Source organism: Blautia sp. MSJ-19 (assembly GCF_018918125.1).
Lineage (GTDB): Bacteria > Bacillota > Clostridia > Lachnospirales > Lachnospiraceae > Blautia_A.
Genome location: NZ_JAHLQA010000047.1, coordinates 1 through 57,671 on the forward strand (window position 1 = coordinate 1; position 57,671 = coordinate 57,671).

At 43.1% G+C, this 57,671-nt stretch carries 51 protein-coding genes, 1 tRNA gene, 1 pseudogene and 1 riboswitch (1 of these 54 running past the window's edge); of the genes and pseudogenes, 45 read left to right on the forward strand and 8 right to left on the reverse strand.

Translation table 11 applies throughout. The features are described from left to right. Nucleotides 1-389 precede the first annotated feature (389 nt). Nucleotides 390-1,571 carry an MFS transporter gene (locus KQI91_RS15735; protein ID WP_216393690.1) on the forward strand — a complete coding sequence of 394 codons (1,182 nt, stop codon included), beginning with the start codon at nt 390-392 and terminating at the stop codon, nt 1,569-1,571. Nucleotides 1,572-1,721: 150 nt separating this feature from the next. Here the strand turns inward: KQI91_RS15735 and KQI91_RS15740 are convergent, their stop codons facing one another. Next, complete coding sequence (locus tag KQI91_RS15740) at nt 1,722-2,516, reverse strand: sirohydrochlorin cobaltochelatase (RefSeq protein ID WP_216393691.1); 795 nt, start codon at nt 2,514-2,516, stop codon at nt 1,722-1,724. A 193-nt stretch (nt 2,517-2,709) separates the two neighbouring features. On the opposite strand from KQI91_RS15740, the gene cysK reads away from it, so the two are divergent. From cysK to KQI91_RS15930, 39 genes and pseudogenes are all read left to right on the forward strand, one after another. Beyond that, on the forward strand, nt 2,710-3,642 hold the full coding sequence (cysK, locus tag KQI91_RS15745) for a cysteine synthase A (RefSeq protein WP_216393692.1): 933 nt from the start codon (nt 2,710-2,712) through the stop codon (nt 3,640-3,642). Between the two features lie 97 nt (nt 3,643-3,739). Beyond that, nucleotides 3,740-5,050, forward strand: coding sequence for an O-acetylhomoserine aminocarboxypropyltransferase/cysteine synthase family protein (locus tag KQI91_RS15750; RefSeq protein ID WP_216393693.1), 1,311 nt, complete (start codon nt 3,740-3,742; stop codon nt 5,048-5,050). Continuing rightward, on the forward strand, nt 5,051-5,494 hold the full coding sequence (locus KQI91_RS15755) for an Rrf2 family transcriptional regulator (RefSeq protein WP_216393694.1): 444 nt from the start codon (nt 5,051-5,053) through the stop codon (nt 5,492-5,494). Between the two features lie 106 nt (nt 5,495-5,600). After that, a pseudogene (locus KQI91_RS16200) lies at nt 5,601-5,699 on the forward strand (LacI family DNA-binding transcriptional regulator); the annotation flags it as partial. 129 nt (nt 5,700-5,828) lie between these two features. Then, on the forward strand, nt 5,829-6,689 hold the full coding sequence (locus KQI91_RS15760) for a substrate-binding domain-containing protein (RefSeq protein WP_256444128.1): 861 nt from the start codon (nt 5,829-5,831) through the stop codon (nt 6,687-6,689). A 22-nt stretch (nt 6,690-6,711) separates the two neighbouring features. After that, nucleotides 6,712-7,863 (forward strand): ATP-binding protein, encoded by a 1,152-nt coding sequence (locus KQI91_RS15765; RefSeq protein WP_216393696.1) that lies wholly within the window; start codon nt 6,712-6,714, stop codon nt 7,861-7,863. A 178-nt stretch (nt 7,864-8,041) separates the two neighbouring features. Next, entirely contained in the window at nt 8,042-9,064 is a 1,023-nt protein-coding gene (locus KQI91_RS15770; RefSeq protein ID WP_216393697.1) for a sulfate ABC transporter substrate-binding protein, read from the forward strand. Nucleotides 9,065-9,083: 19 nt separating this feature from the next. Then, nucleotides 9,084-9,920, forward strand: a complete 837-nt coding sequence (gene cysT, locus KQI91_RS15775) for a sulfate ABC transporter permease subunit CysT (RefSeq protein WP_216393698.1) — start codon at nt 9,084-9,086, stop codon at nt 9,918-9,920. Further along, on the forward strand, nt 9,920-10,741 hold the full coding sequence (cysW, locus tag KQI91_RS15780) for a sulfate ABC transporter permease subunit CysW (protein ID WP_216393699.1): 822 nt from the start codon (nt 9,920-9,922) through the stop codon (nt 10,739-10,741). Before cysT ends, cysW begins: the two co-directional genes overlap by 1 nt. Continuing rightward, the gene (locus tag KQI91_RS15785) at nt 10,741-11,799 is read left to right on the forward strand and encodes a sulfate/molybdate ABC transporter ATP-binding protein (RefSeq protein WP_216393700.1); all 1,059 of its coding nucleotides are present in this window, start codon (nt 10,741-10,743) and stop codon (nt 11,797-11,799) included. The genes cysW and KQI91_RS15785 overlap by 1 nt, the downstream gene beginning before the upstream one ends. A gap of 59 nt (nt 11,800-11,858) precedes the next feature. Further along, complete coding sequence (locus KQI91_RS15790; protein ID WP_216393701.1) at nt 11,859-12,290, forward strand: RrF2 family transcriptional regulator; 432 nt, start codon at nt 11,859-11,861, stop codon at nt 12,288-12,290. A 208-nt stretch (nt 12,291-12,498) separates the two neighbouring features. Then, nucleotides 12,499-13,752: an O-acetylhomoserine aminocarboxypropyltransferase/cysteine synthase family protein gene (locus KQI91_RS15795; protein WP_216393702.1), complete on the forward strand. Its 1,254-nt coding sequence runs from the start codon at nt 12,499-12,501 to the stop codon at nt 13,750-13,752. Next, nucleotides 13,739-14,602: a 4Fe-4S binding protein gene (locus KQI91_RS15800; protein ID WP_216393703.1), complete on the forward strand. Its 864-nt coding sequence runs from the start codon at nt 13,739-13,741 to the stop codon at nt 14,600-14,602. Before KQI91_RS15795 ends, KQI91_RS15800 begins: the two co-directional genes overlap by 14 nt. Then, a complete protein-coding gene (locus KQI91_RS15805; protein ID WP_216393704.1) occupies nt 14,595-14,843 on the forward strand; it encodes a sulfurtransferase TusA family protein in 249 nt (82 codons plus the stop codon). Before KQI91_RS15800 ends, KQI91_RS15805 begins: the two co-directional genes overlap by 8 nt. Nucleotide 14,844: 1 nt before the next feature. Then, a complete protein-coding gene (locus KQI91_RS15810) occupies nt 14,845-15,162 on the forward strand; it encodes a thioredoxin family protein (RefSeq protein ID WP_216393705.1) in 318 nt (105 codons plus the stop codon). 58 nt (nt 15,163-15,220) lie between these two features. Further along, nucleotides 15,221-15,430: a sulfur carrier protein ThiS gene (gene thiS / locus KQI91_RS15815; protein ID WP_022213495.1), complete on the forward strand. Its 210-nt coding sequence runs from the start codon at nt 15,221-15,223 to the stop codon at nt 15,428-15,430. Beyond that, complete coding sequence (locus tag KQI91_RS15820) at nt 15,430-16,236, forward strand: HesA/MoeB/ThiF family protein (RefSeq protein ID WP_216393706.1); 807 nt, start codon at nt 15,430-15,432, stop codon at nt 16,234-16,236. Before thiS ends, KQI91_RS15820 begins: the two co-directional genes overlap by 1 nt. A 43-nt stretch (nt 16,237-16,279) precedes the next feature. Then, nucleotides 16,280-16,699 (forward strand): M67 family metallopeptidase, encoded by a 420-nt coding sequence (locus tag KQI91_RS15825; RefSeq protein ID WP_216393707.1) that lies wholly within the window; start codon nt 16,280-16,282, stop codon nt 16,697-16,699. A gap of 18 nt (nt 16,700-16,717) precedes the next feature. Further along, nucleotides 16,718-18,412, forward strand: coding sequence for an adenylyl-sulfate reductase subunit alpha (locus KQI91_RS15830; protein ID WP_216393708.1), 1,695 nt, complete (start codon nt 16,718-16,720; stop codon nt 18,410-18,412). Then, complete coding sequence (locus KQI91_RS15835) at nt 18,393-18,704, forward strand: 4Fe-4S dicluster domain-containing protein (protein ID WP_216393709.1); 312 nt, start codon at nt 18,393-18,395, stop codon at nt 18,702-18,704. Before KQI91_RS15830 ends, KQI91_RS15835 begins: the two co-directional genes overlap by 20 nt. Nucleotides 18,705-18,719: 15 nt before the next feature. Continuing rightward, nucleotides 18,720-19,622 (forward strand): sulfate adenylyltransferase subunit CysD, encoded by a 903-nt coding sequence (gene cysD, locus KQI91_RS15840; RefSeq protein ID WP_216393710.1) that lies wholly within the window; start codon nt 18,720-18,722, stop codon nt 19,620-19,622. Beyond that, nucleotides 19,623-21,314: a sulfate adenylyltransferase subunit 1 gene (locus KQI91_RS15845; RefSeq protein ID WP_216393711.1), complete on the forward strand. Its 1,692-nt coding sequence runs from the start codon at nt 19,623-19,625 to the stop codon at nt 21,312-21,314. A gap of 368 nt (nt 21,315-21,682) precedes the next feature. Next, on the forward strand, nt 21,683-22,252 hold the full coding sequence (locus KQI91_RS15850; protein WP_216393712.1) for a glycerol-3-phosphate responsive antiterminator: 570 nt from the start codon (nt 21,683-21,685) through the stop codon (nt 22,250-22,252). A gap of 83 nt (nt 22,253-22,335) precedes the next feature. Then, on the forward strand, nt 22,336-23,838 hold the full coding sequence (glpK, locus tag KQI91_RS15855) for a glycerol kinase GlpK (RefSeq protein ID WP_216393713.1): 1,503 nt from the start codon (nt 22,336-22,338) through the stop codon (nt 23,836-23,838). 204 nt (nt 23,839-24,042) lie between these two features. Next, the gene (locus KQI91_RS15860) at nt 24,043-25,575 is read left to right on the forward strand and encodes an NAD(P)/FAD-dependent oxidoreductase (RefSeq protein WP_216393714.1); all 1,533 of its coding nucleotides are present in this window, start codon (nt 24,043-24,045) and stop codon (nt 25,573-25,575) included. Continuing rightward, nucleotides 25,572-26,858: an NAD(P)/FAD-dependent oxidoreductase gene (locus tag KQI91_RS15865; RefSeq protein WP_216393715.1), complete on the forward strand. Its 1,287-nt coding sequence runs from the start codon at nt 25,572-25,574 to the stop codon at nt 26,856-26,858. Before KQI91_RS15860 ends, KQI91_RS15865 begins: the two co-directional genes overlap by 4 nt. A 3-nt stretch (nt 26,859-26,861) precedes the next feature. After that, on the forward strand, nt 26,862-27,224 hold the full coding sequence (locus KQI91_RS15870; protein WP_216393716.1) for a DUF1667 domain-containing protein: 363 nt from the start codon (nt 26,862-26,864) through the stop codon (nt 27,222-27,224). Nucleotides 27,225-27,359: 135 nt separating this feature from the next. Further along, complete coding sequence (gene hemA / locus KQI91_RS15875) at nt 27,360-28,589, forward strand: glutamyl-tRNA reductase (RefSeq protein ID WP_216393717.1); 1,230 nt, start codon at nt 27,360-27,362, stop codon at nt 28,587-28,589. Then, complete coding sequence (locus KQI91_RS15880; RefSeq protein WP_216393718.1) at nt 28,579-29,064, forward strand: precorrin-2 dehydrogenase/sirohydrochlorin ferrochelatase family protein; 486 nt, start codon at nt 28,579-28,581, stop codon at nt 29,062-29,064. The genes hemA and KQI91_RS15880 overlap by 11 nt, the downstream gene beginning before the upstream one ends. After that, nucleotides 29,054-29,965 (forward strand): hydroxymethylbilane synthase, encoded by a 912-nt coding sequence (gene hemC, locus KQI91_RS15885; RefSeq protein ID WP_216393740.1) that lies wholly within the window; start codon nt 29,054-29,056, stop codon nt 29,963-29,965. Before KQI91_RS15880 ends, hemC begins: the two co-directional genes overlap by 11 nt. After that, complete coding sequence (gene cobA / locus KQI91_RS15890) at nt 29,962-31,467, forward strand: uroporphyrinogen-III C-methyltransferase (RefSeq protein ID WP_216393719.1); 1,506 nt, start codon at nt 29,962-29,964, stop codon at nt 31,465-31,467. The genes hemC and cobA overlap by 4 nt, the downstream gene beginning before the upstream one ends. Before the next feature lie 42 nt (nt 31,468-31,509). Next, nucleotides 31,510-32,493 (forward strand): porphobilinogen synthase, encoded by a 984-nt coding sequence (gene hemB / locus KQI91_RS15895; protein WP_216393720.1) that lies wholly within the window; start codon nt 31,510-31,512, stop codon nt 32,491-32,493. Further along, a complete protein-coding gene (gene hemL, locus KQI91_RS15900; RefSeq protein WP_216393721.1) occupies nt 32,493-33,770 on the forward strand; it encodes a glutamate-1-semialdehyde 2,1-aminomutase in 1,278 nt (425 codons plus the stop codon). Before hemB ends, hemL begins: the two co-directional genes overlap by 1 nt. A 225-nt stretch (nt 33,771-33,995) precedes the next feature. Next, nucleotides 33,996-34,071, forward strand: a riboswitch (cyclic di-GMP riboswitch). 65 nt (nt 34,072-34,136) lie between these two features. Next, the gene (locus KQI91_RS15905) at nt 34,137-42,548 is read left to right on the forward strand and encodes a Cna B-type domain-containing protein (RefSeq protein WP_216393722.1); all 8,412 of its coding nucleotides are present in this window, start codon (nt 34,137-34,139) and stop codon (nt 42,546-42,548) included. Continuing rightward, nucleotides 42,545-44,377: a SpaH/EbpB family LPXTG-anchored major pilin gene (locus KQI91_RS15910; protein WP_216393723.1), complete on the forward strand. Its 1,833-nt coding sequence runs from the start codon at nt 42,545-42,547 to the stop codon at nt 44,375-44,377. Before KQI91_RS15905 ends, KQI91_RS15910 begins: the two co-directional genes overlap by 4 nt. Then, nucleotides 44,374-45,228, forward strand: coding sequence for a class C sortase (locus KQI91_RS15915; RefSeq protein WP_330654615.1), 855 nt, complete (start codon nt 44,374-44,376; stop codon nt 45,226-45,228). Before KQI91_RS15910 ends, KQI91_RS15915 begins: the two co-directional genes overlap by 4 nt. Beyond that, nucleotides 45,225-46,091, forward strand: a complete 867-nt coding sequence (locus KQI91_RS15920; RefSeq protein ID WP_216393724.1) for a class C sortase — start codon at nt 45,225-45,227, stop codon at nt 46,089-46,091. The genes KQI91_RS15915 and KQI91_RS15920 overlap by 4 nt, the downstream gene beginning before the upstream one ends. Then, nucleotides 46,081-46,830: a SpaA isopeptide-forming pilin-related protein gene (locus KQI91_RS15925; protein ID WP_216393725.1), complete on the forward strand. Its 750-nt coding sequence runs from the start codon at nt 46,081-46,083 to the stop codon at nt 46,828-46,830. The genes KQI91_RS15920 and KQI91_RS15925 overlap by 11 nt, the downstream gene beginning before the upstream one ends. Nucleotides 46,831-46,983: 153 nt before the next feature. Then, the gene (locus KQI91_RS15930; protein WP_216393726.1) at nt 46,984-48,099 is read left to right on the forward strand and encodes a lactonase family protein; all 1,116 of its coding nucleotides are present in this window, start codon (nt 46,984-46,986) and stop codon (nt 48,097-48,099) included. Nucleotides 48,100-48,196: 97 nt separating this feature from the next. Here the strand turns inward: KQI91_RS15930 and aroC are convergent, their stop codons facing one another. Next, entirely contained in the window at nt 48,197-49,291 is a 1,095-nt protein-coding gene (gene aroC / locus KQI91_RS15935) for a chorismate synthase (protein WP_216393727.1), read from the reverse strand. Between the two features lie 199 nt (nt 49,292-49,490). Between aroC and KQI91_RS15940 the strand changes: the two genes are divergently transcribed. From KQI91_RS15940 to KQI91_RS15955, 4 genes are all read left to right on the forward strand, one after another. After that, nucleotides 49,491-50,432 (forward strand): magnesium transporter CorA family protein, encoded by a 942-nt coding sequence (locus KQI91_RS15940; RefSeq protein WP_216393728.1) that lies wholly within the window; start codon nt 49,491-49,493, stop codon nt 50,430-50,432. A gap of 63 nt (nt 50,433-50,495) precedes the next feature. Next, nucleotides 50,496-51,377 (forward strand): rhomboid family intramembrane serine protease, encoded by an 882-nt coding sequence (locus tag KQI91_RS15945; RefSeq protein WP_216393729.1) that lies wholly within the window; start codon nt 50,496-50,498, stop codon nt 51,375-51,377. A 41-nt stretch (nt 51,378-51,418) separates the two neighbouring features. After that, on the forward strand, nt 51,419-52,711 hold the full coding sequence (locus tag KQI91_RS15950; protein WP_216393730.1) for a diaminopimelate decarboxylase family protein: 1,293 nt from the start codon (nt 51,419-51,421) through the stop codon (nt 52,709-52,711). An 88-nt stretch (nt 52,712-52,799) separates the two neighbouring features. Next, nucleotides 52,800-52,879, forward strand: a tRNA-Leu gene (locus KQI91_RS15955). A 19-nt stretch (nt 52,880-52,898) separates the two neighbouring features. On the opposite strand, the gene KQI91_RS15960 is transcribed toward KQI91_RS15955, so the two are convergent. The 6 genes from KQI91_RS15960 to KQI91_RS15985 all read right to left on the reverse strand — a co-directional run bounded on the left by KQI91_RS15960 (nt 52,899) and on the right by KQI91_RS15985 (nt 57,495). Next, nucleotides 52,899-53,834, reverse strand: a complete 936-nt coding sequence (locus KQI91_RS15960; protein WP_216393731.1) for a site-specific integrase — start codon at nt 53,832-53,834, stop codon at nt 52,899-52,901. A 393-nt stretch (nt 53,835-54,227) separates the two neighbouring features. Then, a complete protein-coding gene (locus KQI91_RS15965) occupies nt 54,228-55,385 on the reverse strand; it encodes a site-specific integrase (RefSeq protein ID WP_216393732.1) in 1,158 nt (385 codons plus the stop codon). Nucleotide 55,386: 1 nt separating this feature from the next. Next, complete coding sequence (locus tag KQI91_RS15970) at nt 55,387-55,569, reverse strand: hypothetical protein (RefSeq protein ID WP_216393733.1); 183 nt, start codon at nt 55,567-55,569, stop codon at nt 55,387-55,389. Nucleotides 55,570-55,957: 388 nt separating this feature from the next. After that, complete coding sequence (locus tag KQI91_RS15975; RefSeq protein WP_216393734.1) at nt 55,958-56,419, reverse strand: hypothetical protein; 462 nt, start codon at nt 56,417-56,419, stop codon at nt 55,958-55,960. Continuing rightward, nucleotides 56,419-57,249 (reverse strand): DUF6017 domain-containing protein, encoded by an 831-nt coding sequence (locus KQI91_RS15980; RefSeq protein ID WP_216393735.1) that lies wholly within the window; start codon nt 57,247-57,249, stop codon nt 56,419-56,421. The genes KQI91_RS15975 and KQI91_RS15980 overlap by 1 nt, the downstream gene beginning before the upstream one ends. Before the next feature lie 15 nt (nt 57,250-57,264). Continuing rightward, entirely contained in the window at nt 57,265-57,495 is a 231-nt protein-coding gene (locus KQI91_RS15985) for a hypothetical protein (RefSeq protein ID WP_216393736.1), read from the reverse strand. A 175-nt stretch (nt 57,496-57,670) separates the two neighbouring features. Between KQI91_RS15985 and KQI91_RS15990 the strand changes: the two genes are divergently transcribed. Further along, nucleotide 57,671, forward strand: partial view of a helix-turn-helix domain-containing protein gene (locus tag KQI91_RS15990; RefSeq protein WP_216393737.1) — a 1-nt sliver only. It continues 392 nt past the right edge of the window; a 1-nt sliver of its 393-nt coding sequence is all that appears in the window; the start codon is cut by the window's right edge — 1 of its three bases falls inside, at nt 57,671; its stop codon lies beyond the right edge, outside the window.

Below are 57,671 nucleotides of genomic sequence, written 5' to 3' on the forward strand. Positions count from 1 at the left end.
AGCCATTTGTGAATCCTCCTTGGTAATTTTGTTTGTGGTGAACTTATTATACCTAAAGGGAGAGCATTTGGCTCTATTTATTTTTAATATTCAATTTACACCATTATACGGGCATAACCAAATAATCGATAGCTCCGGCATCGGAAATAGGTTATTCTTATAAATCGATGCTGGTGGCTTAATATAAGTGAGATTTCAGGCATCGAGAGACAGATCAATCATCTAATCCGATGCCAGATGACCATTAAGAGAGAAATCAGGATTCCATTTTGAAATGATTTTCTCTAAAGAAAGTCAGGATTTCGTAAAAAGTGGTCAAATATAGCTGGTATTTTTCTGGAAAAGATATTATGATAAAGTTCCAAGTTATATTTTACAGGAGAAAAGGTATGAAACAGTCATTTAAAAGAACCATGTACGCCTGCTTTGTGGGCTACATTGTGCAGGCAATCGTCAACAACTTTGTTCCGCTGCTGTTCGTAACATTCCAGAAAAGCTACCAGATCCCGTTGTCAAAGATCACCCTGCTGATCACGATCAATTTTATGATCCAGCTCCTGATCGACCTTCTGTCAGCCGGTTTTGTGGACAAGATAGGATATAAGGCATCGGTAACGATCGCGCATATCTGTTCTGCAATCGGTCTGTTTGCTCTGACGATCCTTCCGGAAGTTACGGCAGATCCGTTTACCGGCATTCTGATCGCAGTTGCGATCTACGCTATCGGTGGAGGCCTTTTGGAGGTGCTGATCAGCCCGATCATCGAGGCATGTCCGACAGACAACAAAGAAAAAGCAATGAGCCTTCTGCATTCGTTTTACTGTTGGGGACATGTGGGAGTCGTTCTGATCTCCACGATCTTCTTTGGCACTTTCGGAATTGCAAACTGGAAGATCCTTGCACGCATCTGGGCAGTCATCCCGGTGCTCAATGGAATCGTATTTCTGACTTCCCCGATCTATTCCCTGCATGAAGAAGGAGAGAAGGGACTTTCGATCAGAGAACTCTGCTCCATGAAGATCTTCTGGGTCGTGATGCTGATGATGACCTGTGCAGGAGCGAGTGAGCAGGCAGTCAGCCAGTGGGCTTCCACCTTTGCAGAAGAAGGACTGAAAGTCAGCAAGACGCTCGGAGATCTGGCAGGACCGATGGCATTTGCAATCCTGATGGGACTTGCAAGACTTCTTTATGGAAAGTACGGAGAGAAGATCGACCTGAAACGCTTTATGACCTACAGCAGTATCCTCTGTGTGATCTCCTATCTCTGTATCGCTTTTGTGCCGGTTCCGATGCTCAGTCTCGTTGGCTGTGCAGTCTGCGGATTTTCCGTAGGGATCATGTGGCCGGGAACATTCAGCATTGCGTCGGCATCTATCAGAGGCGGTGGAACAGCAATGTTTGCATTGCTTGCTCTTGCAGGAGATCTTGGCTGTTCCGGCGGTCCGACGCTTGCGGGCTTCGTATCCAGCAGCGTTGGTAATAACCTGAGAATGGGAATTCTTGCAGCGATCATATTCCCGGTGCTCCTGCTTATTGGGATTCAGATATGTAAGAAGAACCAGAAAAACTGAAAGAATAGAAAAACATAAGACCTGACAGAAAGACGTTAACTTAAAAAAAGTCTGGATATCTGAGGCAAAAAACTGTTTCAATGTTCTGTAAATGACATTGAAAATGGCAGTACACAGTCTCAGAGTCCGGACTTTTTTGATTTTAAAATATTACATAGAAGCAATCGCTTCACGTGCATGCTCCACAAACATTGCACGGATTCCCGGATATTCGCCAAGTCCCTTCAAAACAGGACAGACTTCGAATCCGGCATTTTTAAACTGACAGACCCAGGAATCGGGAGAATCTCCTGCCATATCATTGTGTGCATGATCACCTGCTACGATCATAAATGGTGTCATATAGATCTTGGATGGCTGGAAATCAGTCACTTCTCTGACAAGATCCTGGATCGTCGGCTCTGCCTCGACTGTTCCGATGAACACGTTGGAGTGTCCGGCAGATTTAAATTTTTTATCCAGTCCTGCATAAACAACATTGACCTGATGTGTGGTACCATGTCCCATAAGTACCAGGGCTTCCGGATCCTTCAGATCAGAAAATTCAGAGTTTACAGCTTCGATTGCTTTTTGCTCATCTTCCGGTGAAGTCAGAAGAGGAGTACCGAATACAATTCTGTCAAAAGATTCTTTATATGAAAGAATCTCTTCCTTCATAACATTATTCTCAATGCCGTCGAGGATATGTGTCGGCTGAACAACCACCTCCCGGATCCCGTCTGCAATCATCTGTTCCATAGCTTCCTTTACCGTAAGGACGATATAATTGTCCCTCTTTTTAAGAACAGAGATGATCATCTTACTGGTCCAGGCGCGATAGATCCTGTGATCGCAAAAAGCATCTGCGATATCCTGTTCAATCTTCTCTATTGTAGCTTTTCGGGAAACTGTATAGCTGGTTCCGAAGCTTACAACCAGAATGGCTTTATCTGTCTGCTGGTTCATAAAGTGTATTCTCCTAGAATTTTATTTTCCGCGTATAAATGGATTATACAATACCACAGAAAAAAGTTCAATTTTTTTCCAAAAACCTATTGACATTTCATGCAAAAAGGAATAACATACTAAACATATCAAAGAGGTATGTTAATAGTAAAAACAAACAATCATAAATAAAAAAGGAAAGGCGGTAAACATCATGGCAAATATTTATAAGGGAACACTTGGACTGATCGGAAACACTCCACTTGTAGAAGTAACAAATGTAGAAAAAGAACTCGGACTGGAAGCAACTCTTCTTGTAAAGCTTGAGTACTTTAACCCGGCAGGAAGCGTTAAGGACAGAATTGCAAAAGCAATGATCGAAGATGCTGAAGCAAAAGGAATCCTTAAAGAAGGATCTGTTATCATCGAGCCAACATCTGGAAATACAGGAATCGGTCTTGCATCCATCGCAGCAGCAAAGGGATATAGAATCATCCTCACGATGCCGGAGACAATGAGTATTGAACGTAGAAATATCCTAAAAGCATACGGCGCAGAGCTCGTTCTGACAGAGGGCGCTAAAGGAATGAAAGGTGCTATTGCCAAAGCAGACGAACTTGCAAAAGAAATTCCGAACAGCTATATCCCGGGACAGTTTGTAAACCCGGCAAACCCGGCAGTACACAAAGCTACTACAGGACCGGAGATCTGGAACGACACAGACGGAAAAGTAGATATCTTCGTAGCTGGTGTTGGTACAGGCGGAACACTTACAGGAACAGGTGAATATCTGAAAGAGCAGAACCCGAACGTCAAGATCGTAGCAGTAGAGCCTGCAACTTCCCCAGTACTTTCCGAAGGAAAAGGCGGCCCGCATAAGATCCAGGGTATCGGTGCAGGATTCGTTCCGGAAGTCCTCAACACACAGGTTTATGATGAAATCTTCCCGGTTGACAATGAAGTATGCTTCACAACAGCAAAACTTCTTGCAAAGAAAGAAGGCGTTCTCGTAGGTATCTCCTCCGGAGCAGCTCTCTATGCAGCGATTGAACTTGCAAAACGTCCGGAAAACAAAGGAAAGACCATTGTAGCACTTCTTCCTGATACTGGTGACAGATATTATTCAACAGCACTGTTTACAGAATAAAGGAACACTGCAGGAGCGTGGAAGTAGCTTGCTACGGAGCGCTCCATGGTGTATAATATAACAGTTACAAAAAATCAGAAAAGAGGATCAGACTATTATGGGTGAAAAGATCACAAGAGAAAACAGAAAATTCAAATTTGAAACACTTCAGCTTCATGTAGGACAGGAACAGCCGGATCCGGTTACCGATGCAAGAGCAGTTCCGATCTATCAGACATCTTCTTATGTATTCCGTAACTGCGACCATGCAGCAGCTCGTTTCGGACTTGCAGATGCAGGTAACATCTACGGACGTCTGACAAACCCGACAGAGGATATTTTCGAGAAGAGAATGGCAGCACTTGAAGGTGGTACAGCAGCACTTGCAGTAGCTTCCGGTGCAGCAGCAATCACATATACAATCGAAAACCTTGCACAGAACGGAGATCACATCGTAGCAGCAAAGAACATCTACGGTGGAACAACAAACCTTCTGGAGCATACACTTCCGTCATATGGAATTACAACAACATTTGTAGACATCTTCAACCTTGAAGAAGTAGAGAATGCAATCCAGGATAACACAAAAGCACTTTACATCGAGACTCTCGGAAACCCGAACTCTGACGTTGTTGACGTTGAGGCATGCGCTGAGATCGCTCACAGACATCAGATTCCGCTCGTTGTAGATAATACATTTGCAACACCATACCTTGTAAGACCAATCGAATATGGTGCAGATATCGTTGTTCATTCTGCAACAAAATTCATCGGTGGTCATGGAACCACAATCGGTGGTGTCATCGTTGAAGGCGGTAAATTTGACTGGGAAGCTTCCGGTAAATTCCCGTCCCTGACCGAACCAAACCCGAGCTATCATGGAATCAGCTTCACAAAAGCATGCGGACCGGCTGCATTCGTTACAAAGATTCGTGCTATCCTTCTTCGTGATACAGGTGCAACAATTTCTCCGGTAAGTTCTTTCATTTTCCTTCAGGGTCTTGAGACATTGTCTCTTCGTGTAGAGCGTCATGTAGAGAATGCACTCAAAGTTGTTCAGTACCTGAACAATCATCCGATGGTAGAAAAAGTACATCATCCGTCTGTAACAGACGATGAGAGCCAGAAAGCTCTGTATGCAAAATACTTCCCGAATGGCGGTGGATCTATCTTCACATTCGAGATCAAGGGAGATGCACAGAAAGCAAAAGACTTTATCGACAACCTGGAACTGTTCTCTCTGCTTGCAAACGTAGCAGACGTTAAATCACTGGTTATTCATCCGGCAACCACCACCCACAGCCAGTGCACAGAAGAAGAGCTTCTGGATCAGGGTATCAAACCGAATACTATCCGTCTCTCTATCGGAACGGAAAATATTGATGATATCATTCAGGATCTGGACGAAGCTTTTAAAGCAATCCAGTAATTGAAATTTTGCAAAAAAACCAGATATGGTCTCACTGCGTTGGTGGATCTGGCTGCGCAGCCGTCCACCACACCGGTAGCCCTGAAAACCATTGCTGAGAGAAATGATATTTCTCTGCAGTTTCTGGAACACATATTTGCCTCGTTTCGAAGAACAGGCATTGTAAAGAGTGTCAAAGGCTCCCAGGGAGGATATAATCTGGCGAAGGCTGCTGACGAGATCACTGTTGCATCTGTGGTGGAAGCTCTCGAAGGGAGCTATCATCTCGAAGATGAGGATGTTGTGGCGGAAAACAGTTATAAAGGAATCTCCGATACGATTCAGAAACTGGTGGTGGATTCCGTCAATCAGGAACTCGATCAGATTCTTTCAAACCTGACTTTGGCACAGATGAGCGGCTATTATACCGATCATTGTGAAAAACAGGAAATGTACTATATCTAAATAAAAGACGGGGGTTAGAGACGTAAGTTGTCCTGACCCTCGTTTTATGTATTGAGAAATTATATATGTTCATGTTCCTGTTACATAAAATTCACGGCAAAACAGAGAGGAGCTACATATGTCAATTAAAAAGATCGCAGAAAAAGCAGGGGTATCAATATCAACAGTTTCCCGAATCCTGAATCGTCCGGATTATAAATGTTCTGTGCCGGGACTACGGGAAAAAGTATGGTCTATTGCAATGGAAATGGATTATGTTCCAAATGAAGCCGCACGGAATCTGAAAAAAGGTACGCAGGCAAAAGAAAGCCGAATCTGGTATGTGAATGTTTTGATGACCAGAACGGACGAATCCAGAACGGATCCTTTTTTTACAGAGCTTCTGAGAATTGTGGAAAGTGAGATCCATGAACATAACTGCATTCTTTCAAAAGTCTGGTACATGCCTCTTTTTTCGGATGATCGAAAATGCAGAAGGGAAAATCTTGACCAGATCATTCAGCACATGTATACTGAGACAGAAGGAAAAAAAGACGGGCTCATCATTATCGGCAAATGTAATCCGGAGGCACTCAGAAAACTTAATCAAAAGTATCGCAGTGTGGTATCGGTGAACCGGAATTCCACAAATTATGAAGTGGATGAAGTTCTGTGCGACGGAAAAAAGATTGCCGGGATGGCAGTAGAGCATTTGATTTCGCTTGGACACAGGAATATAGGGTATGTAGGCAGCTGCAGAAACGAGGAACGGTATAATGGTTATCTTGAGACTCTGAAAAAACATAATCTGGATCTGGTGCCGGAGTATGTAGTAGAGACAGATCAGACGGAACGAGAAGGTTTTGAAGCGATGAAAAAACTTCTGCGTGCTCAGGAATGCCCGACTGGGATCTACTGCGCCAATGATATTACTGCTGTGGGAATGCTGAAATATCTGCGAAGATGCAGAAATCTGTATTTTATCCCGTCGATCATTGCCAGTGATGACATAGAAGATGCACAGTTTACCAAGCCAATGCTGACGACAGTTGCTCTGCCCAAGCAGGAGATGGGGAGGTTTGCATTATATCTGCTTCTCGACAGGATGAAAGGCGGACATAATGGCGTGGTGCGGATGGAACTGGAGGGGAAACTGCTTATAAGGAACAGTTGTTCTCATGTTTCCGAAAGCTTCTGGAGTGATTACTGCATTTAAGAAAATATTAAGGAAGATTGATATGTGTATTAGAACCATTGAAGAATTACAAGAGGATACAAGAGAAAAGCTGATCATAGATATTCGTGATAAAGCAGATTTTGAAAAAGAAACTTACCCGGGAGCAATTAACATTTACTGGGAAGAATTTGAAGAGCATAAGAATGAGATTCGAAAAGACTGTCCAGTCTATCTGCTCTGCTATACAGGACAGAAAAGTGAGGAAATTGCGGAAGAACTGACAGAGCAGGGTTATGAGATCTACAGTATCAAAAACGGATATCGTGCATGGCTCAAGATTAAACTCAACAAACTGATGGCTGATCACGATGAAGCAGAACAGCGCACGAAGGACATCGAGCGCAGTATCATCAAGAAGTTCCGCAAACCGATCTGGAGAAGATTTACCAAGGCGATTCGTGAGTATGAACTGGTACAGGATGGTGATAAGATTGCTGTCTGTATTTCAGGCGGCAAAGATTCCATGTTGATGGCAAAACTGTTTCAGGAACTTTCCCGTCATGGAAAGAAAAATTTTGAAGTTGTTTTTCTGGTAATGAATCCGGGATATAATGAAATCAACTATCAGACGATTAAGGATAATGCGAAGATCTTGAATGTTCCAATTACGGTCTTTGAATCTGATATTTTTAACATTGTAGCATCAGAAGAACAGTCACCTTGTTATCTTTGTGCACGTATGAGAAGGGGATATCTGTACAGCAAAGCCAAAGAACTGGGCTGCAATAAGATCGCACTTGGTCATCACTATGACGATGTCATTGAGACAATTTTGATGGGAATGCTCTATGGAGCACAGGTGCAGACCATGATGCCGAAGCTGCACAGTACAAACTTTGAAGGAATGGAGCTTATTCGTCCGCTGTATCTGATCCGCGAGGCAGATATCATCCACTGGGCAAATTATAATGATCTTCATTTTATTCAGTGCGCGTGTCGGTTTACAGAACATTGCGCCTCCTGCGGAGGTACTGAAAAAGGTTCTAAACGTGCGGAAATTAAGGAACTGATCCATGAGCTTGCCAAAAAAGACCCGGTGATCGAGTATAATATTTTCCGAAGTGTTGAGAATGTTAATCTGAATACAGTTATTGGATATAAGCAGGATGGTGTAAGACATAATTTCCTCGATACCTATGATGATATAAAATGAAATATGTAAATATTCAGCAGTTGTTGTCTTAAAGATAACAGCTGCTTTTTTAATTTCCGCTGAAAACGTTTTCTTATAAACATATTTAAAAAGTATGTTTATTGGTATATAATGCCTTTAACGTAAAACATACGTATTACCTATGTTTGCGAAGAATTACCGACAGGGAGTGGCATAAATGAATAAAAAGAAATTTGCAAAGTTTTGTCTTGCATCAATCCTTGGCATTGCTGCATTTACAGGTGTCTGTTCTTATGATGCCGGAGCAGGCTCCGGCTTACATATTATCAATGTTTCCTATGATCCGACAAGAGAATTATATGAATCTTATAACAAGATTTTTAAAGAACACTGGAAAGAAAAAACCGGACAGGATGTCGAGGTGATTCAGTCTCACGGGGGATCCGGAAAACAGGCGCTTGAAGTTATCAATGGTCTGCAGGCTGATGTTGTGACGCTTGCACTGGAATATGATATTGACGCTATCGAAAGTGAAGGAATGATTTATGACGGATGGAAAGAAGAATTCCCTGATGACAGTGCACCTTATACTTCTACGATCGTATTTCTGGTGAGGAAGGGAAATCCGAAAAACATTCAGGACTGGGATGATCTGATTCGTGATGATGTCGATGTGATCACACCAAACCCTAAGACTTCTGGAGGAGCCAGATGGAACTATCTTGCAGCCTGGGCCTATGCACAGAAGACTTATGATAATCAGGAGACACAGATGGAGGAATTTATAAAGAAATTATACCAGAATGTTCTGGTGTTAGATTCTGGTGCGAGAAGCGCAACTACTTCATTTGTGGAAAATGGGCAGGGAGATGTTCTGATTGCCTGGGAAAATGAAGCTTTTCTTTCTGTACAGGATGCACCGGAAAACTTTGAGATTATAGATCCGAGCATCAGTATTCTGGCTCAGCCTTCTGTTGCAGTAGTGGATGAAGTTGCAGAAAGTCGTGGCACAGAAGATATTTCCAGAGAATATTTGAATTATCTGTATTCTGATGATGCACAGAGAATCGCGGCAGAAAATTATTATCGCCCGGTCAGCCAGAAAATCCTGAAAGAATACGGGAATGTATTCGATCTTACGATGGAATTAAAAACAATTGATGATTTTGGTGGCTGGCAGGAGGTACAACAGAAGCATTTTGCATCGGGTGGTGTTTTTGACAGAATCTACAGCAACTAGCATACGAGGAGAGAAAATTATGAAGAAAAACAGTAAACGAGTGATACCGGGATTTGGGCTGACCATGGGAGTGACGATCACCATGCTCAGTATTATTGTTTTGATTCCTCTTGCATCGCTTATTATATATTCGTCAGAGCTTCAGTTAAATGAATTTATTGAGATCATAACTGCAAAAAGAGTACTGTCCAGCTTTTACGTCAGCTTCGTTACCGCGCTTGGAGCGTCATTGATCAATGCTGTGATGGGACTGATTCTGGCATGGGTGCTGGTGCGGTATGAGTTTCCGGGAAAACGTATCATGGATGGTATGCTGGAACTTCCTTTTGCATTACCGACTGCGGTTGCGGGTATTTCTCTTACCTCGCTGACGGCTGATCATGGACTGATCGGAAGCTTTTTTGCGAAATTTGGAATCAAGATTGCCTATACAAAACTTGGAATTACATTTGCGTTGGTTTTTGTAGGGATTCCTTTTGTGGCAAGAGCTGTTCAGCCGGTTCTGGAAAAGCTGGACGGATCTTATGAAGAAGCAGCAAGGGTAATGGGGGCAAAATCAGGACTGATTTTTCGCAGGGTGATTCTTCCGGAACTTTTGCCGCCGCTTCTGACGGGAACAGGGCTGGCATTTGGACGATGCCTTGGAGAATACGGAAGCGTTGTCTTTATTGCCGGAAACCGTCCTTATGAGACGGAGATTACACCTTTGATCATTATGTCACAGTTACAGGAATTTGATTACAAAAGTGCAACTTCGATTGCACTTGTCATGCTGGTTGTATCGTTTTCTATTCTGTTTCTTATGAATCTGATGCAGGCACGTAATTCAAAAAGACTGAGAGGGGGGGATGTCTGATGGAAAAACGGACAGAATCCAAAATAGTAAAATATTTTCTGATTGGAATCAGCGTGCTGTTTCTTTTTGTGATGCTTGTTCTGCCATTGTTTGTCGTAGTGACAGAAGCATTGAAAAAAGGCTGGCAGATATATATAGAATCCGTCACAGACTCTTATACGATTTCTGCTCTGATGCTGACACTCAAGGCAACGGTGATTGCAGTGCTCTGTAATACTATATTCGGAATCTGCGCGGCATGGGCAGTGACACGCTTTCAATTTCAGTGGAAGAAATTCCTGATCACGTTAATTGATGTCCCTGTAACAGTATCACCGATCATTGCAGGTCTGATTTATTTACTGGTGTTTGGAAAACAGAGTTTTCTTTATCCATATTTGCAGAAGGCAGGCGTTCAGATTGTATTTGCAGTACCTGGAATCATTCTGGCAACAATATTTGTAACATTTCCGTTTGTATTTCGTGAACTTCTTCCTGTACTGGAATCTATCGGAACAGATGAAGAAGAGGCAGCAGCGCTGATGGGCGCGAATGGTTGGACAATTTTTTCAAAAATTACGTTTCCTCATATCAAATGGGCACTTTTGTATGGGATTGTCTTGTGTACAGCAAGGGCAATGGGAGAGTTTGGCGCTGTTTCAGTGCTGTCCGGGCATTTAAGAGGTTTGACGAATACGCTGCCGCTGCATGTGGAAATCTTATTTAACGAATTTCAGTATGTACCGGCGTTCGCTGTATCATCGATTCTTGTGCTCATGGCAGTGATTCTTCTGATCATCCGGAGTATCATGGAGCATAAAGGTAAAAAGGAGAAAGCATAATGTACGTGGAATTAAAAGATATCAATAAAACCTTTGGAGATTATAAGGCATCAGATCATGTTTCCTTCGGAATCGAAAAAGGAAAGCTGATCGGACTTCTGGGGCCGAGTGGAAGTGGAAAGACAACAATCCTGCGTATGATCGCGGGGCTGGAACAGCCGGACAGCGGTGAGATCATCATCGATGGAAAAGTGGTCAACGATATTCCGGCAAGTGAACGCGGAATTGGTTTTGTTTTTCAGAGTTATGCATTGTTTCGTTATATGACAGTATATGACAACATTGCATTTGGCCTGAAAGTGCAGAAAGCAGACAAAAAATATATCAGGAACAGAGTGATGGAACTGATCGAGTTGATTGGCCTGAAAGGACTGGAAAAGAGATATCCGAGCCAGCTTTCCGGTGGTCAACGCCAGAGAGTAGCTTTTGCACGGGCGTTGGCTCCCAATCCGCAGCTTCTCCTTCTCGACGAACCATTTGCGGCAATTGATGCAAAAATCCAGCAGGAACTCCGTACCTGGCTGAAAGATATGATTGAAAAACTTGGTATCACGAGTATTTTTGTTACACACGATCAGGATGAGGCAATCGAGGTGGCGGATGAGATTATCATTACTAATCAAGGACATATTGAACAAAAGGGAAGTCCGGTTGAAGTGTACCAGAGTCCGGAAACAGCTTTCAGTGCTTCTTTTTTCGGGCAGGCAGCAACTGTAAAAGACTACCATGTGTTTCGATATTTTGAAGATATCCCGGGAGCGGAATATGCAATCGTCCGTCCGGAATTTGTCAAAGTGACCAAAAAGAATGAGGTACAGAAATACAAAAGTTCTGCATCTGAGGCAGAGGTAGAACGAGTGGCTTTTCGTGGCAGTTATTTTGAGCTTCAGTTGAAAATTGGAGAAGTTATGCTGTCTGCGAGAAGAGGGCTGGATGAAGCAATGGTTTGTTCCGGAGAAAGAGTGGATGTTTTTGTGCAGCGGCTATTTGTAATAAAAGAAAACAAGGTCTATGCGCTTGAAAACAGTTCTGCAAGGGAAGATTATCTCGTAATCTGACGGATATCACTTGTTTTCCCTATAACCTTGTGGTATAATAGGTATATGGAGGAATTTGCATGAAAATATCAACAAGAGGACGTTATGCGATCCGCGTTATGCTGGATCTTGCAGAACATAATAATGGAGAATATATTCCGTTGATGGATATCGCCAAGAGACAGGAAATTTCCGAAAAATATCTGGAGTCTATCGTATCTGTTCTGAGTAAACAGAAATTTGTCAAAGCATTGCGTGGCAAAGGTGGCGGTTATCGTCTGGTTAAAACTCCGGCAGAATATACGATTGGAAGTATTCTGAGAATTACAGAAGGATCTCTGGCGCCGGTAGCATGTCTGGATGATCATCCGAATCAGTGTGAACGTGCTGCATCTTGCAAAACATTGCAGATGTGGGAGGGATTTTACAAACTGATCAATGAATATTTTGATGGAATCACCCTGGAAGATCTTCTTGAACAGAATACAGATATGGGAGATTATGTGATCTGAATAGTTCAACAGACAGATTGCAAAGAGCATGACTGTTATGATGATAGTATATGCTCTTTTTTTATACGGATTTTTCTGCATTTGTGTTACCCGAACATATAAAAGTGGAAAAAAACTGGAAAAAACATATCATACCTATTGACATGGTATGTTTATAGGTATATAGTAATACCATCAAAACAGCAAAGGAAAACAAAGGAGCACAGGAATGAAAGAATACGGTTTTAATACAACTTTGCTTCATGGAAGCGAGGACAGCAATCCTCACGGCGCAACACAGGTTCCGATCTACCAGTCCAGTGCATTCCGTCATGATACAGCAGAGGAACTGGAGAAGATCTTCGCAAACAAATGTGCGGGCTACTCCTACACGAGAATCAACAATCCGACGATTGAATCTTTCGAGAGGCGGATGACGAAACTGGAAAGCGGAGTCGGAAGTGTGGCGTGTTCCTCCGGAATGGCGGCACTGACCATGGCACTGATGAACATTCTTCAAAACGGGGATCACGTTGTGGCAGCAGCAGGACTTTACGGTGGGACGGTAGAGCTTCTGGATGAGCTTAAGGCATACGGAATCACGACAACCTATGTACAGGAGAATACCCCGGATGCTTTTGAAAAAGCAATCCTGCCGGAAACCAGAGCCGTTTTTGCAGAGACGATCGGCAATCCGAAACTGGATGTCACAGATATCGAGGAAGTTGCGGAAATCGCACATAAGCATGGTCTTCCGTTCCTGGTTGATAATACCGTTGCAACTCCGTATCTGATCAATCCATTGAAACTTGGCGCAGATGTGGTAATTCATTCCTCATCCAAATACATAAATGGAAGCAGCGATGCGATCAGTGGAGTTCTGGTGAGCGGAGGCAGGTTCAAATGGGATCCGGAGAAATATCCGGCAATGGCAGAATTCAGGAAGTTCGGACCGCTTGCCTATCTTGCGAAATTGCGAAACGGACTTTTCAGAAGTATGGGAGCCTGTATGGCACCGCAGAATGCTTTCCTTAATAATCTGGGACTTGAAACTCTGGGACTTCGAATGCAACGTCACTGTAGTAACGCCATGGAGCTGGCGGAATTCCTTCAGGACTTAGGAGAGGAACTCATTGTTTCCTATCCGGGGCTTAAGGAACATCCATATCATGAGATTGCAGCAAAACAGTTCCATGGTGGGTTCGGAGCAATCATTACTTTAAGAACAGGAAGTAAAGAAAGAGCATTTCAGATATTGAATGAATTGAAGATTCCATGGCTGGTATCCAATATCGGGGACACCAAGACACTGGTGATCCATCCGTCAAGCACGATCGCCGCACATCTTTCTCCAGAAGAAAAAGAACTTTCAGGAGTATACGACGATATGATAAGGATCAGTGTGGGAATTGAAGATATTGAAGACTTAAAAGAAGATTTCAGAAGAGTCATAAAAGGAGAGAAGGAAAATGGCAAAAGTTGATTACGCAACCTTAAAAAAAGGCGGTTTCATGCGCCAGAAACAGAAAAATAACTTTTCCCTGCGTCTTGCCTGTGTCGGTGGAACACTGACATCAGAAAATCTCAAGAAGATCGCAGAAGTTGCTGAGAAATTTGGTGACGGATATGTACATCTCACTTCCAGACAGGGAGTTGAGATCCCGTTCATCAAGTTAAACGACATTGAAGATGTAACGGCAGATCTTGCAAAGGGTGGATGTAAACCGGGTGTCTGCGGACCGAGAGTACGAACCGTAACAGCCTGTCAGGGAAATGCAGTCTGTCCAAGCGGAAATATCGACAGCTATGATATCGCAGTTAAGTTAAATGAGAGATATTTCGGAAGGGAACTTCCTCATAAATTTAAATTCGGTGTAACAGGATGTCAGAACAACTGTCTCAAAGCCGAAGAAAACGATGTGGGAATCAAAGGAGCTGCACAGATTGCCTGGAAGGAAGATTCCTGTATCCACTGTGGTGTCTGTGAAAAAGCCTGCCGCGAGGAAGCGATTTCTTTCCAGGATGACAAACTTGTGATCGATGCTGACAAATGCAACTACTGTGGACGCTGTGCAAAATCCTGTCCGGTGGATGCATGGGATGTAAACGAAGCATTCCTTGTATCATTTGGAGGTACTTTTGGAAACCATATCAGCAAGGGACAGGAATTCCTGCCGCTGATCACTTCCGAAGAACAGCTTTTCCGTGTGACAGATGCAGCAATCCAGTTCTTTGCAGACCATGCAAACCCGGGAGAACGTTTCAAATTCACCATTGACCGAGTTGGAGAAGATAAACTGTACGAAGTACTGAAAGGAGCTTACGATGGCTGATTATAAAATTGATGATACCGTAGATATTACAGATGTTGTGTGCCCGGTGACCTTTGTCAAGGCAAAAGTGGCACTGGAAGAACTTGATGACGGACAGATTCTTGCTGTTCGCATGAACAACGGAGAACCGGTACAGAACGTACCGAGAAGCATCAAAGAAGAAGGACATCAGATCCTGAAACTTGAAGATAACGGAGATGACACCTTCACTCTGATCGTCAGGAAAGTTGAGGATGAATGATATGGCACTCAGAATCAACGCAGAAAACTTCGAAGAAAAAGTATTAAAGGCAGACAAGCCGGTTCTCGTAGATTTCTACTCCGACACCTGCATCCCATGCAAACAAATGGCAGGCATCCTTGGAGATCTTGAGGACGAAAACGAAGATGCCCTTTACATCTACAAAGTCAATGTAAATTATGACAAAGCACTGGCTGAAGAATACAAAGTCTTGTCCGCACCGACCGTCATCTGTTTTGTAAACGGTGAACAGAAAGGCAAAGTAGTCGGACTCAGAGAACCAGAAGAAATCGAAGCATTATTTGAAGATTATATCTAATAAAGTTAAGAATTTTACCAATACCCGTAAGAGAACCAAAAAAGGAGAATTACACATTATGTTTATCAAAGTAGCAGGAGAAAAAAAAGAATACCCAGAAGGACTTACCGTAAAAGAGTTAATTGAAAAAGAAGACGTAGAAACACCACAGTACGTAACCGTAACCATCAATGACGAATTCGTAGAAAGCGGAGCTTTCGAGACAACAGAAGTTAAAGATGGCGATGAAATCGAATTCCTGTACTTCATGGGAGGAGGAGCAAGATAATGGCATTTACAAACGAACAGTTAGAGCGTTATTCCCGTCACATCATCCTCAAAGAGGTTGGTGCAAAGGGACAGAAAAAGCTCCTGAACTCCAGCGTACTGATCATTGGTGCGGGCGGGCTTGGAGCACCGGCAGCCATGTACCTTGCAGCAGCCGGTGTAGGAACTATCGGAATCGCAGATGCCGATGAAGTAGACCTCTCAAACCTTCAGAGACAGGTCATCCACACAACAGCTGATCTTGGCAAAGCCAAAGTAAAATCCGCCAAAGAAACCATGCAGGCGATCAATCCAGATGTCAAAGTCAACACATACCGCAAATTCATCACATCCGAGAACATCATGGATATCATCAAAGATTATGATTTCATCATCGACGGAACCGACAACTTCCCGGCAAAATTCCTGATTAATGATGCATGCGTCATGGCAGGAAAACCATTCTCCCACGCAGGGATCATCCGCTTCAAAGGCCAACTCATGACCTACGTTCCAGGAGAAGGACCATGCTACAGATGCGTCTTCAAAGATCCGCCGCCGAAGGACGCAGTCCCGACCTGTAAACAGGCAGGTGTCATCGGAGCCATGGGCGGCGTCATCGGAAGCCTCCAGGCAATGGAAGCAGTCAAATACATCATCGGCAAAGGCGACCTCCTTACAGGAAGACTCCTCACCTACGATGCCCTGACCATGACCTTCCGCACCATCAAACTCCCGAAAAACCACGACTGCCCGGTATGCGGTGATCACCCGACAATTACAAAATTAATTGATTACGAACAGGTAGAATGCGACATGCATATGTGAAAAAATATATCGTGTACACGCAGTTATTAGAGGAACTATTATTATGAAATTATATATAAAGAAATCAGACTACAACACCATCCTGGCCCATTGCACCGCCGGCCTCCCAAATGAATCCTGCGGCCTTCTTGCAGGAACAAAAGAGGGTGAGGAGATCACCGTCACCAAAGTCTACCTCCTCACAAACGTAGACGCCAGCAGAGAACACTTCTCTATGGATCCCAAAGAACAGCTTGCAGCACTCAAAGATGCCAGAGCAAACGGATACAAGATCATCGGAAACTTCCATTCTCATCCGGAATCTCCATCCCGCCCATCCGAAGAAGACAAACGCCTGGCATTTGACCCGACCATCGAATACCTTATCCTTTCCCTTATGGAAGAAGGAAATCCGGTACTCAAAGCATTCGGAATCGATAAAGAAAAAAATGTCACGATCCACGAGATCGAGATCACAGAATAAAGTCAGGAAGAAAGAACCATGAGCAGACCCTTACAGGTAAAACACTTACATACAGATGTCCTGATCGTAGGCGGCGGCACCGCAGGCTGTTATGCCGCACTCACCATCAGCAGAAATTCTGACGCTTCCGTACTCGTTGCAGAAAAAGCAAACATCAAACGAAGCGGCTGCCTTGCAGCAGGTGTCAATGCGATCAACGCCTATATTGTCAAAGGCCGCAAGCCACAGGACTACGTAGATTACGCAACCAAAGATGCGGCAGGAATCGTCAGAAACGACCTCCTTCTGACAGCCGCAGAAGAATTCAACGAAGTAACGGCAGATATGGAAAAACTTGGTCTCGTGATCCTCAAGGATGAAAACGGAGACTACGTGGCAAGAGGAAATCGTAACATTAAGATCAATGGCGAAAACTTCAAACCACTTCTCGCAGATGCCGTATACAAAAGCGAAAATGTAGATGTCCTCAATTACGTAAACATCACAGACCTCCTTACAGAAAACGGAAAAGTTTACGGAGCTGTCGGTTTTTCCATCATGGAAGAAACAGCCTATGTGATCCATGCAAAAGCAGTCCTGATCGCAACAGGCGGAGCAGCCGGTCTTTACAAACCAAACAACCCGGGATTTTCCAGACATAAAATGTGGTATCCGCCATTCAACACAGGAGCCGGATACGCAATGGGAATCCGTTCCGGTGCAGAAATGACAACCTTTGAGATGCGTTTTATCGCACTCCGCTGCAAAGATACGATCGCTCCGACTGGAACCATCGCACAGGGCGTGCAGGCAAAACAGGTCAACTCCAAAGGCGAAGTCTATGAGCACATATACGGTCTGACTACCAGTCAGCGTGTATATGGAACTGTCAAAGAAAATCAGCTTGGACATGGTCCTTGTTATCTTAAGACCTCCGGTATCACATCCGAGCAGGATCAGGATCTTCTCAAAGCATACCTGAACATGGCACCGAGCCAGACCCTCAAATGGATCGAGAGCGGCAGGATGCCGAGTGAACAGGATGTAGAGATCCAGGGAACTGAGCCATACATCGTAGGCGGTCATACAGCCAGCGGCTTCTGGGTAGATACCCGAAGAGAAACTACGATTCACGGACTTTATGCAGCCGGAGATGTGGCAGGTGGATGTCCTCAGAAATATGTGACCGGTGCTCTGGCAGAGGGCAAGATCGCCTCTCTTGCGATCATTGAACAGTTAAAAGACGATCACAGTGAAGAAACATCCGAAATCGAAAAACAGGCACAGACGATCCTTGCCGACTACGAAAAGATCCGCAATGGAGAAAACGGTCTGTTCACCATCGACGAACTGGAAGAAGCCATGCAGAAAGTCATGGATGAATATGCAGGTGGAATCGCCAGCAACTATCAGTTCAATGAGAAACAGCTAAATCTTGCAGAAGAAAAAATCACAAGATTAAGCGAGCTTGCAGATCAGGTCGGTGCAGAAGATATGCATGAACTTCTTTTTGCATACGAATTAAAAGAAAGACTTCTCGTCTGTCAGGTGCTGATCGAGCATCTTAAGAACAGAAAAGAAACCAGATGGCATTCTTTCAATGAGAATCTCGATCATCCGGAAACAGACCAGAATTTTGAAAAATATGTAAATTCCAGAATGGAAGACGGAAAGATCCACATTCTGTTCAGGGATCTGGTAAAGGGGGATACTTATGAGCATACGAATTCGTGAAGACCGATGCGTCGGCTGCGGTAAATGTCAGGAAGTATGTCCTGGTACCCTGATCCAGATCAAAGATAAAAAAGCAGTCATGAAATATCCAAAGAACTGCTGGGGCTGCGTTTCCTGCGTGAAGGAATGTAAGACAGGTGCCATTGAATTTTATCTTGGCGCAGACATCGGCGGCATGGGAGGAACCATGAACGTCACCCAGAAAGGTGATCTCCTCAACTGGAACATCACCAGATCTGACGGCAGTGAACTGGTCATCAGCGTTGACCGGCGAAATTCCAATAAATATTAGTACAGGAGAAAAAATATGAGCGGATTATCACATTTAGATGAACTGGAAGCAGAAGCAATATATATTATCCGGGAAGTGGCAGCAGAATGCGAAAAACCTGTTATGCTTTATTCCATCGGAAAAGACAGCTCAGTGATGCTTCATCTTGCACTGAAAGCTTTTTATCCGGAAAAACCACCTTTCCCGTTTTTACATGTAAACACAACCTGGAAATTTCAGGAAATGATCAAATTCAGGGATAAGACAGCCAAAGATCTTGGAATTGAAATGCTGGAATATATCAACGAAGACGGGGTAAAGCAGGGAATCAATCCTTTTGACAATGGATCTGCTTATACAGATATCATGAAGACACAGGCTCTGAAACAGGCACTCAACAAGTATGGTTTCACAGCAGCATTTGGAGGCGGTCGTCGTGATGAGGAAAAGAGCCGTGCAAAAGAACGAATCTTTTCTTTCCGTAATGAAAACCATGCCTGGGATCCAAAGAACCAGAGACCTGAGATGTGGAAACTTTATAACACAGAAATCAATAAAGGTGAGAGCATCCGTGTCTTCCCTATTTCCAACTGGACAGAGAAAGATATCTGGCAGTACATAAAAAGAGAAAATATTCCGATCGTGCCTCTTTACTTTGCAAAAGAGCGCCCGGTAGTTTATCGTGACGGAAATATTATCATGGTAGATGATGAACGTATGCGTCTGAAACCTGGTGAGAAACCGGAAATGAAAAAAGTCCGTTTCCGTACACTGGGCTGCTATCCGCTGACTGGTGGTATTCTTTCAGAAGCAGACACCCTGGATGCAATCATTGAAGAAACTTTAAGTTCGGTAGAATCTGAGAGAACCAGTCGAATCATTGATTCTGACGGTGGTACAGCCAGCATGGAAAAGAGAAAGAGAGAGGGGTACTTCTAGATGAGCGGTTTACTGAAATTTATTACCTGCGGAAGTGTGGACGATGGAAAATCCACACTGATCGGACATATACTTTATGATTCCAAGCTGCTTTATGCAGATCAGGAAAAAGCTCTGATCCTTGACAGTAAGGTAGGATCCAGAGGCGGCGCGATCGACTATTCACTTCTTCTGGATGGTCTGATGGCAGAGAGAGAACAGGGTATTACTATTGATGTTGCTTATCGCTATTTCACGACAGATAAGAGAAGCTTCATTGTTGCAGATACCCCGGGACATGAAGAATATACAAGAAACATGGCAGTTGGAGCTTCTTTTGCACAACTTGCGATTATTCTTGTCGATGCAAAACAGGGTGTTCTGGTACAGACAAGACGCCACAGTCGCATCTGTGCCCTGATGGGAATTCATCACTTTGTATTTGCAGTTAATAAAATGGACCTTGTAGGTTACAGTGAAGATAGATTCAATGAGATCGTAAAAGATATCAACGAACTTTCTGAAAGCCTTGGATTACAGGATGTTGTAATTATTCCGGTCAGTGCGACGGAAGGCGACAATGTAACAGTCAAATCAGAAAATACACCATGGTATACCGGAAAAACACTTCTGGATCATCTGGAAACAGTCGATGTAACAGAGACAGAGAGCGAAACAGGATTCTATATGCCGGTACAGAGAGTCTGCCGTCCGAATCATGAATTTCGTGGATTTCAGGGACAGATTGAAAGTGGCAAGATTAAAGTTGGACAGACGATCACCACACTTCCAAGCAACGAGACTGCAACCGTCAAATCTCTTCTGAACGGAAGCACTTCCGTAGAAGAAGCTGTGACAGGACAGGCAGTGACCATTCAGCTTGACAGAGAAGTAGATGTCAGTCGAGGCTGCGTCCTTACCGATCAGGCACAGCTTTCTGTAGCGAAGAGTTTTACCGCAACACTGCTCTGGATGGATGACAGCAGACTGACTCTTGGAAAAGAGTATCTGGTTAAACTGGGGACAAAGAGAATTCCCGGACTTATCCGCAGCATTAAATATAAAATTGATGTTAACACCGGAGAACACATCTCCGCAGATTATATCGCGAAAAATGAGATTGCACTGTGCGAGATCGAGCTGGCGGAAAAGATCGTTCTTGATGAGTTCAAAAAACACAAGACTCTTGGCGAGATGATCCTGATTGACCGTGTAAGCCATATGACATCTGCCTGCGGTGTACTTGAAACTGTAGAAAACGATGGAGAGAAGCCGTATTTCCAGAAAGATGATATCAAAGTCGGAGGATATGTATTTGAAGAATTCTACTTCAATCTTGAAAATGCGATGATGTCCAAGGCTGGTTCCGATAAAAAGACCTATCATGTCGGCGATGAAGTACCGGTTGTCGGAGACAGTTTTAAATATCCGGAATATTTTGATATTCTTTCTGTTGATGATGGGGCAGCAGTGCTGATTCGTGATGGCCAGGTAGAAGATATTCAGCGTATTGAGGACTATCGCTACATGGGACTTCCGGTTGTAGATGAAAGAGGAATGGAACTTCTTGTAAAGAGCAGAGCAGATCTTGCAAAATTCCTGGAAGAAGCAGCAGATATTACGCCGGAAAGACGATCAGAATTACACAACAAATGGCTGCGTTTTGAGACTTACAGAAAAGTCGTGTGCACGGATAACTTCTGGGTAATTTAAGGGATTTCCTTAAGAACCTTACATATTTGAAAAATGATAAAACCCTGCGAGGGGAGAGCACTCGAAGTTGCGAAGGCCGTTCTCCCCTCGAACTCCCCACCAGGCCATGCTAAAAAATCACATATTTATTTGAAGGCTATAGTAAGGTATAAAGTTATATTCCTATAGATAGTATAATTAAATTATATATTTACCTTCAAATTTGAAAAAGATTTAACCTCTTTTTTATTGTAATTTATTGTAATTTATGCTATGTTTTATATAAATAAAAAATAGATCATGCCGAGATAAGAGAGCATATTTAAAGCAGCGGACCGCTGTTTTACTTGTGCTCATTTTTTTGCACAGGCGACGGGGAGAAAAACGAGATGGAGCGTATGTTTTGGGATGCAGTGGAAGAAAATCCGATCATAGCAGCAGTAAAAAATATGGAGGATCTGGAACAGTGTTGTAAGATTCCCGATATACGGGTCATATTCATCTTGTTCGGGGATATCTGTTCTGTAGCTGATATTGTAAAAGAAGTCAAACGTGCAGAGAAGATTGCTATGGTACATGTTGATCTGATTGGAGGATTAAGTCCGAGGGAAGTTGCCGTTGAATTTTTAAAGAACAATACAGAAGCAGATGGAATCATTACGACTAAGCCGGCACTGATTCGAAAAGCCAGAGAGCTTTCCATGTATACAGTACTTCGTTATTTTCTTCTGGATTCCATGGCTTATGAAAACATCCTTACACAACAGCATAGTGTTCATCCGGATTTCATTGAAGTTCTTCCGGGAGCCATGCCCAAAGTCATTCACAAACTTTGTTCTGAAATCAAAGTGCCTGTGATTGCCGGAGGACTGATCACAGATAAAGAATCCGTGATGGGAGCACTTGCCGCTGGAGCAACTGCAGTATCCTCCACTAATCATAGTGTGTGGGATTTATAACTTCACACATTTGGAATTTTATCAGATTATATAGAAAGATATTATGAGAAATCGAAGATCTTTTAAAAATGGGAGGTTTTTACATGAATAAATATGTTATGGCACTGGATGCGGGGACAACCAGTAACCGTTGTATTTTATTTAATGAAAAGGGTGAAATGTGCAGCGTAGCACAGCGTGAATTTCATCAGTATTTTCCAAAACCTGGATGGGTAGAGCATGATGCAGATGAAATCTGGGCAAGTATGCTCGGTGTGGCGGTTGAGGCGATGAATATGATCGGAGCAGAAGCACACGATATTGCTGCCATTGGTATTACTAACCAGCGAGAAACCGCTATTGTCTGGGACAAACATACCGGAGATCCTATTTACCATGCGATTGTATGGCAGTGTCGACGCACATCTGAGTACTGTGACTCGCTTAAGGCGAAAGGTCTGACTGATAAATTTCGTATGAAGACTGGTCTGGTGATCGATGCATATTTTTCTGCGACTAAAGTCAAATGGATTCTGGATAACGTGCCGGGAGCCAGGGAAAAAGCAGAGCGGGGAGATCTTCTTTTTGGAACAGTCGAAACATGGTTGATCTGGAAGCTGACCAAAGGTGCTGTACATATTACGGATTATTCTAATGCATCCAGAACGATGCTGTTCAATATCAATACGCTTCAATGGGATGATGAAATCCTTGAGGAACTTAACATTCCGAAATGCATGCTTCCGACACCTAAACCATCAAGTTGTGTTTACGGAACAGCAGATCCGTCTTTCCTGGGTGGACCGATTCCAATTGCAGGAGCGGCCGGAGACCAGCAGTCGGCTCTTTTTGGACAGACCTGTTTCCAGCCGGGCGAAGCCAAGAATACATATGGCACAGGCTGTTTTCTTCTGATGAATACTGGTGAAAAACCGGTTTTCTCTGAGAATGGTCTGGTCACAACGATTGCCTGGGGACTGGATGGCAAGGTCAGTTATGCATTGGAGGGGTCGATTTTTGTAGCAGGAGCTGCAATCCAGTGGCTGCGTGATGAGATGCGTCTGATTGATTCTGCTGAAGATTCTGAATATATGGCGAAGAAGGTCAAAGACACCAATGGCTGTTATGTGGTTCCTGCTTTTACAGGTCTTGGTGCACCACACTGGGATCAGTATGCACGTGGTACAATCGTGGGAATTACCCGTGGAGTGAATAAATATCATATCATTCGTGCAACACTGGAATCTCTGGCTTATCAGGTAAATGATGTACTGCAGTCTATGAAAGCGGATTCCGGAATCCAGCTTGCAGCGCTCAAGGTTGATGGCGGTGCCAGTGCCAATGATTTTCTGATGCAGACACAGGCAGATATTATCAATGCACCGGTCAATCGTCCCAGATGCGTGGAAACGACCGCTATGGGTGCTGCATATCTTGCCGGTCTTGCAGTCAAATACTGGACCAGCAAAGAAGAAGTACTTAAAAACTGGGCAATTGACCATACCTTTCATCCGGAAATCACAGCCGAAGAGAGAGGAAAACGTATCCGTGGATGGGAAAAAGCAGTCAAATATGCCTATGGATGGGCGAAAGACGAAGAAAATTAGACAATTTGTCTGTAAAAGTTGTAATTTATACATCAGATAGACTATAATAGAATCAGTCAATTTCATAAAGAGGCAAGAGAAAAGAGAGCCTGACAGTAAATCCATTGCAGATGGGTTTATTTGTCGGGCTTTTTCTTATGCTATGAGGACTTACTCTCAATGTTTCCATGTTGTAAAAATAGAAAAATTATAGGAGGAATTACGATGGAAAAATATGATGTACTCATTATTGGAGCAGGAGTTACCGGCACAGCAGTTGCACGGGAACTGTCTCGTTATCAGTTGAAGATCGGAGTACTGGAAAGAGAAGAAGATGTCTGCTGCGGTACATCTAAAGCAAACAGCGCAATCGTTCATGCAGGTTATGATGCGGAACCAGGAACACTCAAAGCGAAAATGAATGTACGAGGTAATCAGCTTATCGGGGAGTTGGCACAGGAACTGGATTTTCCATTCCGGCGGAACGGTTCACTGGTTCTCTGCCTGGATGAAAAACAGTATCCGGCTTTGCAGAAACTTTATGAGAAAGGAATTGCCAACGGAGTAAAAGAACTTCGTATCCTGAGCAGGGAAGAAGTTCTGGAAATGGAACCAAATGTGACAGATCAGGTAGTTGCGGCTCTGTATGCTCCAACGGGTGGAATTGTATGTCCATTTCACATGACGATTGCTTTTGCAGAAAATGCCTGCGAAAATGGAGTGACTTTCCATTTCAATACAGAAGTAAAAACGATTTTCCGGAAGCAGGTTGCAGATGCGGCAGAATCTCCGGAGCAGACAGACATTGAAAAAATGTATCTCCCACATGATACAGGGACATGGCAGCTTGTAACTTCCAGTGGAATTTTTGAAGCAAAATGTATTATCAATGCCGCTGGTATTTATGCCGATTATTTTCACAACATGGTCAGTGAAAAGAAAATTCACATTACTCCGCGTAAGGGTGAGTATTGCCTGCTCGATAAAACTGCCGGAACGCATGTCGACCATACGATCTTTGCTCTTCCAGGAAAATTTGGTAAAGGTGTCCTGGTCACTCCTACCGTGCACGGTAATCTCCTGATTGGACCAACCGCAACCGATATCGAAAATAAAGAAGGGATCAATACTACAAGAGAAGGGCTGGATGAGGTACTTACAAAATCTACCGCAAGCGTAAAGAACATTCCAACGCGTCAGGTGATCACATCATTTGCCGGACTTCGTGCACATTCTGACGGAGATGATTTCATTATTGAAGAAGCAGTAAAAGATTTCATAGACTGTGCCGGTATTGAATCTCCTGGTTTATCCAGTGCTCCTGCGATCGGAGAAATGGTTGCAGAGATTCTCAGAAAAAAATATGCCCTTCAGGAAAAAGATAATTTTATTTCTACCAGAAAAGGAATGAAAGATTTTCAAAAAATGACACTGGAAGAACGTAATGAGCAGATCCGGCATAATCCGGCATACGGAAATATCATCTGTCGCTGTGAGATGGTGACAGAAGGTGAGATCATGGACGCGATACACCGACCGTTGGGAGCACGCTCTCTTGATGGAATCAAACGTCGCACCAGAGCAGGTATGGGACGATGTCAGGCCGGATTCTGTTCACCACGTACCATGGAAATCCTTGCAAGAGAACTGCAGATTCCAATCGAAGAGATCACCAAATCTGGCAGGAATTCTCAGATCATAAAAGGAACTAATAAATCTTCATTCGTAGATACCTTCAAGGAGGAAAATAGAATATGAAATATTATGATATTGTGATTATTGGTGGTGGCCCTGCCGGTCTGGCAGCAGCAGTGGCGGCAAGAAAAAACGGAGCGGAGAGTATTCTGATTCTGGAACGCGACAAAGAACTTGGTGGAATACTCAATCAGTGTATTCATAATGGATTTGGTCTGCATACTTTTCAGGAGGAACTGACTGGTCCGGAGTACGCAGCAAGATTTATCACACAGGTAAAAGAACTGCAGATTGAGTATCGTTTGCATACCATGGTCATGGACATCAGTTCAGATAAAATCGTGACTGCAATGAATCGGGAAGAAGGCATGTTTCAGATTCAGGCAAAGGCAGTGATTCTTGCGATGGGATGTCGTGAACGTTCACGAGGTGCACTGAATATTCCGGGTTATCGCCCGGCAGGCATTTTTTCAGCAGGTACTGCACAGCGCCTTGTTAACATCGAAGGTTATCTTCCGGGACGAAAGGTTGTAATTCTTGGTTCAGGCGATATTGGTCTGATCATGGCACGAAGAATGACCCTGGAAGGGGCTGAAGTGCAGGTCGTTGCTGAACTGATGCCGTATTCAGGAGGTCTGAAGCGAAATATTGTACAGTGTCTGGATGATTTTGGTATTCCACTGAAACTCAGTCATACTGTAGTCGATATTAAAGGAAAAGAACGAGTCGAAGGCATTACTCTTGCAGAAGTAGATGAAAAAGGCAAACCGATTCCGGGTACAGAAGAAGAATATGAATGCGATACATTGCTCCTGTCGGTCGGACTGATTCCGGAAAATGAACTTTCGCGTGGCATGGGAGTAGATTTGAATCCGATTACTTCTGGACCGAAAGTGAATGAAAGCCTGGAAACCAGTCTGGAAGGTGTGTTTGCATGTGGCAATGTTCTGCATGTGCATGACCTGGTAGATTTTGTGTCCGAAGAAGCGGCGGCAGCCGGGCGTAATGCAGCAGACTATATATGCCATCATAAGACATCGGATGAAATTCAGGATCGCTGTTTACAGCAGAATACTATTCAGCTCTCGACAGAGAATGGTATCCGATATACCGTTCCGTCTGAGATCCGCATGGAGTATATGCCAGAAGAACTGACAGTCCGTTTCCGTGTTGGAGGTGTATACAAAAACTGTTATATCAGCTGCTATTTTGATGGAGAACGTATTCTGCACCGCAGACGTCCGGTTGTGGCTCCGGGTGAAATGGAGCAGATCAAACTGACGAGAGAGCAACTGGCAAAATATCCGTTACTGGAGAAAATTACATTAAAAATAGAGGAGGCATGACTTATGGAAACCAGGAATCTTATCTGCATAGGCTGTCCAATGGGCTGTCCATTGACTGTTCGTCTGAAGGACGGAGAAGTATTGGCAGTGGAGGGAAATACCTGTAAGCGTGGAGCGGAATATGGAAAAAAGGAAGTCACGAATCCTACGCGTATTGTTACTACCACCGTTCGCGTCAACGGTGGTACAGAAAATATGGTATCGGTCAAGACCAGGGAAGATATTCCGAAAGACAAGATTTTTGACTGCATTCGTGCACTCAGAAATATTACGATACCAGCACCTGTACATATTGGTGATGTGATTCTGCATGATGTTGCACATACCGGTGTTGACATTGTTGCTACTAAAAATATAGAGCGTTAAAACCATCAAATTCCATTGACAACTACCTGCGAAAAGACTATCATTAAAACAGTATGTTTTCCTGAAGGATCCACTTATATATGGTGAATCTGTTTCAGGAAAGGATATACATCAACGAAGGAGAAACACAATATCATGACGATATCCATGATAGGAATAGATCACGACAGAGCACCCGTAGACATTCGGGCTCTGTTTGCGTTTACGAAAAAAAATGCAGGAGAGGCAATGGAAAAGCTTAAAGAGAGGGCTGGAATTCATGGCTGTATTATTTTGTCGACCTGCAATCGTCTGGAAATATGGACCAGCCACGAAGATGGGCAGCAGATTTCCATGTATCAGTGCCTGTGTCAGCTCAAAGGGATTCAGGATGATTCTTATGAAAGATATTTTACGGCCCGCCAGGACAGGGAAGCAGTAGAGCATCTTTTTTATCTTGCAGGTGGTCTTAAATCTCAGATTCTTGGAGAAGATCAGATTCTGACACAGATCAAAGAGGCATTGAATCTTGCACGGGAACATTTTACAACAGACAGTGTACTGGAAGTGTTGTTCCGTATGGCTGTAACAGCCGGCAAAAAGATCAAGACGGAGGCTCCTCTGGCACATGGAAATCCTTCTGTTATCCATCAGGCTGTGAGATATCTGAAAGAACAGGGTTATGATATGCATGGAAAGACCTGCATGGTGATCGGCAACGGTGAAATGGGAAAAGTTGCGGCGCAGACGCTCCGTGATGCAGGTGCCAATGTAACAGTAACAGTTCGGCAGTATCGCAGTGGAATGGTCAGTATTCCAATTGGCTGCAGCCGCATTCATTATGGAGAGCGTATGCGCTTTCTGCCAAATTGCGATGTGGTAGTCAGCGCGACTGCCAGTCCGAATTTTACATTAAGAGAAGAGTTATTTCAGAATATTATTTTGAGCAGACCGCTGCTTCTTCTGGACCTTGCAGTACCAAGAGATATAGAGCCTTCACTTGGAAACAGAGATGGGATCACTCTGTATGATATGGATAGTTTCCGTACGGATCGTTTTTCACCTGAAGCAAGTGAAAGCCTGAAAAAAGCAGGTTTTATCGTAGAAGAGCAAATGACAGAATTTTTTCAGTGGCTTGATGGACGTGATGTGATACCAAGGATTCAGGAAATTCGCGAGGATGCCGTGCAGGATCTGAACCTCCGGATAGAAAAAATTCTCAAAAAAACACCGATGCAGGATGAGGACAGAGAAAATCTTCTCAAAGCTGTAGATGTGGCAGCAGGGAAGGTGGTCAGCAAAATGATCTTCGGACTCAGAGACAGTCTGAATCAGGATGCTTTTCTTGAATGTGTTGCAGGATTGGAGAAAGTATATGAAGAATAAAAGATATTTTCCGATGTTTATAGATCTGTCCGACAAAAAGATCGTAGTGGTAGGTGGCGGTAAGATTGCGACACGAAGAGTCAGGACTCTTCTTCAGTTTACCCGTAATATTACAACTGTTGCACCAAAATGTACAATGGAACTTCATGAACTGGGCAAGACAGGTTATATAAATCTGATCACACGACCGGTGAAACGTTCTGATTTTGAGATGGCTTATATGGTGATTGCCGCTACGAATGACTGGAAATTAAACGAGGAGATTTATCGAGTCTGCAAAGAAGAGGGTATATACGTAAATGTTGCAGATGATAAAAATAAATGTGATTTCTACTTCCCCGGAATATATATGAAGGATGAGGTAGTGATTGGAATTACAGCAAGTGGACTGGATCATACAAAAGCAAAAAAAGTGCGTGAATCAATTCAGCAGGCAATGGAGGCACCGGACGATGAAGAAAACCATGAAGAATAAGATTATCATCGGCAGCAGAGAAAGCCGCCTTGCAGTTCTGCAGAGTGAGATGGTGCGCGATTACATAAAAGCACAGCACCCGGAAGTAGATGTGGAGATTCTTACCATGAAGACTACGGGGGACAAGATTCTGGACCGGACACTGGACAAAGTCGGAGGAAAAGGATTGTTTGTCAAAGAACTGGACCGTGCACTGTTGGATGGCAGAAGTATGTTGTCTGTACACAGTCTTAAGGACATGCCGATGGAGGTTCCGGAAGAACTTCCATTACTTGCTTTTTCGCGGCGAGAAGATCCAAGAGATGTACTTGTACTGCCGGAAGGATGTGATGTTCTGGATTCAACGAAACCGCTTGGGTGTTCCAGTCTCCGCCGTACTTTACAGCTCAGAGAATTATATCCGCAGATGGAAGTCAGGAGTATCCGTGGAAATCTTCAGACACGTCTGCGTAAACTCGATGCAGGAGAATATTCAGGTCTGATCCTGGCAGCAGCGGGATTGAAACGCCTTGGCCTGGAGCACAGGATCCATCGATATTTTTCGGAAGATGAAATGCTTCCGGCAGCAGGACAGGGAATTCTGGCGGTACAGGGAAGAGCAGACCTTACCTATGAGTATCTTGCCGGGTATCGGGATGAGGCAGCATGGATTGCAGGTACTGCGGAACGTGCTTTTGTACGTTATCTGGATGGTGGCTGTTCCTCACCGGTTGCTGCTTTTGGTGTGGTTGAAGGTGAAGAACTGTTTCTTCGAGGGCTCTATTACCGTGAAAGTGACGGGAAGTATTTCAAAGACAGTATCCGTGGACCGAAGACAGAGGCGGAGCAGCTTGGAAGGCAGCTCGCCGGTCAGATGAAACAGAAATATGAAAATGAAACAGCAGGAGGAGAGTCTTTATGAAAAATGGAAAAGTATGGCTCGTAGGAGCCGGACCGGGAGATATCGGACTCTTTACTCTAAAAGGAATGGAAGTACTGCGACAGGCAGATGTTGTGGTTTATGACAGCCTGGTCGGTCAGGGGGTTCTTGCAAAGATACCGTCCTCTGCAAGACTTATAAATGTAGGAAAACGTGCAGATAAACACACCATGCCACAGGAACAGATCAATCAGGTGCTCCTTGAGGAGGCACAAAAAGGATACCGTGTCGTAAGACTTAAAGGTGGAGATCCGTTTCTTTTCGGTCGTGGAGGAGAAGAACTGGAACTTCTGACGGAAAATGATATTCCATATGAAATCGTTCCTGGAGTAACATCGTCAATTGCAGTACCGGCTTATAATGGTATTCCGGTAACACACAGAGATTTCTGTTCTTCTGTACATATTATTACCGGACACCGGAGAGCAGGAAAAAAATACGACATTGATTTTAAAGCACTGGTCAATACCAGGGGGACTCTTGTGTTTTTAATGGGAATCGCGGCTCTTGCAGATATCTGTCAGGGACTTCTGGATGCAGGAATAGATCCTGAAATGCCGGCAGCTGTTCTGCAAAAGGGAACAACTGCAGATCAGAAACGTGTGGTGGCAACCGTTGCAACCCTTAAAGAAGAAGTGGACCGTCAGGGGATTGAGACACCGGCAATTATTGTAGTCGGAAAGGTGTGCAAGCTTGCAGACGAATTTGGATGGTATGAACATCTGCCTCTTGCAGGATGGAAGGTACTTGTAACACGTCCAAAGGGTAGAAGCTCCCGCACAGCAGATGAGCTTCGTCAGAAGGGAGCAGAGGTGCTGGAACTTCCATCCATCCGCACAGAGGCACTGGCAGATCAGGCAGAGCTTCAGCGTGCATTTGAAGAAATTACTGCGTATCAGTGGATCGCATTTACCAGTCCGACGGGGGCAGAGATCTTCTTTGAGGAACTTCGAAAGGCACATAAGGATATCCGCAGCCTTGCGGGAGCCAAAATTGCTGCAATTGGACAGGGTACTGCAAAGGTACTTGAAGAAAAGGGGATTTTGGTGGATCTGATTCCGGAAGTTTATGACGGAGATGCATTGGGAGAGGCACTTGCAGAAAAATTGCAGACCGGAGAACGGGTGCTTTTACCGAGAGCACGAAAGGGTAATCAGAATCTTGTCAGAATTCTTGAAGAACACGGAGCACAGGTGGCGGACATAGCGACATATGATACGACATACGAAAGCAGCCGCCTGATTCAGATAGGAAAAGAAATCGAAAACGGCTCTATCGACTGTGTAGTATTTACCAGTGCTTCTACTGTAAAAGGATTTGTCGAGAGTGCAGGACTTTCTGATTATTCTGGTGTGACTGCGGCATGTATCGGCAAACAGACAAAGGCGGCCGCAGATGCATACGGTATGCAGACATATATGGCAGAAAAGGCAACGATTGATGCATTGACTGATCTGGTGATCAAAATAAAAACAGATAATTAATAAAAAGATACAAATAGATACAAAAGGAAGAGGTGCATTAAAATGGATCTGATTCAGAGACCAAGAAGACTTCGTGGAAGTGAAACATTACGTAAAATGGTAAGGGAGACCAGAATTGATAAATCATCCCTGATCTATCCGCTTTTTGTGAAAGAAGGTACAGGGATTGAAGAAGAAATTCCGTCTATGGAAGGACAGTACCGTTACAGTGTGGATCGTCTTCCATATGAACTGGAACGTCTGACCAAAGCAGGAGTTAGCAGTATCATGCTCTTTGGAATTCCGGATCACAAAGATGAAGTCGGAAGTGGTGCTTATGATGAGAATGGAATCGTACAGAAGGCATTAAGAGAAGCAAAAAAACAGTTTCCGGATATGTACTATATTACAGATGTATGTATGTGCGAGTATACTTCTCATGGCCACTGTGGGGTACTCTGCGGTCATGAAGTAGAAAATGATGCAACACTGGAACTTCTTGCAAAGACAGCACTTTCTCATGTGGAAGCAGGAGCTGACATGGTGGCACCTTCGGATATGATGGATGGTCGTGTTCGTGCAATCCGTGAATGTCTGGATAAGGCAGGACATAAAGAAGCTCCGATCATGTCTTATGCTGTGAAGTATGCATCTGCATTTTATGGCCCGTTCCGTGATGCGGCAGGTTCTGCTCCGTCTTTTGGCGACCGCAAGAGCTATCAGATGGATTATCACAACCGCCGTGAGGGAATGAAAGAAGCACTGACAGATATTGAAGAAGGCGCAGATATCATCATGATCAAACCGGCAATGTCTTATCTGGATATGGTTTCAGAAGTTTCCAAAGCTACGAACGTACCGATCGCTGCATACAGTGTCAGTGGAGAATATGCCATGGTTAAAGCTGCAGCAAAGATGGGCTGGATTGATGAAGATAAGATTGTCTGCGAAATGGCAGCAAGTGCATACAGAGCGGGAGTAAATATCTATCTTACTTATTATGCCAAAGAACTTGCCCGTTTTATTGATGAAGGGAGAATTGGATAATGGGAAGATCAGAAGAATTATTTGAACGTGCAGTCAAAAGAATCCCAGGTGGAGTCAACAGTCCGGTAAGAGCATATGGCGCGATCGGAATGGCACCAAGATTTATCAGCCGTGCAGATGGATGTCACATTTATGATGTAGATGGAAACAGTTATGTGGATTATATTGACTCCTGGGGACCGATGATCCTTGGACATAATCATCCTGAGATCCGTGAAGCTGTTGTTAAGGCATGTGCGGACGGTTTAAGTTTTGGCTGTGCCACAGAAATTGAAGTGGAAATGGCAGAATTTATCTGTGAACATCTTCCGCATGTAGAGATGGTACGTATGGTCAATTCCGGTACAGAAGCAGTCATGAGTGCGATTCGTGCTGCCAGAGGATTTACCGGAAGAGATAAGATCATCAAATTTGCCGGATGCTATCATGGACACAGTGATGCACTTCTGGTAAGTGCAGGCTCCGGTGTGATGACCAGCGGAGTGCCGGACAGTGCGGGTGTACCAAAAGGTTGTACACAGGATACCATGACAGCTGTTTATAATGATCTTGACAGTGTCAGAGCGCTTCTGGAACAGGCTCAGGGACAGGTTGCGGCCGTGATTGTGGAGGCAGTTGGAGCAAACATGGGTGTTGTTCCTCCGAAGAAAGGATTCCTTGAAGGACTTCGCAGCCTGTGCGATCAGCATGGTACATTATTGATCTTTGATGAAGTTATTACCGGATTCCGTCTGGCTTTTGGCGGTGCGGCAGAATACTTTGGCGTAACGCCGGATATGGTCACTTACGGAAAGATTATCGGTGCGGGAATGCCAGTCGGTGCTTATGGTGGAAGAAGAGAGATCATGGAGATGGTTTCTCCGGCAGGACCGGTTTACCAGGCAGGAACTTTGAGCGGCAATCCGATTGCCATGGCAGCAGGACTGACCCAGCTGAAATATTTATATGAACATCAGGAAGTATATAAAATATTAGAGGAAAAAGGACAGAAACTGTATGGTGGAATGGAAGAAATTCTGAAAGAAGCCAGAAGCGAATATCATGTAAATCATGTTTCTTCCCTGGGAAGCCTGTTCTTTGCCAAAGAGGAAGTCGTGGATTATACTTCTGCGAAGACTTCTGATACCAAAGCGTTTGCAGACTATTTCCTTGCGATGCTGAAACAGGGAATCCATCTGGCTCCTTCTCAGTTTGAAGCGATGTTCCTTTCTACTGCGCATACAGACGAAGTGATCGAGGATACCCTTTCTAAGGTAAGAAATTATTTTATAAAATAAAAACTCAATATATTTCCAATTGGGGATTCAGACAGGAGACTTTCGAAAGAGGGTCTCTTTTTTGTTAGATGTTAAAAAAACACATTTTTGATATTTTATCGCACAGAAATGGCAAAAAAAGCACAGAAATGGTAAATCTTTTTAGCATATTGTATGATATTCTGTAAAAAATAAACAAGATGGACAATATAGTGTTTTCATGTCTCCCAATATTGGGGAAGATAATTGTATATTGGGCAAAGCTACGGCAACGTAGTGACGCAAAGCTATAGGGACCATAAATGGTTAGCCAGTTGCAGGGAACGAGAGATACAGATATCTCTTATTACCCTGCTTTTTTATTACAAAATTTGAACGGAGGGAAAGATGACAACAAAAACAGGAATCAGACGTTTACTGGCCTTAATGCTGAGTCTGGTATTGTTGACAAACAGTTTCACGATGATCTATGGTGCGGAACTGTTTGTTGAGTCCGAAGACCTGGCAGAGGAAAACGAATTACAAAGTGAAGAGACTGGTACAGCGGAATGGACAGACGCAGCAGAAGATATGAATGCAGATGTCTCATTTGATACGGCCGATTCGGAATTTTCGGATGGCTCAGATGTGGAGATCATAGAAGAGCCGGAGGTTGACGAGGCAGATATGGCAGAGGTGACGGAAGAGTCGGATACAGTTGACATTTTCCAGACGTTCGATGAGACCGCTGCCTGCGCCGACGGGGGGGGGGTGTCTTCTTATGGACAGGAGATTACCCAGGATATTTACTGGCAGGATAATAATGTAATATCTGACAGATATACACCGGATGCATATAAAGAGTGGTTTTATGAGAATGGGAAGATTGCGATTTCATATACCAACAGTGATGGCGCGACGATTACAGAAAATGTGAAAGTCAGGGATTTAATAGCAGATCAGAATAAGATGACTGTTACAGATCAGGGCGGTACCGGACACTATGTTATGAAATTTGAACCTGATGCGTTCTCAGGAGTATATGTGCCAAAAAATTCCGATGGTAAACCGGTTACAGACAGTGAGGGCAATCCTGTAAGCTATATGATTGAACAGATTGATCTCGTCCCACCGAATTCACTGGCAGACAAAGATATTACATCAAACAATAAATACTATTTTCAGGAAATTACAGATGCTAATAAAGCTGACTACACCAACCAGGATGTTGGAAATGGATGGTATTATCTGAAACAATATGATTTTACCGTAAATCTGGAGTTTCGCTATGGAAGCATTGATGTTACAGGTCTGCCTGATGAACAAAAGGAAGCGTTAAAAAAAGCACTGAAGACAGCAATTGAAAAAGAATTTGTTTTCAGCTACAAAAAGAGCATCAACGCAACAGAGACAGAAGTCAGTCTGGAAGCCATCCGAAATCAGTATGGAAAAGATATTGTTAATATTACGACAGATTCTTCTGGAAACCTGGCAGTGACTTTAACGGTGCCAAAGATTCCGCAGTACCGTGTGGATGGGACAGAACGTACTTACCATATAGAAGAGGCTGATACGTCAGATGATTACAAGCTGAATGTGGATACTTCATTTATATTGAAAAATCTTCTGGGGGATGCATATGATGGAGATTATCTTGCAATCAGTTATGATAATTCCAACGTTGCGAATTTTGGCACGATCACTGACTCCGTGTACCGTGATGGTAAGTTGATCCTGACACTTAAAGGCGATACAGGCTATACTGGTACAAAGATCTGGCAGGATGAAGAAGATTCTGCTCATCGTCCAACAACAGCCTTTACCCTCTGGCGTTACAGCAAAAAGCCGGGAACAGATTATACAACAGCATCCCAGGTAAGCAATCAGAACGGAGAAACGCTGAAGTTTGTGCTTCCTGATGATCCGAAAACACCAAAGTTCACGATTGATTTCTCTTATAATACAAATGAACCACATGCAGCAGATTCCGTTCTGCTGGCAGATGGTGAAACCCTTCCGAAATACGATCCAGAAGGATATGAATATGTCTACTTTACAAAAGAAACCATGGCGGACGAGTCTGGTAAAGCGGACTATACACAGTTTTTCGGAGAACTGGAAGCTGCAACGGCAGAGAATGGATCGATCACAGTCAAGGATGGAACTGATAAGCTCCCGGAGGGACTTACAGCACGTGCTGCATCAGATAAGAGTATTTATAACGGTGGAACGATCAGTAACTCCCTGACCGGAACAGTAGATACGAAGATCCAGAAGCAGTGGAAAGCACAGGCATTTCAGGGGCAGCTGTCAGATGTTCGTGTAACCTTTGAACTGATGGCAAAGCATAAGAACCCGCATGGTACAGAAGAAAATCCTTCTCTGGCTGATAAGTGGTATACAGTAAAAAATGGAAAAGATTCCGTAACCATGGAGATGTCCGGGTTCAATGAAGAAACTCTGATTCAGACCGGCACTCGAAATATGCCGAAATATGATGACATGGGGCATGAACTGGAATATCAGTGGGTGGAAACCGGTGTTTATCAGGGCGAAAATTCAACAACGAATCTTTTACAGATAACAACGGATGCAGATGGAAATATTTCCGGAGAATTTACGCTTAAGCAGAATGGAGAAGATATCCACTATACTTCAAAAGTGGAAACTACAACAGATCAGAATGGAAACAGCAGTTCTGTGATCACGAACCGGATTGCCAAAAATGTCAATTATGAAGTGACAAAGAAATGGATGCTTGGTGATAATGGTACAGAATTAGAAGCACCGGAAGGTGCATCTGTTACCTTGGCTCTTGTAAGACAAAGTTCAGACGGAACGACGAAAGAACTTGGACGTTTTGTTATGAATGGAACTGTCGGACATACGGATGAGATCACAGATACTGAAAATAATGATCAGAAGATCTTATGCAGTGAACCATCTGCATGGAAAGCCCGTTTCGAGAATCTTCCGCAGTATGATGCAGACGGACGCTGGTACGACTATACCGTACTGGAAGTACAAGATAATAAGTACATGGTTCGTTATGGCGAAGTCACTTTTGATAAAGAAAACGGTACCTATTACAAAGAAATCAGGAACTATCCACCTGGTACGTATCAGTCCATTTATGTGCGTAAGAAATGGGTGGATGACAGTGACTCGGAACACCGTGGAGCAGTAACTTTCACCGTTTATCAGAGAACCGCGGAAAATACATTTGAGGAAATACAGACAGTAGATCTGACATCCCTGGATTTCTGGCAGAAAGAAATAACGATTGATGCAGATATTGATCTGAAGAATATTCTGGTTCTGGAAACATCTGTAAAGAATACGAGCGGTACCGGTTCAGCGACTGTGCCGAACACCGACAAAGACGGAGTAACAGAGCAGGCCCGTACGTATACTCCAGAGGAAATGGAAGCTATCTGGAAGCTGTATCACAGTCAGCAGATGTCTGAAAATGAGAGCAACACTGCAAATGGCATTTATTATTTTTCAGATGAACACTGGTATCACACTACATATGCCATGGAACAGCTCACTGCAGGTGAGGAAGGCATGCAGGGTGTTCCCTATTATACAGTGACTAACCAGCGTCTTGGACGGATCAATCTGACTGTAACCAAAACATGGGCAGACGGAGATCATACTGCACAGACAGATTTACGGAATCAGCTGCAAAAGCTTGATCCAAATGCCGGACTGTATGTGAAGCTGAGCTGTGATTACGAGGGTGCGATCACAGATGCACAGACAGGAAAAATTAATATCGGCAACGGAGAACAGCAGATTACATTAGATAATGGATCGCCTGCGGGAATTTATCAGGAGATTGCGTTGAACGGTTCCGGTGATGCACAGAACATGTATTTCTTTAATCTGCCGAAATACGACAGTCGTGGAAAAGTTGTGCATTATTCTGTTTCCGAGGTTTATGCCAAAAAAACTGCAGATGGCACGATCAAGGAACTTACGGATGAGGAGAAAGCACGGATCAGCACCGACTATATTCAGATGCTTTCCAGCACTTACAGGGTAAATGCACATCACACAGATGATAAACAGAACTTTATGCTGAAGAACAAACTGAGCGGAGTTAAGAATGTTCAGTTCCACAAGAAATGGCTGGACAGATATCAGTTCCTGAAAGGAAACCGACCGGATATTTATCTGAGCCTTTATCGGCAGGTGCATACCGCGGCAGATATATCTGCTGTCAGTCTGGAATCGGTGTTCATAGACCATGAATGGAGTAATACCTCTGATGAGTCCAACACGAATTATCATTGGACGGTTACCCTGAAAAATCAGCCCAAATACGACGATTATGGTTATGAGATCATTTATTATGCAGAAGAAAAAATGCATATCGATGCGTCGAAATTTGATTATATTCCCGTATATTATGAGTACAGGATAAATGGAACCGAAACAAAGGTCGGAAATGCTTTCGGACCAGATGATCTGGGCGCAGATTCTTCAAATCCTGATTCTTCAGAGTACGTTAATGCAGGATACATCATTCCGGCAGCTGCCACATCAGAAAGCACAACATATCTGCTCAGAGAAGATGGAACCTTTGTCAACAGGCTTCAGAAAGACATTCGGATAGAAGGTAAGAAAATCTGGGGAAATATCCCGAGTGGTTTCCCGGATGAAGAGCTTCCGAAAGCTACGTTTACGCTTAAACGGTATAAAGCACTCAAAGCAGACCAGACTCCGGATTATGATACGACTTTTACTTCTTCTGTTACAATTGAGAGTGGAAACTGGGGAAAGCAAAAAGTTAATTCAGAATATCAGTTCGTGCTGGAATATACAGGAGAAAATGTCAATACGCTGGACACGGATCAAAACAAATTGAAAGCTTCTCCGGCAGATGAAACTCAGGGAGCGGAACGAATACAACTTTATGATGGCTTTGGGAATCGATATGATTATCAGGTTACAGAAGAGCTGACGATGCCTTCCGATGCAAGTGGCAATGTTACGGACAAAACACTGGTTTATATCGATCCACAGGTAAATGAGTTTGTGGTTCAGAATTATTACAGAAGTATGAAAGGCCAGTTGACTGTCAAAAAGATTCTTGATGTGCAAAAAGAAGACACCGAAACATATCCTTCTGTCACCTTTGAGCTGACGCGTTTTTATAAAAAGAATGATGGGACACTGGTAGAGGATACTGTATTTGGAACAAAAACACTTACTCTGAAACACGATCAGTTTACAGACAGTAATGGTGTGATTTCACAGACAGGAACTTTTGAAAATCTGGAAATCTATGCGCCAAACGGAAGGGAGTACCAGTACTGTATCAAAGAAAAGAAGGAAGGACTGGGAAGCTATACCCTGACGCATGTAGGAGTGGGAGACTGTGCGAAAGGTGTCGGTAATACAAAATTACCGGATGGACAGACAGAACCGGCAAATCAGTTGAATGCTGCTGCGTCTGAGGACACGAATGCAGAGAGCAGCTATACCGCACAGGTCAGCGGTCTCTACGCGTCAGATGACAAAAATGATCCAAAAACAGATGCGACTTTCCAGAATAAAGCATCCGAGGAATTTGTCATACTGACAGGTTCGAAAGTATGGGATGATAATAACAATGTTCTGAATCTGCGGCCTTCCGTAGAGCAGCTGAATGGACAGGACAGTAATTATCCAGTTCCGGCAATTTCAGTCAGAATATATCGCTACGCACAGGCACAGAGCGGTGAAAGCAATGCAATCGGAAGTGCAGACAGTCCGTTAAAGGTGGAGTCGTCCAAATATTCCGTGAGCTGGACAGCAGACGCAACAGATACTAATAAATACGTATATACCATCACTGGTGCAGCAAATTCCGGTGAACTCGAAAAGTATGCCCCAAATGGTATGCCGTGGATCTATGGTGTAAAAGAAACCTACGGAAATGGAGAAGAGCTTCCGGGATACAAGACGAACACAGATTATTACTGGTGTAATGCAGGAGAAGAAATAAATGGTGCCTGGACAGAAAATGCAGGTCCGATCACCAACTCCCTGACAAAAACCAATATCCGTGTAGTAAAACGATGGATTGCAGGAGAAAACATCAGCAAAGATCAGGATCGCGTGATGCAGTCTAATATTGGCAATGAAAATGCATACAAAGATTATCTTGGATATTATATGAAGGTTCAATTTAATCTTCAGGCGCGCATTGCCGGAAAATATGGAACCAGTAATAATCAGGAGCCTGTCGACGCTTCGAAAAGTGAATGGATGAATGTGAAGGATTTGTTCACTGATACGACTAATGGATTAGGAATGGAGACAGGAACAGTATCGAACGAGCCGAAAACTTACAGATCTGTTTTTGCAGATGCAGTATCTGCCGGTGGTAAATTCGCATTCTTTGACAGCGACAACAATATAGTGTTCGAACAGTCAGGATTTATGACAAATGATAAAAGCTGGATGGCGAATTTCACTGCTTCGCCTATGCTTCCTGAAAAAGTGAAAGCAAATTCAGGAAAATATGCTGCAAACGATGGCAGTTATTACAAACTGGAGTATCGGTTTGTTGAGCGGCAGATTTCAGTTTATAAAGACAGCAGTGCAGCCAGTCCTCTGGCAACTATTCAGTTTTCAGGAATTCAGGATGACTATACTTCTGCGTTGAATGATTATGACAAATCAAAAATGCAGTATGGCGCTACGCAGATCAGTGCAAAAGATTTATTCACACTGATCGGACAGAATTATAACAATCTGCAGGGGGGTGTGCCCGGTTCACTCTGGAACAACCTGCTTCCGGTCACACAACTGACTGTTACAAAAGCGTGGAATGACACCGGCAATGCCTATGGTACAAGGTATCTTAAAGATGGCAAGTGGTCTGTTGATTTTGTCATTCAGCGTAAGATAAAAAACGACAACTCAGACTGGGAAAATGTGTACAGTTATAACAACGGTACAAAATCAGATAAATTTGTTACTGTTACCATAACCGGGGAAAATGCTACCGGCAATACGGGAACAGCATCCATAAGTGGTCTTCCTGTATACGGCATTGGCGACGGTGGAACTGTTGTCGAATATGAATACCGTGCCCGGGAGCTGAATCCAGGCTGGGAAAATGCGAAAACAGAGGCAGAATTGTCTGGTTACATAATAAACGGTGATTCCGGAACAAAGCAGGAGTACGCTTACAAAGGTAATATAACCGGAACAGCAGGTGGAATTTATGATGTGACTGCGACAGATTCCGTGCCGAATGAATCATCAGCAGACGGGACAACTGAACAGAAACACTACCAGACAGTGGTTTCAAATGCATACAATGGCATTTTGACACGATATGCACAGAAGCAATGGAAACTTCCATCGGAATTCAGTGTCACAGGCGGGACAGGCAAAACTGTCTGGAATTATCCGGTTACTCTGGAACTGAAATATAAGAAAACAGATGGAACCTTGCAGTCCTTCACAAAACCTGCAACAGTTATACTGGATGGAACCCAGGATGAGGGTGTTAACAGTGATCTCTCTGATCTGGCCAGACCATATGGTGAATACGAAGCATGGAAAGCCATCTGGAAAGGAATTCCGGATTATATCCCGGGTTCAGAGACAGAGACAACTTCAGACGGAAAAACAATTACGAAGTATTATATAGTGGAAACACAGACTGGCTTCTACCAGGAAATAAGTAATAAAGACACAGCGGGAGATGGAATTGCAGGAAGGGACGACAGTACTGACAATCTGACGTTCACAAATACACCGACGGAGTTTCTGGTAAGCAAAACCGTGGATTTAGGTGACGCATATGAATTTAATCTGGACGATCAGGAATTTACCTTCAAGCTTACCAATGACAGTGATATTTCAGGTGAGTACTGGATGGTAAAAAAGAAAAAGGACAGCAATGGCAATCTGGTTTCAACAGATACAGCCGCTTATCCAAAGCAGTACAACATGGACGGTACAAAGACAACGGATACCTTCACTCTGAAAAATGGTGAGACAATGGTATTCTATGGTTTGCCAGTCTATAAGAACGGAAGTACTACAGAAAAAGTCACTTACACAGTAACTGAGACAAATTCTCATCCATCGGATTCAGAATTTGAAACGAAATTTGATACTACAGTAACAGTTTCTAATTCAGACGCTGGCGGAACAGCAGGAACCACGGTTTCTTCGAAAGATGGAACATCAGGTTCTGTGAAATTTCCGTCATTTGCACCAGCGGGTGATGCAGAAAAACCAGCCACCGCCTTTACCAATACTCTGGAAGGTGCCATTCACCTTATCAAAACAGACGGTGCAGGTAACAAACTGGCCGACGCAGAGTTTACGATCAAGTATCGTAAAAAAGATGGTACGAGTGATGAGTTTTTACCGCTGGATAATAATGTCTGCTCAAATATGGCAGGTAATACAACCGGCAGCAGAGCAGGAGTCAAAGTAAGTGGCAGCGATGGTAAAGTTGATTTTACAGATCTGAAATTAGGTTACGAATACCAGATCACAGAGACAAAGGCACCTGCCGGGGCTTTGGGGCTGCAGGGACCGATCATTGTCGAGCTTCCAATGCTTCTGGATGAAAATACCACAGCAAATGGAAGCATAAAACCAGTAACAACGACCACAGACGGCAAAAAAGTGTTTGTGGAGTTACAATACACAATTTCAAACAGTAAATTCTCAATGCCTGTCACCAGCGGCAGCGGCTTCTTCTGGCCGGGAATGCTTGGTCTTGCATTAGCCGGAGCAGGCTGCATTGTCTGGACATGTACAGGAACAAAAAAGAAAAAGAGAGAGGAGATTACAAAATGAAGAAGAGAATTTTAAAAAGGGTATTAAGTGCAGTAGCGACCGCTGCACTGCTTGTGGGAGGAGGCAGCTCAGTTGTATCGGCGGATACAGCTGATAACGTGACGTATACGCCAGTTGATTCTGCTTATTATACAGGATTAGGATTAACTGGAGATCCGTCTCTTACGATTGCAAAATATATTGATGGTAATGATGCCAATTATATTAATGGAGTAACATTTAAGTATGCAAAAGTAGGTGACTTATATCAGGTAGAGAATACCACACAGCATACTGTTGAAATGGCATATTGTATTGACAGTGCGTTTGCAACTGCCGCAGGGTTAACTTCTGAAAATTATAGTGAAAATGGAAATCTTTACTATACGGATCCTGCTGCAATTAATACTCAGCTTCAGGCAAAATCTATTCAGGAGCATGCAACTGCACATAGTGCTTTGAGAACTTATTTGGCAAATGATTCGATCGCTACAGTTACAACAGCTGACACTGGTACTGTTTCCGTTCCTAATGTATCCTATGGTTTATATCTGATTGCAGAATGGAATACTTCAGGGGCAACTGATAGTACTGGAAAACCGATTTCCATTACCAATATTCAGAGTCCGTTCGTAGTGGCCATTCCAACAGATAACAATGGCACATGGAACAAAGAGGTTGTAGCAAAAGTTAAAAATGCTGAAGGTTCTGCAGAGGTAGAGAAAAAAATTGTCACAAATGATAATGTAGAGAATCCAGAACTGGATGATACCGATACCACAAGTATCGGCGATACAGTAACTTTCCAGTTACATGGAACAGTTCCGGTAATTTCTAAAGATGTTGAGCATGGTAATGCAGAAAAAATCAATAAGTACGTACTTACTGATAACCTTTCCAAAGGACTGACACCAGTAGAAACTGAAAATGCAAAAGATTTATTTGTAAAAGCAACAGCTGGAAATACAAATCTTGTATATGATACAGACTATACATATGAAATAAGTGATTATACCGAAACCAAAACAGGAACTGCTAGTACAACAGAGGCAGAATATGCGGGCGGTAAAACAATCACTGTAACTTTCACAACTAATGGTCTTGCAAAACTGGACACCCTGGCACAGAACGGCGGTGGCGATGTTTACTTCTACTATAAAGCAAAAGTAAATGATCAGGCAGTGATTGGGCCTAACAATGGAAACGTCAGCCAGGCAGGTAACCCGAACGAAGTAAAACTGAATTATCAGATCGGTACCAGTTCCGAAATGGAAACCGGTTGGGACAAAGTAACAGAATATACTTTTGGTATTGATGTGATCAAACAGCTTGCTGGTGATGAAAAATTATCTGAAACAAATGCGGCTGCAATTAAGTTTATTCTTTATTCAAAAGAAGGCAACACAGAGACCTATTATAAGCTGAATTCTACAACAAAGGGTGTATATACTGTGGACACCAGTGTAACAAATATTACAACAGAAATAAGTCCGGCAGATACTACTGGCAGACTTTACATCAAAGGACTTGACGAAGGAACTTATTATTTGAAAGAAAAGACGACAGCAGGCGGGTATAACCTTCTGAAAGAGCCTGTTGAAATTGTAATTAAAGCAAACAAAAACAGCAATACGTATGTTGGAACAAGCGATCAGTACATTGGTACAATCACCAATGATGGAACAAGTGCGAACGGTACATTTGAACTCACCATCAACAACACCAAGGGCTTTACCCTTCCGGCAACCGGTGGTGCAGGTATCTGGTTCTTCGTTCTTGCAGGTGTGGTCATCGTTGCAGCAGGATGCGGATACTACATGATCAGCAGCCGTAAGAACCGCAGTAAGTGATCAGCCCGCGTAAGAAACAGATTCTGATTACCGGAATTCTGATTGCGACAGGAGCAGTCCTGATGGCTTATCCTTTTGTCAGCAACTATCTCTATGAGAACCGACAGAAGGAAGTCATCTACGGCTACCAGCAGGAAACGGAAGAGATGGATAATACAGAGATCGAAAATGCTCTGCAAGAGGCACGAAATTACAATACATGGCTGAACAGCAGAGAAGTAGTCCTTACAGATCCGTTTGATCCGGAGGCACTGGCAGATCTAAAGGACAGTCAGGAATATGAAAGACTTTTGGATTTGAGTGGAAGTGGCATCATGGGGTATGTGGAGATACCTGAGATCAATGTGTATCTTCCGGTATATCACGGAACCTCACAGGAAGTGTTGGAGAAGGGAGTCGGACATCTCGAAAATACGTCCCTTCCGGTTGGTGGAGAGAACACACATTGTATTCTCTCTGCACATACCGGACTTTCTGACAAGAAACTTTTTACCGATCTGGTACTTCTGGAAGAGGGCAGCTGCTTTTACCTGCATGTACTGAATCAGACACTGGCTTATAAAGTTGACCAGATTCTTACGGTGAAACCAGAAGAAACTTCTGCACTTCGAATCGTACAGGGGCAGGATCTTGTGACTTTGATTACCTGTACGCCGTATGGAGTTAACAGTCATCGACTTCTGGTCAGGGGACATCGGATTCCATATGAACCGGAAGCAAGGGAGCAGACATCTGTAACCGGCAAAACAAGCCCATGGATGCGTCAGTATCTGCTTTCGATTCTGACAGGCATTGTGCTTCTGATCACACTGATAACAGGGCTTTATCTGTACAGAAGGAAACGATCATGAAAAAACAGAATATTATTTTTTTCCTGTTTCTGCTTGCGGGATTAGGAGTCCTAAATTATCCTTTTATCAGTCAGCGGATAAACCAGAGAAATCAGAGCCAGGTCATCTATGGCTACGAAGATGCAGTAGATGATCTGGATAATGAAGATGTAGAAAAGATGTTCCACGACGCCAACACATACAATGTAGATCTGCTTTCGCAGACGCAGGAGTTGATGGATAGCTTTAATGAATCAGGTGACACGGGCAGAGAAAAAACGACCGATCAGGCATATGCCAGATATGAGAGTCTTCTGAATCCATCCGGTAACGGGCTGATGGGATATCTCGAGATTCCTGCGATTGGTGCGGATATGCCGGTGTTTCATGGAACGGGAGAACGTGCATTGGAACAGGGTGCGGGGCATCTCTATGGGACTTCCCTTCCGGTTGGCGGGAAGGGATCACATGCGGTTCTGGCAGCACATACCGGGATTGCTTCCAAAATGCTTTTTACAGATCTTGACCAGTTGAAAGAAGGGGATTGTTTTTATCTTCATATTCTTGGAGAGACCCTTGCCTATCAGGTGGATCAGGCAGTGATCGTCCTTCCGGAAGAGACGGAGCTGCTGGAAATAGACAAAAATAAGGATTATGTGACGCTGGTCACCTGCACTCCTTATGGAATCAATTCTCACCGACTTCTGGTAAGAGGCATGCGGATTCCATACGAGGAAGCGGTGGAGCAGGAAGTTCAGCAGGCAGAATCCGGATTCCGGGTCTGGGGCAGAAGAGTTTTTGTATTATCGGTACTGTTTCTTTTGGGAGCAGGAATCGTTCTTCTGAAACCTCAGAAAGAAAGGCGGAAAGAAAGTGAAGACTGATTACAGAAAATCAGGATACCATGTTCTTCTGCTGCTTTTGCTGATATCGGGACTGCTGTTGGCAATTCCGGTACGGGCAGATGCTGACAGAGGAAACATTACAATAAATCTGAATGATATAGGGACGGACAGAGCTTCGGTTGGCTTTCGTCTGTATCAGGTTGCAGATACGGCAGATGGCTATGAGTGGTATTGGAGACTGACAGGTGTATTTGCAGATGCTCCGGTGGATCTGAATGCACTGGATAAAGCAGATGATTACAGGAAAGCTGCAGAAACACTTGCGTCCTGGAAAGGAAAAGAGTCCGCAGTCTCCGAAACAGGCAAGACGGATAAAGATGGAAAGCTGACGTTTACAGGACTTCCGATTGGGATTTATCTGATCGAACAGACCGATAAAGCATCGTATGGTACAGTCCTTCCGTTTCTGGCGGCAATTCCATCCTGCGAAAAGGAAGGGGCTCTCCAATATGAAGTGACAGCTTATGTGAAGGGTGATTCAACTCCGGGCGTTTCTGTAAGTCCGGAACCGAATGTGACAGAGACACCTGGAGATTCCGGCAGTGATAATTCATCAAAAGATGGAAGCAAAGCTCCATCAGTCAAAGATACAGGTGGCATAAAGAAGAAATCAGCAAAAACAGGAGATTCTTCCCATATTGAATACTATGCTGCTGCGACAGTTCTGGCTGCGGCACTGATTCTTCTGCTTCTGTATCAAAAACACAGAAGGAAATAATATCTGTTGTATACAGAAAACAGTAAAGTACGTAAGAAAATACACATTCAACATAGAATGTCAACTTGTTCTTACAAATGGAATGTGCTATAATTAGGACACCAAATGCGATAGAGCTTTCGCACATATTCATCGAATTTAGGAGGCAGTATAATGGGGAACAAGAAATATGTGGCTTATGTGGGAACGTATACCCATGGCAACAGCAAAGGCATTCAGGTCTATGATGTGGATGTAGAGAACGGCAAACTGATCGAACGAGGCGAAGTAAAGGTCAGTAATGCATCACACACAGCAGTTTCCAAGAATGGTAAGTTCCTGTATTCCATAGAGGACGAGGGTGTTGCGGTATTTGAGCGTGATGATAACGGAGATCTGACACGTATCAACAGCGTAGGCATCGATGGAATGCGAGGATGTTTTCTTGCTACAGACGTAGACGGCAGATATCTGTATGTGGCCGGATATCATGACGGCAAAGTAACAGTAGTACATACACGTCACGATGGAAGTCTTGGACGTATCATGGATGGTGTATTCCATAAGGGTCTTGGAAGTGTTGCAGAGCGTAACTTCCGTCCGCACGTAAACTGTGTACGTCCGACACCGGACAACAAATATCTCTGTGCGGTTGATAATGGCATTGATCAGGTCAAGATCTACCGGATCAATAAGAGACGTCACAAACTGGAACTGGTCGATATCCTGCGTTGTCCGAGAGAGAGTGGACCGAGAATCATCCGTTTCAGTGCAGATGGCAAATATGCTTATATTTTGTTTGAGCTGAGCAATGAGATCAAAGTATACAGCTATGATGGAAGTGGAGCCAATCCGGAGTTTGAGCTTCTGCAGAGCGTTTCCACTCTGAGTAAGAAACATGACAAAGATGCTATTCACAATGCTGCATCTGGTCTGGCACTTGCACCGGACGGTAAGCATCTGTTCTGTACAACAGCCGGTGAGAACACGGTTTCTATGTATGAGATTGAAGCTGAAACGGGACTTCTGGAGAAGAAATTTACACTTCCGATCAGTGGTGACTATCCGAAAGATCTTGTGATTTTCCCGGATAATCAGCATATTGCAGTTGCGAACCATGCAAGCAATTCCATTACTACATTTAAAGTAGATTATGAGAAAAATATCATTGTTATGAATGATAAACCCCATAAAGTTGAGACTCCAAACAGTATCCATATGTGGCCGGTGCCGAAGGATTTCGAACCTGTCGCACCGTTATCCGATGAGGAAGATGACGAACAGGAATAATTTCATAAATATCTTTAACCAAAGAGATCCCGCAGTTCTGTAAACTGCAGGATCTTTTTTGCAAATATTGGAAAACAGATGTTTATAAACACCGGATCTATCTGGAATAAAATTCCTGAATGCGATTCAGACGGGATGTCATGTTGACAAAGAGGGCATCTGTGATTGTAAGCGCACACATGGATTCTACGACAACAACGGCTCTTGGAACAATGACCGGATCGTGACGTCCGTGAATCTCAAGAGAAATATCTTCTCCCTGACTGGTTACGGTATCCTGTGGCTGGCTGATGGATGGAGTCGGTTTGATATAAGCGCGCAGGATGATTTCACTGCCATCGCTGATTCCTCCCATGATGCCACCCGCATGATTGCTGGTCTTGACGATCTGACCGTTATCCATATGGAAACCATCGTTATCAGAAGATCCATTGCTGCGGGCAACTTCCGTGCCATCACCAATCTCAACAGCTTTGACGGCACCGATAGACATGACTGCCTGAGCGAGCATGGCATCCAGCTTTTCAAAGACCGGATTGCCAAGGCCTGCCGGAACTCCACTGATCCGGCATTCGATCACACCGCCCGCACTGTCCTGGTTTTTCATACATTCTTCAAGATAGGTTCCTGCTTTGGCAGCTGCAGCTGCGTCTGGCATGTAAAAAGCATTGTTATTGATTTCTTCCGGTTCAAATTTTGAAATGGAAACCGGACCGATGGATTTTGTATAGGTACAGAAAGAAATTCCCATAGAATCCAGGATTTTGGACGCGATCGCACCGGAAGCTACACGTCCGATAGTCTCTCTTCCGGAAGAACGTCCACCACCACGGTAATCGCGAAAACCATATTTGGCATCAAACGTATAATCCGCATGCCCTGGTCGATAGGAGTATGCGATATTTCCGTAGTCTCTGGAACGCTGGTCTGTATTGCGTACCATCAGTGAAATTGGAGTACCGGTTGTCTTTCCTTCAAATACACCGGACAGGATCTCAACGAGATCGCCTTCTTTGCGGGCAGTGGTGTATCGGCTCTGGCCCGGTTTACGTCTGTCGAGAAATTTCTGGATATCTTCTTCACAGAGAGAAAGTCCCGCCGGGCAGCCGTCTACAACAGCCCCAAGTGCTTTTCCATGGGATTCTCCCCAGGTTGTTACGGTAAAATGTGTACCGAAGCTGGATTTATTCATAAGATTGAGTCCTCCCTTATTACTGTAGTTAATCTTAACACATTAAATATAGAAAGTCTACCATTTGCACTTTGCCACTTTAATGTATAAATCGGATAAATTTTTTTGTAAATACAATTCGGTTGGAATTGACAAAAATCCTGCCACATTTTATAATTGACCATATGACCAAAAATGAGAGTGGAAAGGGAGTGTAATCGTGGTTAGAATGTTTCGTACATCAGACGGAGCTATTCATGAAATTCAGGAACCTCAGGATGGCTGCTGGGTTGCCCTTACAAATCCGACGGCAACAGAGATATTTGAAATATCCGAGCAGTTTCAGATAGAGGTGGATGATCTGAGAGCTCCTCTGGATGAAGAGGAACGCTCACGTATTGAGGTGGAGGATAATTACACTCTGATTCTGGTTGATGTTCCTATGATCGAGGAGCGTAATGACAAGGACTGGTATGGTACGATTCCGTTGGGTATTATTGTTACAGATAAGATGATCTTTACCGTTTGTCTGGAGGATACACAGGTTCTGACCAGATTTATGGAAGGCCGTGTGCGTAATTTCTTTACTTATATGAAGACACGCTTTATTCTTCAGATTCTGTATAGAAATTCCAGTATGTATCTGCGATATCTGCGTATTATTGACAAGAAGAGCGAGCAGGTTGAGGAAAAACTTCATTTTTCTCCACGAAATCAGGAACTGATCGAGCTTCTGGAGCTGGAGAAGTCACTGGTATACTTTACGACATCTCTGCGATCCAATGAGGCCGTACTCGAAAAACTGATCAAACTTGAAAGTATCAAGAAATACCCGGAGGATACTGAACTTCTGGAAGATGTTATCATCGAGAATACACAGGCGATTGAAATGGCCAATATCTACAGTGGTATCCTGCAGAGCATGATGGATGCATTTGCATCTGTAATTTCCAACAATCTGAATGATGTCATGAAGATTCTGTCAGTGATTACAATCGTCATGAGTATCCCGACGATCATCTTCAGTGCTTATGGAATGAACCTGGCACCTTCCGGTATGCCTTTTTCAAGTACGATCTGGGGATTCCTGATCGTTATTCTGCTTTCGATTGCAGCCAGTATCATTGCAGCACTTTTCCTGTCCAAAAAGAAATATTTCTGACAAAGGACAGATTCATCTTTCCGAACAGTATTGATTAACTGAAAAAGGAGAAGAAGTGATTTTATGAATTGGATCGATAAACTGGAACGTAAGTTTGGACGTTATGGTGGCGTTCAGAATCTGACTGTCTACATGATTATCTGTTATGTGGTTGGATATCTGCTTACTTATATGAATCCGTCACTGTTGAGTATGATGAGCCTGGATGTGGGCAAGATTCTGCAGGGACAGGTGTGGAGACTGGTTACATGGGTGATTTACCCGCCGAGTACGGGGAATTTTCTGTTATTTGCAATCTCTATCCTGTTTTTCTATTATCCGATAGGTACTTCTCTGGAACGTACCTGGGGAAGTTTTCGTTATACGTTGTATATTTTTTCAGGACTGCTGTTTGTGTTGATTGCAGCGTTTATTACGTATTTCGTAACAGGTGGCTTCCTCGTGATCGATGGGATTACCTATGCGATCGGAGGCGGTGTATTTACAACTTATTATGTCAGTCTCTCAGTGTTCCTTGCTTATGCGGCATCTTATCCGGATATGCAGATCCTTCTGTGGTTTGTAATTCCGATCAAAATGAAATGGATGGCATGGGTGTATGGTGCGATTATTGTTTATAATATGGTTTCTTATGTGCGAGTTGGCCTGTGGGTAATGGCTGTTCCAATTGTGGCCTCCCTTCTGAATTTTGTGCTGTTTTTCTTCAGTACCAAAAATATGCAGAGGTATAATCCAAAGGAAGTGCAGCGCAGAAGAAAATTCAAGAAAGCAGTGGCACAGAGCAGGGTTAATCCGGCTACAGGCGGAATCAGCAAACACAAATGTGCAATCTGTGGGCGTACCGAAAAAGACGATCCGAATCTGGAGTTCCGTTTCTGCTCCAAATGTAACGGAAATTACGAATATTGCCAGGATCATCTGTTTACACATCAACATGTGAAGTAGTACAAAATGAGGAGAGATAAAAACAACGAGGAGAGTAAATTATGAAAAAAACACCATTTGTAACACTGGAAAAGCTCCAGGAAATCACAGCCAAATATCCGACACCTTTTCATCTTTACGATGAGAAAGGAATCCGTGAAAATGCAAAAGCATTGAAGGAAGCTTTTGCATGGAATAAAGGATTCAAGGAATTTTTTGCAGTCAAGGCAACCCCAAACCCATATCTGATTCAGATTCTTCAGGAATATGGATGTGGATGTGATTGTTCCTCCATGACGGAATTAATGCTTTCTAAGGCAATCGGCTGCAAACAGGGTGATATCATGTTTTCTTCCAATGACACACCGGAGGCAGAGTTCCGTTATGCCAATGAAATCGGCGGAATTATCAATCTGGATGATATCACACATATCGAAGCAGTTGAAAAAGCTGTTGGATATATTCCGAAGACTATCAGTTGTCGTTATAATCCGGGCGGACTGTTCAAAATCAGCAATGATATTATGGATAATCCGGGGGATGCCAAATATGGTATGACTACTGAACAGATCTTTGAAGCATTCCGTACGTTGAAAGCAAAGGGAGCAGAGAACTTTGGTATTCATGCATTTCTTGCAAGTAATACAGTAACAAATGAATATTATCCAATGCTTGCAAAAGTTATGTTTGAACTTGCTGTGAAGCTTCAGAAAGAAACAGGAGCTCACATTGGATTTATCAATCTTTCCGGTGGAATCGGTATTCCTTACAGACCAGAACAGACACCGAATGATATTCGCGTGATCGGAGAGGGTGTCCGTAAAGTATACGAAGAAGTTCTTGTTCCGGCAGGCATGGGCGATGTTGCAATCTATACAGAATTAGGTCGTTTCATGATGGGACCTTACGGATGTCTGGTTACAAAGGCAATCCATGAGAAACATACACACAAAGAATATATTGGCGTAGATGCGTGTGCGGTTAATCTGATGCGCCCGGCGATGTATGGTGCTTATCACCATATTACTGTTATGGGCAAAGAAGATCAGCCATGTGATCATCTGTATGATGTAACAGGCTCTCTGTGTGAGAACAATGACAAATTTGCCATTGACCGTTATCTTCCGAAGGTAGATATGGGAGATCTTCTTGTGATTCACGATGCAGGTGCACATGGTTTTGCAATGGGCTATAACTATAATGGTAAATTGAAATCTGCAGAAATTCTTCTTCATGAGGATGGCAGCTTTGAGATGATTCGTCGTGCAGAAACTCCGAGAGATTATTTTGCGACATTTGACTGCTTCCCGATTTATGAGAAGATGCTTGAGGATGAAGAGAAACTTTTTAAATAAAAAGGCAACTGAAAAGATATAACAAATATTGTTAAGAAAATGCTTGCAGTGTACCGAAAATTGTGGTAATATAATTTTCGGTTCCTGTGCCGCTGTGGCGGAATTGGCAGACGCACTTGACTCAAAATCAAGCGGGAAACCGTGCCGGTTCGAGTCCGGCCAGCGGCACTCTAAAAGCCTTGAATTTTCAAGGCTTTTTCTTTTTGTGAGAACCTTCGTGAGAACCACCAGATAACAAATCTTCAAAATGTTCGTTCGCGAGCTTGTTCATTTCCTGTGCTTTGTCGGATAGAGCATGTCTGTAAACTGCTTTAAGTGTTCCATCATTTCCCCAACCGCCACGCTGCATGATATAAACATCCGGAATTCCCAGAGCATGAAGAATCGAAGCTGAGTAATGCCTGAGATCATGGAAGCGAAAATGAGGAAGATTACATTTCTTCAAACAGTTTTCAAATTTATCAGTAAGCTGCCCGGGATTCAGATCAACAACCCTTCCAGGCCGTTTGGGCAATTTCCTGATTACTTCATCTGGAAAATCAATGTATCGGTCACCCGCAAAAGATTTCGGTGCTTTAATAATCCATTGGTTATCAATCGTACGGACCATGTTTTTGCAGACATGAACGATATTACCGTTTATATCGGATCGTTCCAGTGCACAGATCTCGCCTCGTCTCATCGGACCAAAAGCAGCAAGCAAAACGGGAATTTCCAGCTCTGTTCCCTGTACAGCATGCATAAGAATTTTTACTTCTTCGTCAGAAGGTATGTATAATTGAATACGTTTCTTCTTTGGCAAAGCCGTATTCAGTGCCATAGATGGCCTGTACACACGTATCACAGCAGATATTAAGCCATGGATGTTACGGACGGTTTTAGGGGACAATTTGACCGATTCAAGGTTAATCGCTTTCTGGATATCTTCCTGAGTGATGTCTGAAAGCTTTATTTTCATGAGGGATTGGACGTAATTTCGTTGTGTCCCTCTATAATCCCTGATTGTACATGGAGATAAAATATTTTCTCGTGAAGAGATATAGTCTTCCAGAGCTTCTCCAAACGTAAGTGATTCAGTAGAGGGAGAGTGATTCTCCTTGCTGGCAGCCCATTCAGCAGCCATCTGTTCGCAAATCCTTTTGCCTCTTTTAGTAGGATCATCACATGTAAAAGATTTCCTGATCTTTCTTTTTCCGATAGTTCCATCAGGTTTGGTATATTCTTCTGTGTGAGATAATACCTGACACCTCCAGGAACCAGAGGGAAGTTTCTTGGCAGTCGCCATAATATCACCTTCCTTAAAAAAATTGGGTACATTATTAATAGTTTATCTTATTATTTTTATATGACTTGAAATCCTTGTATTTACTGGGGTTAAGCCTTCCTTTATATCTTCTTTCTTTTATTATTTAACATGATTTTTATGTAATATGTTTCTCTTAGGTATAAAAGTAGGTATATACCTTGATAGGATAAAAGGCATTCCAGAATGTTTCCAGAGTGCCTTTATAGCTCTTTATATATTAAGTGTATCAGAAAGCTTTAGTATAGAATTTTTCTTTGTGTCTAAAAGAACATGAGTATATATATCAGCAGTCATTTTAATGCTGGAATGTCCTAATAGATCCTGCATTACTTTTAAATCAATACCATTCTCAAGTCCTCTAGTAGCAAAAGTATGACGTAATGTGTGAGGATGAACATCTTCGAGTTCTGCTTCTTTACAAATGCTGTGCAAAGTACAATAGACAGTAGTATAGTTTAAGGATATACCGTAATAGTTGCAGAAGAGTAATCCATTATCATGATATCCCTTTTTAAATTTTTCCTTTTCATGTTCTCGTTGTTGCTTAAGATTTAAAAGCATATCCACTAATGCTGGAATAAGAGGGATGGATCTGTTCCCTGCCTTAGTTTTTGGTGTACTGTATTCCCGATGATAAGTCGTTTGATTATTATCATGATCACAGTATTCAATTTGTGTTCGAGTAACGCTTAAGATATGTTTTGAGAAATCAATATCATTCCAGGTAAGCGCTAAGGCTTCTCCGATTCGTAATCCGGTTCCGAGAATTAAAATAAATATCTCACCATTACGGTGATTTTTGGCAGCAGATATAAGACGTTTTTGTTCTTGCACAGTGAGAACTCTAGGTGTGCGATCTTGCTTTAATGGCATTTTTACATGTGCTGCAGGGCTTTTGATGATTAATTCATTGTTTACAGCTTGTTCCAGGGCCGCTTTTAAGACACCTACGATTCTTTCAATAGTAATTGACGTTAATCCTTTATTGACCAAGCCGTTTACAAAGCGTTGTACCATGTCATTACGAAGGGAAGATAAACTATAACTGCCTAAATCAGGAGCAATATGGTTTCTTACATGAGCTTCATAGGCTGCATATGTCTGGGGTTTTACTGAATTTTTTTTGTATTCTTGTAACCAGAGATACATCCATTGCTCAACAGTCATTTTACTTGGTTCTATGTAGGTGTTATTATTGATGTCATTAAGTGCAGCAGTAAGTTTCTCCTGTACTTCTTTTCTTGTTTTTCCATAAAAAGCTTTTCTTTTCTGCTTTCCCTCCGGCGTTTTGCCAACAGTGATACGAGCCCACCAGGTACCATCAGGACGTTTGGAGATAGTTCCTTCGCCTTGTCCTCTTTTAGCCATATCATTCACCGTCCTTTCGATGCAAATATTGCTCTTTTAACTTGAGCTGTTCTGGTGAATGAGATAAAGCGTTCCACTGATCATCTGACATCACAGGAATATCCAAAAGTGGCAACTCATCGTAGCCAGGCACATTGAGATCAGCTGTTTTGATTACGATATAGTTTACATTATTTACAATCATTGCTATTGCCTCCTGTTAAAGATAAATGTGTTTAAAGATATCACGAAACTCCCAGTCCTCCATGTAGATGCGTTCATGTATGACCTCCTGAAGCGGATCATTATTGGGATAAGTGTATTCTTTGCGAAGATAATTTTTACAAATCATTATCTGTAATCCTTTTTTGATCTCTGAGGCTTTATAACCTCTGCTTTCAGCTCTGTCATAAAGAATTTCAAGCCCTCTTTTGTGAATTGGGGTTCTTCTGGAATATTTTTTAAGGAGCGCGTTGATTACTTCGTGCTTTTGCATTTTATGTACCCTTTCCAATTTTGTTCTTGATAAAAGGGCAATAGCAGTGGTATAATTCTTTTGCTAGAAGAATTTTGCATTGCCCTTTGTGGTTATGCTACAAGCTCATTGTTACGCCAATAACAGTGGGCTTTTTCTTTTGGATTGAAGCTTTATCAATGGCAGCCATTATTTCTTTGTGCCGCTCCATAGTTCGTTTATGGCTTTCTGCCAGAAGCTGTTCTTCTTTTTGGAACATTTTTTGAATTTCTTCGCTTGTTGTCGGCTGTTCTGGTCTCCAGTCGGCCGTTTTTAGATGATTTACAGCTTTTTCTATTTCTACGATATGTCGTTTGTGATTTGCTTCAATAGATTCCAATTCCTTGATCAACCTTAACCAAGCAGATCGGGTAACGACAATGTACTGAAAGATGTCATATTTGACCATTTGAGCCTTGGGAAATTCAGCTTTAATAAAAGGAAACTGTTCATCTGCTAATTCTTCATTTGCTAACTGAAAAGGAATATCTTTGTGTTTTCGTATATCACGAAGATTATATTCTAAGTGCTCTTTATTCATTAAAGTTCTCCTTTCGTCCAATTGGCCTGTACCTTGTTGGAATAGTGGGCGTTCAGCTCCATAGATGAGTTGTATAGCATCGAGAGTATGTACTGAGGCTTCTTCTTGATTAACTGCCCATGCTCTTTAAATTGAAATAGAACGTGTTCAATATCCAAATAGGTTAATTTCATTAGGTTGCTTTTTACAAGTTCTCTGGGTTTGTCTTCTCCGTTTATCCGGACTGTTCTGCTCTGAGACATGAGAGCATCTAATATGATGCTTACGAATTCATCGATTAGTTCAATATCATCATTGTGAGAAATTTTAAGACCGGAATAATCTATGTTTTGATGGATTAAAGCAAGTGTTGCTTGTATTTCCGTCTGTCGGTCCGTTTTCCCCTGACAAGACTGGACATGATTATTACTAATGTTTAATTTATTGGTATTATAATTATTATTATGTTCCTGCTTTTCTACATATGGAGAAACCATATCTGGTTTTCCCATTTCTCGAAATTCGGTAAGTGGTTCAGGACATTCGTAAACTGTAGATTCCCAGCGAATAAAGTGTCCTTTATCATTACGAATGGGAACTTTTTCATAATAACCACATTCTCGTAGCTCTTTTAGCCCTGCATAAACAGATGCCTTGCCGTCTACAGAGTAATTAACTAAGTTACTAACGATAACTTTCCAGTTGTCCGGTTTGCTTAAGAGATAGGCGAGTATGCCTTTGGCTTTGTATGACAGTCGCGTATCTTCCAGAAAAGACTTATCAATCAATACAAAGCTACTGGGGCGCTTCTGGACTCTTATAATTTCATTTAAGCGTTTGTCTTCACTCATATGCAAATTCCTCGCTTACCACAAGTTAACACCTTTATGATCCATTAAGAAGTCCCAGAAATCATCTCGTGGCACTACCATTCGTTTTCCCATTTTGATGGTAGGACAACCTTCAGTGTGCATAATCTGATAAGCAACTGCTTCGCAGACATTTAATAATTCCTGAATGTGTCTTGCTTGTAAGATAGGTGGGTAATCTTCAATTTCTTTTGGTCTCGTGTTGACTAATTCGCATGTTTTTGCCATAATTAGTGCCTCCTTAAATGTATTTTATTTACAACACGAACAAAGTGTGTTATTATCGAATTATATCTATGGTTAGACTAAATAAAACACACACGTTTTGTTCGTGTTAACTTTATTATACATGAACAATTTGTACGTGTCAATATATACTTTATTATTTTTTAGGAGGTACCATA

Excerpts from the sequence above, each read along its gene's own strand:
- KQI91_RS15735 (WP_216393690.1), top strand. The coding sequence starts at position 390 with ATGAAACAGTCATTTAAAAGAACCATGTACGCCTGCTTTGTGGGCTAC.
- KQI91_RS15740 (WP_216393691.1), bottom strand. The coding sequence starts at position 2,516 with ATGAACCAGCAGACAGATAAAGCCATTCTGGTTGTAAGCTTCGGAACC.
- cysK (WP_216393692.1), top strand. The coding sequence starts at position 2,710 with ATGGCAAATATTTATAAGGGAACACTTGGACTGATCGGAAACACTCCA.
- KQI91_RS15750 (WP_216393693.1), top strand. The coding sequence starts at position 3,740 with ATGGGTGAAAAGATCACAAGAGAAAACAGAAAATTCAAATTTGAAACA.
- KQI91_RS15760 (WP_256444128.1), top strand. The coding sequence starts at position 5,829 with ATGACCAGAACGGACGAATCCAGAACGGATCCTTTTTTTACAGAGCTT.
- KQI91_RS15765 (WP_216393696.1), top strand. The coding sequence starts at position 6,712 with ATGTGTATTAGAACCATTGAAGAATTACAAGAGGATACAAGAGAAAAG.
- KQI91_RS15770 (WP_216393697.1), top strand. The coding sequence starts at position 8,042 with ATGAATAAAAAGAAATTTGCAAAGTTTTGTCTTGCATCAATCCTTGGC.
- cysT (WP_216393698.1), top strand. The coding sequence starts at position 9,084 with ATGAAGAAAAACAGTAAACGAGTGATACCGGGATTTGGGCTGACCATG.
- cysW (WP_216393699.1), top strand. The coding sequence starts at position 9,920 with ATGGAAAAACGGACAGAATCCAAAATAGTAAAATATTTTCTGATTGGA.
- KQI91_RS15785 (WP_216393700.1), top strand. The coding sequence starts at position 10,741 with ATGTACGTGGAATTAAAAGATATCAATAAAACCTTTGGAGATTATAAG.
- KQI91_RS15790 (WP_216393701.1), top strand. The coding sequence starts at position 11,859 with ATGAAAATATCAACAAGAGGACGTTATGCGATCCGCGTTATGCTGGAT.
- KQI91_RS15795 (WP_216393702.1), top strand. The coding sequence starts at position 12,499 with ATGAAAGAATACGGTTTTAATACAACTTTGCTTCATGGAAGCGAGGAC.
- KQI91_RS15800 (WP_216393703.1), top strand. The coding sequence starts at position 13,739 with ATGGCAAAAGTTGATTACGCAACCTTAAAAAAAGGCGGTTTCATGCGC.
- KQI91_RS15805 (WP_216393704.1), top strand. The coding sequence starts at position 14,595 with ATGGCTGATTATAAAATTGATGATACCGTAGATATTACAGATGTTGTG.
- KQI91_RS15810 (WP_216393705.1), top strand. The coding sequence starts at position 14,845 with ATGGCACTCAGAATCAACGCAGAAAACTTCGAAGAAAAAGTATTAAAG.
- thiS (WP_022213495.1), top strand. The coding sequence starts at position 15,221 with ATGTTTATCAAAGTAGCAGGAGAAAAAAAAGAATACCCAGAAGGACTT.
- KQI91_RS15820 (WP_216393706.1), top strand. The coding sequence starts at position 15,430 with ATGGCATTTACAAACGAACAGTTAGAGCGTTATTCCCGTCACATCATC.
- KQI91_RS15825 (WP_216393707.1), top strand. The coding sequence starts at position 16,280 with ATGAAATTATATATAAAGAAATCAGACTACAACACCATCCTGGCCCAT.
- KQI91_RS15830 (WP_216393708.1), top strand. The coding sequence starts at position 16,718 with ATGAGCAGACCCTTACAGGTAAAACACTTACATACAGATGTCCTGATC.
- KQI91_RS15835 (WP_216393709.1), top strand. The coding sequence starts at position 18,393 with ATGAGCATACGAATTCGTGAAGACCGATGCGTCGGCTGCGGTAAATGT.
- cysD (WP_216393710.1), top strand. The coding sequence starts at position 18,720 with ATGAGCGGATTATCACATTTAGATGAACTGGAAGCAGAAGCAATATAT.
- KQI91_RS15845 (WP_216393711.1), top strand. The coding sequence starts at position 19,623 with ATGAGCGGTTTACTGAAATTTATTACCTGCGGAAGTGTGGACGATGGA.
- KQI91_RS15850 (WP_216393712.1), top strand. The coding sequence starts at position 21,683 with ATGGAGCGTATGTTTTGGGATGCAGTGGAAGAAAATCCGATCATAGCA.
- glpK (WP_216393713.1), top strand. The coding sequence starts at position 22,336 with ATGAATAAATATGTTATGGCACTGGATGCGGGGACAACCAGTAACCGT.
- KQI91_RS15860 (WP_216393714.1), top strand. The coding sequence starts at position 24,043 with ATGGAAAAATATGATGTACTCATTATTGGAGCAGGAGTTACCGGCACA.
- KQI91_RS15865 (WP_216393715.1), top strand. The coding sequence starts at position 25,572 with ATGAAATATTATGATATTGTGATTATTGGTGGTGGCCCTGCCGGTCTG.
- KQI91_RS15870 (WP_216393716.1), top strand. The coding sequence starts at position 26,862 with ATGGAAACCAGGAATCTTATCTGCATAGGCTGTCCAATGGGCTGTCCA.
- hemA (WP_216393717.1), top strand. The coding sequence starts at position 27,360 with ATGACGATATCCATGATAGGAATAGATCACGACAGAGCACCCGTAGAC.
- KQI91_RS15880 (WP_216393718.1), top strand. The coding sequence starts at position 28,579 with ATGAAGAATAAAAGATATTTTCCGATGTTTATAGATCTGTCCGACAAA.
- hemC (WP_216393740.1), top strand. The coding sequence starts at position 29,054 with ATGAAGAATAAGATTATCATCGGCAGCAGAGAAAGCCGCCTTGCAGTT.
- cobA (WP_216393719.1), top strand. The coding sequence starts at position 29,962 with ATGAAAAATGGAAAAGTATGGCTCGTAGGAGCCGGACCGGGAGATATC.
- hemB (WP_216393720.1), top strand. The coding sequence starts at position 31,510 with ATGGATCTGATTCAGAGACCAAGAAGACTTCGTGGAAGTGAAACATTA.
- hemL (WP_216393721.1), top strand. The coding sequence starts at position 32,493 with ATGGGAAGATCAGAAGAATTATTTGAACGTGCAGTCAAAAGAATCCCA.
- KQI91_RS15905 (WP_216393722.1), top strand. The coding sequence starts at position 34,137 with ATGACAACAAAAACAGGAATCAGACGTTTACTGGCCTTAATGCTGAGT.
- KQI91_RS15910 (WP_216393723.1), top strand. The coding sequence starts at position 42,545 with ATGAAGAAGAGAATTTTAAAAAGGGTATTAAGTGCAGTAGCGACCGCT.
- KQI91_RS15920 (WP_216393724.1), top strand. The coding sequence starts at position 45,225 with ATGAAAAAACAGAATATTATTTTTTTCCTGTTTCTGCTTGCGGGATTA.
- KQI91_RS15930 (WP_216393726.1), top strand. The coding sequence starts at position 46,984 with ATGGGGAACAAGAAATATGTGGCTTATGTGGGAACGTATACCCATGGC.
- aroC (WP_216393727.1), bottom strand. The coding sequence starts at position 49,291 with ATGAATAAATCCAGCTTCGGTACACATTTTACCGTAACAACCTGGGGA.
- KQI91_RS15945 (WP_216393729.1), top strand. The coding sequence starts at position 50,496 with ATGAATTGGATCGATAAACTGGAACGTAAGTTTGGACGTTATGGTGGC.
- KQI91_RS15950 (WP_216393730.1), top strand. The coding sequence starts at position 51,419 with ATGAAAAAAACACCATTTGTAACACTGGAAAAGCTCCAGGAAATCACA.
- KQI91_RS15960 (WP_216393731.1), bottom strand. The coding sequence starts at position 53,834 with ATGGCTGCTGAATGGGCTGCCAGCAAGGAGAATCACTCTCCCTCTACT.
- KQI91_RS15965 (WP_216393732.1), bottom strand. The coding sequence starts at position 55,385 with ATGGCTAAAAGAGGACAAGGCGAAGGAACTATCTCCAAACGTCCTGAT.
- KQI91_RS15970 (WP_216393733.1), bottom strand. The coding sequence starts at position 55,569 with ATGATTGTAAATAATGTAAACTATATCGTAATCAAAACAGCTGATCTC.
- KQI91_RS15975 (WP_216393734.1), bottom strand. The coding sequence starts at position 56,419 with ATGAATAAAGAGCACTTAGAATATAATCTTCGTGATATACGAAAACAC.
- KQI91_RS15980 (WP_216393735.1), bottom strand. The coding sequence starts at position 57,249 with ATGAGTGAAGACAAACGCTTAAATGAAATTATAAGAGTCCAGAAGCGC.
- KQI91_RS15985 (WP_216393736.1), bottom strand. The coding sequence starts at position 57,495 with ATGGCAAAAACATGCGAATTAGTCAACACGAGACCAAAAGAAATTGAA.